The sequence below is a fragment of the Nocardioides panacisoli genome, assembly GCF_019448235.1.
In the GTDB taxonomy this organism is placed as follows: domain Bacteria; phylum Actinomycetota; class Actinomycetes; order Propionibacteriales; family Nocardioidaceae; genus Nocardioides; species Nocardioides panacisoli_A.
The window spans coordinates 960018-1015518 of record NZ_CP080409.1 but is presented as its reverse complement, the minus strand read 5'-3'; the positions used below and the strand labels follow the sequence as shown (position 1 = coordinate 1015518).

The 55501-nt window shown below is 72.2% G+C and carries 55 protein-coding genes and 1 tRNA gene (2 of these 56 only partly in view); 21 read left to right on the top strand and 35 right to left on the bottom strand.

What is annotated here, in order from left to right; genetic code table 11:
- The 5 genes from arc to metH form a co-directional block, all read right to left on the bottom strand.
- Positions 1-146: the beginning of a proteasome ATPase gene (gene arc, locus KUV85_RS04990; protein ID WP_219962117.1), read on the bottom strand. Its footprint begins 1615 nt before the window's first position; only the first 146 of its 1761 coding nucleotides appear in the window; it begins with the start codon at positions 144-146; its stop codon lies off the left edge, out of view.
- A 97-nt stretch (positions 147-243) separates the two neighbouring features.
- A complete protein-coding gene (locus tag KUV85_RS04985; RefSeq protein ID WP_219962116.1) occupies positions 244-1191 on the bottom strand; it encodes a tRNA (adenine-N1)-methyltransferase in 948 nt (315 codons plus the stop codon).
- Positions 1192-1200: 9 nt separating this feature from the next.
- The gene (locus tag KUV85_RS04980; protein ID WP_219962115.1) at positions 1201-2346 is read right to left on the bottom strand and encodes a site-2 protease family protein; all 1146 of its coding nucleotides are present in this window, start codon (positions 2344-2346) and stop codon (positions 1201-1203) included.
- Between the two features lie 9 nt (positions 2347-2355).
- Positions 2356-3015 (bottom strand): HAD family hydrolase, encoded by a 660-nt coding sequence (locus KUV85_RS04975; RefSeq protein WP_219962114.1) that lies wholly within the window; start codon positions 3013-3015, stop codon positions 2356-2358.
- Entirely contained in the window at positions 3008-6757 is a 3750-nt protein-coding gene (gene metH / locus KUV85_RS04970; protein ID WP_219962113.1) for a methionine synthase, read from the bottom strand. The genes KUV85_RS04975 and metH overlap by 8 nt, the downstream gene beginning before the upstream one ends.
- A gap of 243 nt (positions 6758-7000) precedes the next feature.
- On the opposite strand from metH, the gene KUV85_RS04965 reads away from it, so the two are divergent.
- The gene (locus KUV85_RS04965; RefSeq protein ID WP_425299398.1) at positions 7001-7843 is read left to right on the top strand and encodes a PAC2 family protein; all 843 of its coding nucleotides are present in this window, start codon (positions 7001-7003) and stop codon (positions 7841-7843) included.
- A gap of 34 nt (positions 7844-7877) precedes the next feature.
- Here KUV85_RS04965 and mshC read toward each other — a convergent pair whose 3' ends face one another.
- The 4 genes from mshC to KUV85_RS04945 are packed head-to-tail and all read right to left on the bottom strand — an operon-like array spanning position 7878 to position 11193.
- A complete protein-coding gene (gene mshC / locus KUV85_RS04960) occupies positions 7878-9113 on the bottom strand; it encodes a cysteine--1-D-myo-inosityl 2-amino-2-deoxy-alpha-D-glucopyranoside ligase (protein ID WP_219962111.1) in 1236 nt (411 codons plus the stop codon).
- A gap of 32 nt (positions 9114-9145) precedes the next feature.
- Positions 9146-9892, bottom strand: coding sequence for an SCO1664 family protein (locus tag KUV85_RS04955; protein WP_219962110.1), 747 nt, complete (start codon positions 9890-9892; stop codon positions 9146-9148).
- Complete coding sequence (locus tag KUV85_RS04950) at positions 9889-10476, bottom strand: DUF3090 domain-containing protein (protein ID WP_219962109.1); 588 nt, start codon at positions 10474-10476, stop codon at positions 9889-9891. The genes KUV85_RS04955 and KUV85_RS04950 overlap by 4 nt, the downstream gene beginning before the upstream one ends.
- A gap of 9 nt (positions 10477-10485) precedes the next feature.
- The gene (locus KUV85_RS04945; protein ID WP_219962108.1) at positions 10486-11193 is read right to left on the bottom strand and encodes an MSMEG_4193 family putative phosphomutase; all 708 of its coding nucleotides are present in this window, start codon (positions 11191-11193) and stop codon (positions 10486-10488) included.
- A gap of 67 nt (positions 11194-11260) precedes the next feature.
- Between KUV85_RS04945 and KUV85_RS04940 the strand changes: the two genes are divergently transcribed.
- Positions 11261-12070, top strand: coding sequence for a septum formation family protein (locus KUV85_RS04940; RefSeq protein ID WP_219962107.1), 810 nt, complete (start codon positions 11261-11263; stop codon positions 12068-12070).
- 11 nt (positions 12071-12081) lie between these two features.
- Here KUV85_RS04940 and KUV85_RS04935 read toward each other — a convergent pair whose 3' ends face one another.
- Positions 12082-12906, bottom strand: coding sequence for an undecaprenyl-diphosphate phosphatase (locus tag KUV85_RS04935; protein ID WP_219962106.1), 825 nt, complete (start codon positions 12904-12906; stop codon positions 12082-12084).
- A gap of 111 nt (positions 12907-13017) precedes the next feature.
- Between KUV85_RS04935 and KUV85_RS04930 the strand changes: the two genes are divergently transcribed.
- Together KUV85_RS04930 and KUV85_RS04925 are read left to right on the top strand one after the other, a co-directional pair.
- Positions 13018-13959 carry an aldo/keto reductase gene (locus KUV85_RS04930; RefSeq protein ID WP_219962105.1) on the top strand — a complete coding sequence of 314 codons (942 nt, stop codon included), beginning with the start codon at positions 13018-13020 and terminating at the stop codon, positions 13957-13959.
- Positions 13956-14192, top strand: a complete 237-nt coding sequence (locus tag KUV85_RS04925) for a DUF5703 family protein (RefSeq protein ID WP_219962104.1) — start codon at positions 13956-13958, stop codon at positions 14190-14192. Before KUV85_RS04930 ends, KUV85_RS04925 begins: the two co-directional genes overlap by 4 nt.
- Before the next feature lie 7 nt (positions 14193-14199).
- Here KUV85_RS04925 and KUV85_RS04920 read toward each other — a convergent pair whose 3' ends face one another.
- Entirely contained in the window at positions 14200-15522 is a 1323-nt protein-coding gene (locus KUV85_RS04920) for a M20/M25/M40 family metallo-hydrolase (RefSeq protein ID WP_219962103.1), read from the bottom strand.
- Between the two features lie 57 nt (positions 15523-15579).
- On the opposite strand from KUV85_RS04920, the gene KUV85_RS04915 reads away from it, so the two are divergent.
- Complete coding sequence (locus KUV85_RS04915; RefSeq protein ID WP_219962102.1) at positions 15580-17082, top strand: acyl-CoA carboxylase subunit beta; 1503 nt, start codon at positions 15580-15582, stop codon at positions 17080-17082.
- Positions 17083-17100: 18 nt separating this feature from the next.
- On the opposite strand, the gene KUV85_RS04910 is transcribed toward KUV85_RS04915, so the two are convergent.
- Positions 17101-18555, bottom strand: coding sequence for a flavin-containing monooxygenase (locus tag KUV85_RS04910; RefSeq protein ID WP_219962101.1), 1455 nt, complete (start codon positions 18553-18555; stop codon positions 17101-17103).
- Positions 18556-18619: 64 nt separating this feature from the next.
- On the opposite strand from KUV85_RS04910, the gene KUV85_RS04905 reads away from it, so the two are divergent.
- Positions 18620-18706 (top strand) — tRNA-Leu (locus KUV85_RS04905).
- 56 nt (positions 18707-18762) lie between these two features.
- On the opposite strand, the gene KUV85_RS04900 is transcribed toward KUV85_RS04905, so the two are convergent.
- A complete protein-coding gene (locus KUV85_RS04900; RefSeq protein WP_219962100.1) occupies positions 18763-19749 on the bottom strand; it encodes an alpha/beta fold hydrolase in 987 nt (328 codons plus the stop codon).
- Positions 19750-19796: 47 nt separating this feature from the next.
- Between KUV85_RS04900 and KUV85_RS04895 the strand changes: the two genes are divergently transcribed.
- Positions 19797-20399 (top strand): substrate-binding domain-containing protein, encoded by a 603-nt coding sequence (locus tag KUV85_RS04895; protein ID WP_219962099.1) that lies wholly within the window; start codon positions 19797-19799, stop codon positions 20397-20399.
- 12 nt (positions 20400-20411) lie between these two features.
- On the opposite strand, the gene KUV85_RS04890 is transcribed toward KUV85_RS04895, so the two are convergent.
- Complete coding sequence (locus tag KUV85_RS04890; protein WP_425299397.1) at positions 20412-21791, bottom strand: GuaB1 family IMP dehydrogenase-related protein; 1380 nt, start codon at positions 21789-21791, stop codon at positions 20412-20414.
- 97 nt (positions 21792-21888) lie between these two features.
- Here KUV85_RS04890 and KUV85_RS04885 point away from each other — a divergent pair, with 97 nt between their 5' ends.
- On the top strand, positions 21889-23025 hold the full coding sequence (locus KUV85_RS04885; protein ID WP_219962097.1) for a galactokinase: 1137 nt from the start codon (positions 21889-21891) through the stop codon (positions 23023-23025).
- On the opposite strand, the gene KUV85_RS04880 is transcribed toward KUV85_RS04885, so the two are convergent.
- Together KUV85_RS04880 and KUV85_RS04875 are read right to left on the bottom strand one after the other, a co-directional pair.
- Complete coding sequence (locus KUV85_RS04880) at positions 22976-24187, bottom strand: acyl-CoA dehydrogenase family protein (RefSeq protein ID WP_237690204.1); 1212 nt, start codon at positions 24185-24187, stop codon at positions 22976-22978. The genes KUV85_RS04885 and KUV85_RS04880 overlap by 50 nt on opposite strands.
- On the bottom strand, positions 24187-25551 hold the full coding sequence (locus KUV85_RS04875) for an acyl-CoA dehydrogenase family protein (RefSeq protein ID WP_219962096.1): 1365 nt from the start codon (positions 25549-25551) through the stop codon (positions 24187-24189). Before KUV85_RS04875 ends, KUV85_RS04880 begins: the two co-directional genes overlap by 1 nt.
- A 139-nt stretch (positions 25552-25690) precedes the next feature.
- Between KUV85_RS04875 and def the strand changes: the two genes are divergently transcribed.
- The 3 genes from def to KUV85_RS04860 all read left to right on the top strand — a co-directional run bounded on the left by def (position 25691) and on the right by KUV85_RS04860 (position 28340).
- Positions 25691-26278, top strand: coding sequence for a peptide deformylase (gene def, locus KUV85_RS04870; RefSeq protein WP_219962095.1), 588 nt, complete (start codon positions 25691-25693; stop codon positions 26276-26278).
- Between the two features lie 35 nt (positions 26279-26313).
- Positions 26314-27234: an alpha/beta hydrolase gene (locus KUV85_RS04865; protein WP_219962094.1), complete on the top strand. Its 921-nt coding sequence runs from the start codon at positions 26314-26316 to the stop codon at positions 27232-27234.
- A 188-nt stretch (positions 27235-27422) separates the two neighbouring features.
- The gene (locus KUV85_RS04860; protein ID WP_219962093.1) at positions 27423-28340 is read left to right on the top strand and encodes a type IV toxin-antitoxin system AbiEi family antitoxin domain-containing protein; all 918 of its coding nucleotides are present in this window, start codon (positions 27423-27425) and stop codon (positions 28338-28340) included.
- A 79-nt stretch (positions 28341-28419) separates the two neighbouring features.
- On the opposite strand, the gene KUV85_RS04855 is transcribed toward KUV85_RS04860, so the two are convergent.
- The 5 genes from KUV85_RS04855 to KUV85_RS04835 all read right to left on the bottom strand — a co-directional run bounded on the left by KUV85_RS04855 (position 28420) and on the right by KUV85_RS04835 (position 33508).
- Complete coding sequence (locus KUV85_RS04855) at positions 28420-29223, bottom strand: TrmH family RNA methyltransferase (protein ID WP_219962092.1); 804 nt, start codon at positions 29221-29223, stop codon at positions 28420-28422.
- Between the two features lie 4 nt (positions 29224-29227).
- Positions 29228-30451, bottom strand: a complete 1224-nt coding sequence (cobA, locus tag KUV85_RS04850) for a uroporphyrinogen-III C-methyltransferase (RefSeq protein WP_219962091.1) — start codon at positions 30449-30451, stop codon at positions 29228-29230.
- Between the two features lie 78 nt (positions 30452-30529).
- Positions 30530-31687, bottom strand: a complete 1158-nt coding sequence (locus KUV85_RS04845; RefSeq protein WP_219962090.1) for an acyl-CoA dehydrogenase family protein — start codon at positions 31685-31687, stop codon at positions 30530-30532.
- Between the two features lie 76 nt (positions 31688-31763).
- The gene (locus tag KUV85_RS04840) at positions 31764-32420 is read right to left on the bottom strand and encodes an FMN reductase (RefSeq protein WP_219962089.1); all 657 of its coding nucleotides are present in this window, start codon (positions 32418-32420) and stop codon (positions 31764-31766) included.
- Positions 32417-33508, bottom strand: a complete 1092-nt coding sequence (locus KUV85_RS04835) for an LLM class flavin-dependent oxidoreductase (protein WP_237690249.1) — start codon at positions 33506-33508, stop codon at positions 32417-32419. The genes KUV85_RS04840 and KUV85_RS04835 overlap by 4 nt, the downstream gene beginning before the upstream one ends.
- Positions 33509-33654: 146 nt before the next feature.
- On the opposite strand from KUV85_RS04835, the gene KUV85_RS04830 reads away from it, so the two are divergent.
- Positions 33655-34599, top strand: coding sequence for an alpha/beta hydrolase (locus KUV85_RS04830; RefSeq protein WP_219962087.1), 945 nt, complete (start codon positions 33655-33657; stop codon positions 34597-34599).
- A gap of 22 nt (positions 34600-34621) precedes the next feature.
- Positions 34622-34987 (top strand): hypothetical protein, encoded by a 366-nt coding sequence (locus KUV85_RS04825; RefSeq protein ID WP_219962086.1) that lies wholly within the window; start codon positions 34622-34624, stop codon positions 34985-34987.
- A gap of 34 nt (positions 34988-35021) precedes the next feature.
- On the opposite strand, the gene KUV85_RS04820 is transcribed toward KUV85_RS04825, so the two are convergent.
- Genes KUV85_RS04820 through KUV85_RS04805 form a run of 4 tightly spaced genes read right to left on the bottom strand, consistent with a single transcriptional unit; the run spans position 35022 to position 38236 of the window.
- Positions 35022-35795 carry a sulfite exporter TauE/SafE family protein gene (locus tag KUV85_RS04820; protein WP_219962085.1) on the bottom strand — a complete coding sequence of 258 codons (774 nt, stop codon included), beginning with the start codon at positions 35793-35795 and terminating at the stop codon, positions 35022-35024.
- Positions 35796-36890, bottom strand: coding sequence for an SPFH domain-containing protein (locus KUV85_RS04815; RefSeq protein ID WP_237690203.1), 1095 nt, complete (start codon positions 36888-36890; stop codon positions 35796-35798).
- A gap of 42 nt (positions 36891-36932) precedes the next feature.
- On the bottom strand, positions 36933-37409 hold the full coding sequence (locus KUV85_RS04810; protein ID WP_219962084.1) for an NfeD family protein: 477 nt from the start codon (positions 37407-37409) through the stop codon (positions 36933-36935).
- 32 nt (positions 37410-37441) lie between these two features.
- Positions 37442-38236 carry an ABC transporter ATP-binding protein gene (locus KUV85_RS04805; protein ID WP_219962083.1) on the bottom strand — a complete coding sequence of 265 codons (795 nt, stop codon included), beginning with the start codon at positions 38234-38236 and terminating at the stop codon, positions 37442-37444.
- A gap of 35 nt (positions 38237-38271) precedes the next feature.
- On the opposite strand from KUV85_RS04805, the gene KUV85_RS04800 reads away from it, so the two are divergent.
- Both KUV85_RS04800 and serB read left to right on the top strand, forming a co-directional pair.
- Positions 38272-39006, top strand: a complete 735-nt coding sequence (locus KUV85_RS04800; RefSeq protein ID WP_219962082.1) for a hypothetical protein — start codon at positions 38272-38274, stop codon at positions 39004-39006.
- A gap of 12 nt (positions 39007-39018) precedes the next feature.
- Positions 39019-40233 (top strand): phosphoserine phosphatase SerB, encoded by a 1215-nt coding sequence (gene serB / locus KUV85_RS04795; RefSeq protein ID WP_219962081.1) that lies wholly within the window; start codon positions 39019-39021, stop codon positions 40231-40233.
- Between the two features lie 20 nt (positions 40234-40253).
- On the opposite strand, the gene KUV85_RS04790 is transcribed toward serB, so the two are convergent.
- The 4 genes from KUV85_RS04790 to KUV85_RS04775 all read right to left on the bottom strand — a co-directional run bounded on the left by KUV85_RS04790 (position 40254) and on the right by KUV85_RS04775 (position 42636).
- A complete protein-coding gene (locus KUV85_RS04790) occupies positions 40254-40754 on the bottom strand; it encodes a SixA phosphatase family protein (protein ID WP_219962080.1) in 501 nt (166 codons plus the stop codon).
- Between the two features lie 29 nt (positions 40755-40783).
- On the bottom strand, positions 40784-41581 hold the full coding sequence (gene fabI, locus KUV85_RS04785) for an enoyl-ACP reductase FabI (protein ID WP_219962079.1): 798 nt from the start codon (positions 41579-41581) through the stop codon (positions 40784-40786).
- A gap of 1 nt (position 41582) precedes the next feature.
- A complete protein-coding gene (locus KUV85_RS04780; RefSeq protein ID WP_237690202.1) occupies positions 41583-42317 on the bottom strand; it encodes a beta-ketoacyl-ACP reductase in 735 nt (244 codons plus the stop codon).
- 106 nt (positions 42318-42423) lie between these two features.
- Complete coding sequence (locus KUV85_RS04775; protein WP_219962077.1) at positions 42424-42636, bottom strand: dodecin; 213 nt, start codon at positions 42634-42636, stop codon at positions 42424-42426.
- A gap of 49 nt (positions 42637-42685) precedes the next feature.
- On the opposite strand from KUV85_RS04775, the gene KUV85_RS04770 reads away from it, so the two are divergent.
- Both KUV85_RS04770 and KUV85_RS04765 read left to right on the top strand, forming a co-directional pair.
- Positions 42686-43000 carry a DUF3099 domain-containing protein gene (locus tag KUV85_RS04770; protein WP_219962076.1) on the top strand — a complete coding sequence of 105 codons (315 nt, stop codon included), beginning with the start codon at positions 42686-42688 and terminating at the stop codon, positions 42998-43000.
- Positions 42990-43199 (top strand): hypothetical protein, encoded by a 210-nt coding sequence (locus KUV85_RS04765; protein ID WP_219962075.1) that lies wholly within the window; start codon positions 42990-42992, stop codon positions 43197-43199. The genes KUV85_RS04770 and KUV85_RS04765 overlap by 11 nt, the downstream gene beginning before the upstream one ends.
- Positions 43200-43229: 30 nt before the next feature.
- Here KUV85_RS04765 and moaA read toward each other — a convergent pair whose 3' ends face one another.
- A complete protein-coding gene (gene moaA, locus KUV85_RS04760; protein WP_219962074.1) occupies positions 43230-44228 on the bottom strand; it encodes a GTP 3',8-cyclase MoaA in 999 nt (332 codons plus the stop codon).
- A gap of 55 nt (positions 44229-44283) precedes the next feature.
- On the opposite strand from moaA, the gene KUV85_RS04755 reads away from it, so the two are divergent.
- The gene (locus tag KUV85_RS04755; RefSeq protein WP_219962073.1) at positions 44284-45153 is read left to right on the top strand and encodes an SURF1 family protein; all 870 of its coding nucleotides are present in this window, start codon (positions 44284-44286) and stop codon (positions 45151-45153) included.
- On the opposite strand, the gene KUV85_RS04750 is transcribed toward KUV85_RS04755, so the two are convergent.
- The 3 genes from KUV85_RS04750 to glpK are packed head-to-tail and all read right to left on the bottom strand — an operon-like array spanning position 45085 to position 49171.
- Positions 45085-45858: an SDR family oxidoreductase gene (locus KUV85_RS04750; RefSeq protein ID WP_219962072.1), complete on the bottom strand. Its 774-nt coding sequence runs from the start codon at positions 45856-45858 to the stop codon at positions 45085-45087. The two genes, KUV85_RS04755 and KUV85_RS04750, sit on opposite strands and share 69 nt — an antisense overlap.
- A complete protein-coding gene (locus tag KUV85_RS04745; RefSeq protein WP_237690248.1) occupies positions 45859-47604 on the bottom strand; it encodes a glycerol-3-phosphate dehydrogenase/oxidase in 1746 nt (581 codons plus the stop codon).
- A 16-nt stretch (positions 47605-47620) separates the two neighbouring features.
- The gene (gene glpK, locus KUV85_RS04740; RefSeq protein ID WP_219962070.1) at positions 47621-49171 is read right to left on the bottom strand and encodes a glycerol kinase GlpK; all 1551 of its coding nucleotides are present in this window, start codon (positions 49169-49171) and stop codon (positions 47621-47623) included.
- 104 nt (positions 49172-49275) lie between these two features.
- Here glpK and KUV85_RS04735 point away from each other — a divergent pair, with 104 nt between their 5' ends.
- The gene (locus KUV85_RS04735; protein WP_237690201.1) at positions 49276-49983 is read left to right on the top strand and encodes an ABC transporter ATP-binding protein; all 708 of its coding nucleotides are present in this window, start codon (positions 49276-49278) and stop codon (positions 49981-49983) included.
- 5 nt (positions 49984-49988) lie between these two features.
- Positions 49989-52529: an ABC transporter permease gene (locus KUV85_RS04730; protein WP_219962069.1), complete on the top strand. Its 2541-nt coding sequence runs from the start codon at positions 49989-49991 to the stop codon at positions 52527-52529.
- A gap of 65 nt (positions 52530-52594) precedes the next feature.
- On the opposite strand, the gene KUV85_RS04725 is transcribed toward KUV85_RS04730, so the two are convergent.
- Together KUV85_RS04725 and KUV85_RS04720 are read right to left on the bottom strand one after the other, a co-directional pair.
- Complete coding sequence (locus KUV85_RS04725; RefSeq protein ID WP_219962068.1) at positions 52595-54193, bottom strand: ABC-F family ATP-binding cassette domain-containing protein; 1599 nt, start codon at positions 54191-54193, stop codon at positions 52595-52597.
- Positions 54194-54305: 112 nt separating this feature from the next.
- Positions 54306-54926: a hypothetical protein gene (locus KUV85_RS04720; RefSeq protein ID WP_219962067.1), complete on the bottom strand. Its 621-nt coding sequence runs from the start codon at positions 54924-54926 to the stop codon at positions 54306-54308.
- 228 nt (positions 54927-55154) lie between these two features.
- Here KUV85_RS04720 and ypfJ point away from each other — a divergent pair, with 228 nt between their 5' ends.
- Positions 55155-55501: the 5' end (the start) of a KPN_02809 family neutral zinc metallopeptidase gene (gene ypfJ / locus KUV85_RS04715; RefSeq protein WP_219962066.1), read on the top strand. 622 nt of this gene lie beyond the right edge of the window; only the first 347 of its 969 coding nucleotides appear in the window; it begins with the start codon at positions 55155-55157; its stop codon lies beyond the right edge, outside the window.

Genomic DNA, 55501 nt, shown 5'->3' with positions numbered 1-55501 from the left:
AGCCGCAGCTCCAACGAGCGCGAGCCGCCACCGTCGTCCGCGGCACGCTGGCGCAGGTGCCGCAACTCCGCCTGCAGGAAGCGGACCTGGTCCTCGAGCTCCTCGCGACTGTGGCCGCGACCGGAGTGATCACCTGTGCTGGACATCGCCACACCTCCTGCCTCGACCCTACTCCGGGAGACCCACCGCGGAAGTGGTTCTCGGGGTTCGGCGGGTCACGATCGCGTTGCGTCGGTGCGACGCTCACTCCTCCGCGGACGTGTCCACGACGTCGCGCGGGCGCGGACCGACGTAGTCGGGGCCGTAGGCGCCCGGCGCGGGACGGCGCTTCTTCAGGGGCGCACGCTCGCCCGGTGCCATCCGGCGGGCCGTGACGAGGAACGCCGTGTGCCCGATCATGGAGTGTCCCGGGCGCACCGCGAGCCCCTCGACGTGCCAGTCGCGCACGAGCGACTCCCACGCCGCCGGCTCGGTGAAGCCGCCGTGGGCGCGGACCGTCTCGACGAACCGGGACAGCTGGGTCGTGGTGGCGACGTACGCACACAGGATCCCGCCCGGCACCAGGGCGTCCGCGGCGGCCTCCAGACAGTCCCAGGGGGCGAGCATGTCCAGGATGAGCCGGTCGCACCGCTCCCCCGAGGCCGGCAGCTCCTCGGCGAGGTCGCCCACGGTGAGGGTCCACGCCGGGTGGCCCTCCTCCTCGGGGGCGTGGAAGAACTGGTCGACGTTGCGGCGCGCGACGTCGGCGAACTCCTCGCGCCGCTCGAAGGAGCGGACGCGGCCCTGGGGTCCCACGGCCCGCAGCAGCGAACAGGTGAGCGCCCCCGAGCCGACCCCCGCCTCGACGACGCGCGCACCCGGGAAGATGTCGGCCATCGCCACGATCTGGGCGGAGTCCTTGGGGTAGACCACCGCGGCACCGCGCGGCATGGACACCACGAACTCCGAGAGCAGCGGCCGGAACACCAGGTACTCCGCACCGCCGGAGGTCATCACCGTGAAGCCCTCCTCACGGCCGATGAGCTCGTCGTGGTCCAGGTGGCCCTTGTTGCTGAAGAACCGCTTGCCGGCCTCGAGGCAGAAGTTGTGGCGTCGTCCCTTGCGGTCGGTCAGCCGGACCCATTCGCCGGGCCGCAGCGGACCGCGGTGGACACCCGACCAGACGTCGGTGGGCACATCAGCGTCAGACATGGGCGCAAACTATCGGCGCGTGACCGCCCGCTCCACATCCGCGGTCGCCAGCACGCCGTACAGGCCACCGTCGGCCTCGACGAGGAGGTACTGGCCGGCCGGGGAGCGCTGGATCGCCTCCAGCAGCTCCCGTCCGGTGATGTCGACCGGGAGCCGCAGCCCACCGTCCAGCGACCGGGCCACCGACGACACCGGCACCCAGGGCCGGCGCTCCTCGGGCGTCGCCAGCACGGCCGCCTCGTCCACCAGCCCCAGCGGGGCGCCGGTGGGGCTGGTGGTGACGATGCCGCCGGACTCCGACGCCTGGGCGCGCCGGACCGCCTCGGCCAGCGGCAGGTCGGCGGGCACCGTGAGTGTGCGGCGTGCGAGGTCGCGGGCCACCACGCCGGTCAACCGGTCGCGGATCCGTGCGCCGGTCATCGCCTGGGTCGCGCCGGTCCAGAGGAAGACGGCGATCACCACGGCGATGAGGGCGTCCACCAGGCTGGCGGGCTGGTCGAAGATCTCCTCGGCCAGCAGGGGCCACCCGAGCACGGCCACGGCGGCGAGTCGCCCACCCCAGCCGGCGGCCGTCGTACCGGTGACGGCGCTGCCGGTGAGGCCCCACACCGCGGCCTTGAGGACGCGGCCGCCGTCCAGCGGCAGGCCGGGCACGAGATTGAGCACCCCGATGATCAGGTTGGCGCCGGCCATGCCCTGCACGGTCAGCAACAGGAGCCCCTCGGGGGTGACGAACCACAGGGCGACGCCCACCAACCCGATGCCGATGGAGGTGATCGGGCCGACGACCGCGATCCAGAACTCCTGGCGCGGGTTGCGGGACTCGCCCTCGATGGCGGTGACGCCGCCGAGGAAGTGCAGCGTGATGGAGTGCACCCGGAACCCGTAGCGCGTCGCGACGGCCGCGTGCGACGCCTCGTGGAGCAGCACCGCCAGGTAGAGCACCACCGCGAAGACGACGCCGACGAGGTACTTCCACGCACCCAGACCCGGTGAGATCTGTTCCACCCGGGGTGCCATCAGGACCGCGATCAGGCCCGCCACGAGGAACCAGGACGAGGAGATGAGGACGTCGCTCCCGGCGATGGTCCCGATGCGGAACGTGCCGGGGGGCGTCGCACTCGGCGTTCGGTTCTCGGCGGGTTCCGCAGGCACGCCTCGAGGCTATCCGAGGGACGGGAGCGCATCGGGACGCACTCCGGTGAGGGAGTCGCGGAACACCCGCCGCGGCCCCGGCGGCACCGTCACGTGGTTGGGCACCACCAGGACGGTGCACCCGGCCGCCTCGGCGGAGCTGGCGCCGGTCCCGGAGTCCTCGATCGCCAGGCAGTCCTCGGGAGGGACGCCGAGGGCGGCGGCCGCGGTGAGGTACGGCTCCGGGTGGGGCTTGCCGTTGTCGACGGCGTCACCGGTCACGACCACCGAGAACGTCTCCTTGGGCAGGTGCCGCAGGATCGGGGCGACGAAGCGCTGGTAGGACATCGTCACCAGGCCGCACGGGACGCCGGCCTCGTGCAGCCCGAGCAACAGCTCGCGAGCGCCGGGGCACCACGGCACCTCCTGCTCCACCCGCGCGACGACACCGTCCAGCAACCGCTCGACGACCTGCTCGGGGGACTCCGCCAGCCCGAGCTTGTCCTTGATGTAGCGCCCGGAGGTGAGCAGGGGGTTGCCGACCAGCCCCATCGCGTCCTCGTGGGTCCAGGTGCCCCCGGCCTCGGCGGCGATCTCGTGCTCGGTCGCCATCCAGTAGGGCTCGGTGTCGACGAGCGTGCCGTCCATGTCCCACAGGACGGCGGCCGGCATGCCGTGCCGGTCAGTCATCGGGGTCGTACCCCAGGTTCGGCGAGAGCCACTTCTCCGCCTCGGCCAGCGACCAGCCCTTGCGGTCGGCGTAGTCGGCCACCTGGTCGCGACCGAGCCGCCCGACCACGAAGTACTGCGACTCGGGGTGGCTGTAGTAGACCCCCGAGACCGAAGCACCGGGCCACATCGCCATCGACTCGGTCAGCTCGATCCCGGTGGCGGCCGAGACGTCGAGGAGCTCCCACAGCGTCTCCTTCTCGGTGTGGTCGGGGCAGGCGGGATAGCCCGGAGCCGGCCGGATGCCGGTGTACTTCTCCGCGATCAGGTCCTCGTTGCTGAGCTGCTCCTCGGGCACGTGGGCCCAGAACTCGGTGCGGATCCGCTGGTGGAGCCGCTCGGCGAAGGCCTCGGCGAGGCGGTCCGCCAGTGACTCCAGCAGGATCGCGCTGTAGTCGTCGAGGTCGTCCTTGAACTTCTGCACCAGCTCGGGCAGCCCGATGCCGGCGGTGACGGCGAATCCGCCGACGTGGTCGGCCAGGCCGGAGCCGACCGGTGCCACGAAGTCGGCCAGCGAGCGGTTGGGGATGCCCGAGCGGTGCTGCCCCTGCTGCCGCAGCTGGAACAGGGTGGCCCGGACCTCCTCCCGCGTGTCGTCGGCGTAGACCAGCACGTCCTCGCCGGTGCTGGCCGCCGGGAAGAGCCCGTACACGCCGTGGGCGGTGAGCCACTGCTCCTCGACCACCCGGTCGAGCATCGTCTGGGCGTCGTCGTAGAGCTTCTTCGCCGCCTCGCCCGTGGCCGGGTTGTGGAGGATGTCGGGGAACTTGCCCTTCATCTCCCAGGCGTTGAAGAACGGCTGCCAGTCGATGTAGTCGCGCAGCTCGGCGATGTCGTAGTCGCGCAGCTCGTGCACGCCGGGGGTGCGGGGCTGCGGCGGCTCGTACCCGGTCCAGTCGACCGGAGTCGCGTTCGCCCTGGCGTCGGGGAAGGACAGCCGCGGACGGTCGGACTTCTTGGCGTGGCGGGCGCGGAGGGCGTCGTAGTCCTCCTGCACCTCCTCCAGCAGCGCCGTACGCCGCTCGCGGTGGAGCAGGGCGGCGGCCGTGGGCACTGAGCGGGAGGCGTCCTTGACCCAGACGACCGGACCGTCGTACTTCGGGTCGACCTTGACCGCGGTGTGGGCGCGGGAGGTCGTCGCTCCGCCGATCAGCAGCGGGATGTCCAGGCCCAGTCGCTGCATCTCCCCGGCGAACCCGACCATCTCGTCCAGGCTGGGGGTGATCAGGCCCGACAGGCCGATCACGTCGGCCCCGACCTCGGCGGCCTTGTCCAGGATCTTCTGTGCCGGGACCATCACGCCCAGGTCGATGACCTCGAAATTGTTGCACTGCAGCACGACGCCGACGATGTTCTTGCCGATGTCGTGCACGTCGCCCTTCACCGTGGCGAGGACGATCGTGCCGTTGGTGTCCTTCTCCCCCGTCGTGCCGGCGGCCGCCTTCTCCTCCTCGATGAAGGGGATGAGGTGGGCGACGGCCTTCTTCATGACGCGGGCGGACTTCACGACCTGCGGCAGGAACATCTTCCCGGCCCCGAACAGGTCCCCCACGACGTTCATGCCGTCCATGAGGGGCCCTTCGATCACCTCGATGGGCTGGCCGCCGCGCTCGGCGATCTGCTGGCGCAGCTCCTCGGTGTCGGATTCGGCGTAGGTGTCGATGCCCTTGACCAGTGCGTGGCTGATGCGTTCGGCCACGGGCAGCTCGCGCCACTCCTCGGTGCGCACCTCGGCCGCGGCATCGTCGCCGCGGTACTGCTCGGCGAGCTCGAGCAGCCGCTCGGTCGCCTCCTGCGGGTCCGCGGCACGGTTGAGCACGACGTCCTCGATCGCGTCACGCAGCTCGGCGTCGACCTCGTCGTAGACCGCCAGCGCACCCGCGTTGACGATCCCCATGTCCAGGCCCGCCTCGATGGCGTGGAAGAGGAACACCGCGTGGATCGCCTCGCGGACGGTGTTGTTGCCGCGGAAGCTGAAGCTGACGTTGGAGATGCCGCCGGAGACCTTGGCCCCCGGCAGGTTCTGCTTGATCCACCGGGTCGCCTCGATGAAGTCGACGCCGTACGTCGCGTGCTCGGCGATGCCGGTGGCGACGGCGAACACGTTGGGGTCGAACACGATGTCGTCCGCGGGGAAGTCGACCTCGTCGACCAGGATCCGGTAGGCGCGGCCGCAGATCTCCTGGCGCCGCGCGAGGTTGTCGGCCTGGCCGTCCTCGTCGAAGGCCATGACGACCGCGGCGGCGCCGTACATCTTGCACAGGCGCGCCTGCTCGACGAACTTCTCCTCGCCCTCCTTCAGCGAGATGGAGTTGACGATGGCCTTGCCCTGGATGTCCTTCAGGCCGGCCTCGATGACCTCCCACTTGGAGGAGTCGACCATGATCGGCACCCGGCTGATGTCGGGCTCGGAGGCGATGAGCTTCACGAAGCGGTCCATCGCCTCGACGCCGTCGATCATGCCCTCGTCCATGTTGACGTCGATGACCTGCGCACCGTTCTCCACCTGCTGGGCGGCCACCGAGAGAGCCGTGTCGTAGTCGCCGTCCTTGATCAGGTTGCGGAACCGCGCGGAGCCGGTGATGTTGGTGCGTTCGCCGACGTTGACGAAGAGGCTGTCGGCATCGACGGTGAACGGCTCCAGCCCCGAGAGCCGCATCGCCGGGGTGAGGTCGGGGACGGTGCGGGGCGCGGTCCCCTCGACGGCCGTAGCGATCGCCGCGATGTGCTCGGGCGTGGTGCCGCAGCAGCCGCCGACCAGGTTCACGTAGCCGTCCGCGGCGAACTCGGCCAGCACACCGGCCGTCTCCTCGGCCGCCTCGTCGTACTCGCCGAACGCGTTGGGCAGGCCCGCGTTGGGGTAGGCCGACACGAAGGTCTCCGCGACACGGGACAGCTCGGCGATGTAGGGCCGCAGCTCCTTGGCGCCGAGCGCGCAGTTCAGGCCCACGGCCAGGGGGCGGGCGTGCCGCAGGGAGTTCCAGAACGCCTCGGTGACCTGGCCGGACAGGGTGCGTCCGGAGGCGTCGGTGATGGTGCCGGAGATGATGACCGGCCACCGGCGCCCGGTCTCGGCGAACAGCGTCTCCAGCGCGAAGACCGCCGCCTTGGCGTTGAGGGTGTCGAAGATGGTCTCGACCAGCAGCAGGTCGGACCCACCGTCCACCAGGCCACGGGCGGCCTCGAGGTAGGCGGCGACGAGTTCGTCGAAGCTGACGTTGCGGGCCGCGGGGTCGTTGACGTCCGGGCTGATCGAGGCGGTCCGCGTGGTGGGTCCGAGGGCGCCGGCGACGTACCGGGGACGGTCGGTGGCCGCGGCCGCGTCGTCGGCGGCGCGGCGCGCGATGCGCGCACCCTCGAGGTTCATCTCGTAGCAGAACTCCTGCATGCCGAAGTCGGCCTGGGAGATCGCGTTGGCGCCGAAGGTGTTGGTCTCGACGATGTCGGCGCCGGCGTCGAGGAACTCGCGGTGGATCCCGCCGATGAGGTCGGGCTGGCTGAGCACCAGCAGGTCGCTGTTGCCCGACTGCTCGGTGGGGTGCGCGGCAGTGTCGGCGAAGCGCTCCCCGCGGTAGCCGGCCTCGTCGGGGCGGTCGCGCTGGATCGAGGTGCCCATCGCACCGTCGAAGATGACGATCCGCCGGCGCAGCAGGTCGGTCAGTTCCTGGGTGGCATCGGGGCGTCGGGCCGTCTCGTCCGCCATGTCACACCATCCTTCCGTCACGGAAGGCGTCCTTGTGCGTCCGGGTACGGATCGTGCCGAGCGTGGCGGACACCCCGGTCCGGGTGCCCGTTGCAACGCCTCTCGACGCCTCCGATCGTAGGGAAGCAGGGCGGGCGGAGCGTGAATCGTCCGACATCCGACACGACGGTCCACATGGCGGGACATGTCGATGTCCGTGGTCAGCCACGGGCACGCGGCAGGGCCGACTAGGCTCGTCGCGTGATGGAGTTGGAACAGGTCCCGCCGCTGGTCCGACCGGTCGTGATCGCCTCCTTCGAGGGGTGGAACGACGCCGCCGAGGCCGCGACCGGGGTGGTCGACCACCTGATGGAGCAGTGGGACGCACGCGTCGTCGCCGCGATCGACCCCGAGGAGTACTACGACTTCCAGGTCAACCGCCCCAGTGTGGGCACCGACGAGAGCGGCTTCCGCAAGCTCACCTGGCCCAGCACGCACGTGGCCGTGGCCTCCCCGCCCGGGCTCGACCGCGACGTGATCCTGATCCGCGGGATCGAGCCCAACATGCGCTGGCGCCGGTTCTGCAGCGAGCTGCTGGCCTGCGTCGACGACCTCGGTGGCGAGCTGGTCGTCACCCTCGGTGCCTTGCTCGCCGACACCCCGCACAGCCGGCCGATCCCGGTCACCGGTACGTCCTCCGAACCCGAGATCGTCGATCGTCTCGACCTGGACCAGTCCACCTACGAGGGCCCGACCGGCATCGTCGGGGTCTTCCAGGACGCCTGCGACAAGGTCGGCGCCCCGTCGGCGTCGTTCTGGGCCGCGGTCCCCCACTACGTGGCGCAGCCGCCGTGCCCGAAGGCCACCCTGGCGCTGCTGGGCCACGTCGAGGAGCTGCTCGAGACCTCGATCCCGCTCGGTGACCTCCCCGAGGAGGCCATCGCCTGGGAGCACGGCGTCAACGAGCTCGCCGAGGACGACGACGAGGTCGCCGACTACATCCACGGCCTGGAGCAGACGCGGGACACCGCCGAGCTGCCCGAGGCCTCCGGCGAGGCGATCGCCAAGGAGTTCGAGCGCTACCTCAAGCGCCGCGACACCGACTGAGGGCGCCGCGACGTCGGTTGCGTGCCTCGCAGCGCTACAGCGAGATTCCGAGCGCGGCGTCGAGCACGGCCAGCAGGGTGCCTGCCGCATCGGCGTCGGAGGTGTCGGCGAGGCCGTCGGTCCCCAGGGTGGCCGCCACCCAGCGGTCCACCGCGGCCACGGCGCGCGGCGCGTCGAGGTCGTCGGCCAGTGCCGCGAGCACCTCCTCGGCGACCGGACCCGCGGGGGCACCGGCGCCCAGTGCGACCGCCTTGCGCCACGTGGCGAGGTCGTCCACCGCGGTGAACAGCTCGGCGTCGGTCCACTCCCAGTCGCTGCGGTAGTGGTGGCGCAGCAGCGCCAGCCGGATCGCCATCGGGTCGATGTCGCTGTTGCGCAGTGCGTTGACGAAGACCAGGTTGCCCCGCGACTTCGACATCTTCTCGCCGTCGTAGCCGACCATCCCCGCGTGCAGGTAGGCGCGCGCGAAGGGCCGGCCCGTCGCGACCTGCACGTGCCCGGCGCACATCTCGTGGTGGGGGAAGACGAGGTCGCTGCCCCCGCCCTGCACGTCGAAGTGCTCGCCGAGGTACTCCAGCGCGATCGCGGCGCACTCGATGTGCCACCCGGGCCGGCCACGTCCGAAGGGGCTGTCCCACGCGGGCTCGCCCGGCCGCTCGGCACGCCAGACGATGCAGTCGAGCGGGTCCCGCTTGCCCTCACGGTCGGGGTCGCCGCCGCGCTCCCCGAAGAGGCGCAGCATCGTCGCGGTGTCGTAGCCCGACTCCTCGCCGAACGCCGGGTCGGCGGTGACGGAGAAGTAGAGGTCACCGTCGAGCTCGTAGGTGGCGCCGGCGTCGACGAGGCGCTGCACGAGGTCGATGACCAGCGGGATGGACTCCACGGCACCGATCAGCTGCTGCGGCGGCACCACCCGCAACGCCTCCATGTCGGTGCGGTACAGCTCGGTCTCGCGCTCGGCGAGCTCGGCCCAGTCGACCGAGACCTTCTCGGCCCGCTCCAGCAGCGGGTCGTCGACGTCGGTGACGTTCTGCACGTAGTGGACGTCGTGGCCGGCGTTGCGCCACGCGCGCAGCAACAGGTCGAACCCGATGTAGGTCGCCGCGTGCCCGAGGTGGGTGGCGTCGTACGGCGTGATCCCGCAGACGTAGAGCCGCGCGCCGTCGGTGGGGTCCGACGCCACGAGGCCGCCGGTGGCGGTGTCGTGCACCCGCACGGCCGGGCCGGTCACGGTCGGGGTCGGGATCTCGGGCGGGGTCCAGGCACGCATGGTCGGGACTCTATCGAGGAGGCACGTGCCGCTCAGAACGGCGGCCACGGGATCGGTGGCCAGCCTCCCTCCGGCCCCGGCAGGTGCCCCGCCGCGAGCAGCCGCTCACCACGTCGCGTGAGGGCGTCCAGCTCGAGGTCGGTGAGCAGCTCGGCGAGGTCCTCGCCCAGCGGACCGGCCAGCTGCTCGAGCACCTCCTCCACCACCCCCACCTCGGCTGCGGCCAGGGGTGCGCCCGCCCATCCCCACAGCACGGTGCGGAGCTTGGTCTCGTGGTGGAAGGTGACGCCGTGGTCGATGCCCAGCCGTGTCCCGTCGGGCAGCACCAGCACGTGACCGCCCTTGCGGTCGGCGTTGTTGCACAGCACGTCGAAGACGGCGAGGCGGCGCAGGGAAGGTGTGTCCTCGTGGACCAGCGTGACCTCGCGGTCGTGCTCGTCGAGCCCGTCGAAGACCGGCAGCCATCCCGCAGGAGCCCTGCCGGCGGGGACCAGGTCGACCGCGGTGGCCGACTCGTCGACCTCCTGCCACTCCTGCACCATGCCCGGGCCGTGCGGGCCCACGCCGTGCCACGTCGGCGGCACGAGGCCCCAACCCGTCGCCTCGGAGAGGAGGTACGCCGCCACCTCGCGGTCCGCGAGGGTCCGGTCGGGGAAGTCCCACAGCGGCTTCTCCCCGGCCACCGGCTTGTAGACGACCTCGCGGCCGTCGAGCTCGGCGAGGAAGGTCGCGTTGGAGGCCGGCATGATGCGGCCGCGCAACGCGAGCTCACCGGTCACGGCTCGCGACGCTTGAAGCCGTTGGCGCGCACGCAGAGGTGTCCCTCGGCGCCGACCGGCTCACCGCAGAACGGACAGCTGGGCCGTCCGGCGCCCACGACCTTGCCGGCACGCTGGGCGAAGGCACGCGCCGGACCGGCGGCCATGCGGACCAGCAGGACCTCGCTGCCCTCGTCCTCGGTGGCCGTCTCCTCGCCCTCGTTGGCGGCGTCGCCGAGACCCACGTTCTCCTCACCGACAGGGAAGACCTCCACGACCACGCGCTCGTCCTGTGCGTCCCACGACAGCGTCATGGTGCCGACCCGGAACTCCTCGGTGATGGGGGTCTCCAGCGGGTCGTCGTCGGTCAGGTCCTGCGGCGCGACGGCCGGGATGAGCGCCTCGGTCTCCGGCGACCCCATGACCTCGTCGAGCAGCTCGTCGATGCGCTCCGCGAGCGCCTCGACCTGTTGCTTCTCCAGAGCGACGGTCACCACCCGGGACCCGGCGCGCGCCTGCAGGAAGAAGGTGCGGGCACCGGGCTCCCCCACGGTGCCGGCGACGAAGCGCTCCGGCGGGTCGAATCCATGCACGATCGGCGACATGGCACCACTCTAGGAGCCGCGCCGAGCCGGGCCTGCCCCGCCACCGACGGTGCTGCTGCGGGCCTGTCGCTTGCCCCGTTCGGTCGCGAGCCAACCGAGGTCGCCGGCATGGGAGTTGGTGGCGAGCACGTGCGGTCGCTCCGGCCCGTAGCTGATGATCGAGATCGACGCCGGGTCGACGTTGAGCCGCTGGAAGTGGTCCAGGTGCATGCCCAGCGCGTCGGCCAGCAGCGACTTGATCAGGTCACCGTGGCTCACCGCCACCCAGACCGCGCCCTTGCCGTGGGCATCGGCGACGGCGGCGTCGTGGCGGCGTACGGCGGCGACGGCACGGTGCTGCATCGACACCAGGCTCTCCCCGCCGGGGAAGGTCGCCGCCGAGGGCTGCTGCTGCACCGTGCGCCACAGCGGCTCCTTGGCGAGCTCGACGAGCTTGCGCCCCTGCCAGTCACCGTAGTCGCACTCCGCCAGGCCGCGCTCGGTGCCGACCCGCAGCGAGCGCGACTGCGCATCGGCGATCAGGCGGGCGGTCTGCCGACAGCGCTGCTGGGGGCTGGACACGAGGTCGGCCACCGGCACCGCGGCGATCCGCTCGGCTGCCCGTCGCGCCTGGTCCAGGCCGGTGTCGTCGAGCTCGACTCCCGCTGTCCGCCCGGCGAGCACGCCCGCGGCGTTCGCCGTGGTGCGGCCGTGTCGTACGAGAAGCACTGTCGCCATGGCGATGAGGCTACTGCCGGTGCGGTGGCGTAGGTTGCGCGCGTCAGTCGAGGGGGAAGGAACGATCGTGAGCGACCTGACGCCGCCGGGACACCAGGGCCCAGCTCCCACCGGAGGCGGTGCGTCACCGCCACCACCGCCCGGGGCCGGGGCACCACCTCCCCCACCACCGCCACCCGCACCGCCGTCGGCGTACGCCGGTCCCGAGCAACCGCGCCGCGACACCGGACTCGCCTGGACCTCGCTGGCGCTCTCGGCCCTGCTGTGCCTACCGCTGTCGCCGCTGGTCGGCATGGTGCTCGCCGTGGTCGCACTGGTGCGTCGCCGCGCAGCGGTCTGGGTCCCCGGCCTCGCGCTGATCATCGGCCTGGTGTGCACGGCGCTCCAGGTCGACCAGGCGGTCCGGTCCTTCGACGACCTCCGTGACGGCGTCCAGCAGGGCCTGCGCGACGCCGCGGACCGGGAGGCCGAGGAGGCCCGCGAGGGCGAGGGCGACGGCGTGGTGTCCACCCTTCGGGTGGAGCCGGGCGACTGCCTGGACGACCCGACCGTCGCCGGCATGGGGGACGAACTCGTCGAGACCGACGAGGCGACGCTCGTCCCGTGCGAGGACCCCCACGACTTCGAGGCGTTCGCGCAGCTGCGGATGGCCGACGGCGACTTCCCCGGCCAGCCGGCCATCGACGAGGAGTCGCGCGCCTGCTTCGAGGAGTTCGAGACCTTCGTCGGCGCTGCGTACGCCGACTCCGACCTCGAGCTCTACCTCTACTTCCCCACCGAGTCCTCCTGGGACCTCTTCGGTGACCGCACCATCACCTGCCTGGTGGGGCTGCCGGGCGATTCGCTGCGCGGCTCCATGGCCGGCACCGAACGCTGAGGGACCGCCGATCAGGCGGTGAGGACGCCTGCCGCCAGCAGGACCAGCACGCCGGCGCCCAGCAGCACCCGGTAGATGACGAACGGCGCGAAGGTGTGGGTGCTGATGTAGCGCAGCAGCCAGGCGATGACGGCGTACCCGACGACGAAGGAGACCACCGTCGCGAAGATCGTCGGCGCCCAGCCGTAGCTGTTGTCCCCCGAGGAGATCTCGGGCATCTCGAACACGCCGGCGGCGACCACGGCCGGGATCGCCAGGAGGAACGCGTACCGGGTGGCCGCCGCGCGCTCATAACCCAGCAGCCGGCCCATCGAGATGGTCGCGCCGGAGCGGGACACCCCCGGGACCAGGGCCGCCGCCTGGGCCACGCCCATCAGCAGGGCGTGGCGGATCGTGAGGTGCTTGATCTCCCGCTCGTTGCGTCCGACCCGGTCGGCGATCCCGAGCACGATGCCCAGCACGATCAGGGTGGTCCCGATCAGCCACAGGTTGCGCAGGTCGGTCTCGATGGTGTCCTTGAACGCGACGCCGAGCACGCCGATCGGGATCGAGCCGAGGATGATGAACCACCCCAGGCGCGCCTCGAGCCGGCCGCGGTACTCGGGCTTGACCAGCGACTGCAGCCAGGTCCACGCGATGGTGAAGATGTCCTTGCGGAAGTAGAGCAGCACCGCCACCTCGGTCCCGATCTGCACCACCGCGGTGAAGGCGGCTCCCGGGTCACCCCACCCGAACAGCTCGGGGAAGATGCGGAGGTGGGCACTGCTGGAGATCGGCAGGAACTCCGTCAGTCCCTGGAGGGCCCCGAGGACCAGGGCCTGGAGGAAGTCGGACACGAGGCCGCATCCTACGGGCGGGCCGGGCACCGCTGCGGCACGGATCACCGGATCACCCGTGTCTGGCGTGCCCTTCCCCGCGCGGTCGTGGCCGCGGTCTAGGTTGGACCCATGCAGCAACGCTCCGTGGGGTCGACCGGCCTGTCGGTGTCGCGGATCGGTCTGGGCCTGATGCCGTGGGGCATCGCGACCGACGAGCACGAGGCGCGCGAGCAGCTCACCGCGTACCTCGACGCCGGCGGCACCTTCCTCGACACGGCCCACATCTACGCGCGCGGTGCCTCGGAGGAGATGCTCGGCGCCCTGCTCGGCACGACCGTGGCCCGCGAGGACGTGACGGTCGCGACCAAGGCCGGCTTCGGCCTGGTGCGGGGCGAGCACCGCTACGACGCCAGTCGCGGTCGGCTGCTCTCCCAGCTCGAGACCTCGCTGCGTCGCCTCGGCACCGACCACGTCGACCTGTGGCAGGTGCACGTGTGGGACGACGCGACGCCGCTGGACGAGACGCTCTCCGCCCTGGACATCGCGGTCACCAGCGGCCGCGCGGCCCACGTCGGGATCTCGAACTACACCGGCTGGCAGACCGCCCAGGCGGCGACGTGGCAGCGCGCGGTGCCCGGCCGCGTGCCGCTGGCCAGCACCCAGGTCGAGTACTCGCTGTCCAACCGCGACATCGAGCACGAGGTGATCCCGGCCGCCCTGGCCAGCGGCCTCGGCGTCCTCCCCTACTCCCCCCTCGGCAAGGGCGTGCTCACCGGGAAGTACCGCTCGGGGATCCCGTCGGACTCCCGCGGTGCGAACGACCCCCACATCGAGGACTACCTCGACGACCGGGGGCGCAGCATCGTCGAGGCCGTGGTCAAGGCCTCCGACGGGCTGGGCTGGACGCCGCTGGAGGTCGCCCTCGTGTGGGTGCGCGACCGCCCCGGCGTCACCGCGCCGATCGTCGGCGCCCGGACCAGCGCGCAGCTCACGGGCGCCCTCGGTGCCGAGGACAAGCAGCTCCCCCCGGAGATCCGGGAGGCACTCGACGACGTCTCGGACCCCGGATGAGCCGCCGGCCGGAGCTGCGCCCCGTCCACGCCCGGCCCCTGGGTCGCGGCGTCGAGTGGCAGTTCGAGACCGTGAGCTTCCCCCGCGACTTCTCGCGCAACGTGGTGACCAAGCTGCTCACCGAACGGGCCGAGCACGGCAGGTGGGAGCTGGACCGCGTCCGGATCGGCAGCGACGGCGTACGCCGGGTGGTGCTGCGGCGCAAGATCATCCGGCAGGTGCGCACCGCCTGAGCACGGCTCAGACCTGGTCGAGGAACCGGTCGAAGACCCGCTGCCCGAACTGTAGGGCGTCGACCGGCACCCGCTCGTCGACACCGTGGAAGAGGGCGGTGAAGTCCAGGTCGGCCGGGAGCCGCAGCGGGGCGAACCCGAAGCTGGACATGCCCAGCTTGCGGAAGTGCTTGGCGTCCGTGCCGCCGCTCATCAGGTAGGGAGCCACCACGGCGTCGGGGTCCTCGGCGAGCAGGCTGGCGGTCATCGCATCGACGATCCTGCCCTCGTAGGGGGACTCCCAGGGCTGCTGGTGCGAGATCGCCTCGATCTCGACGTCCTCGCCGCACAGCTCGGCCAGCGTGGCGAAGAACTCCTCCTCCGCCCCCGGCACGAACCGTCCGTCGATGCAGGCCGACGCCTCGGTCGGGATGACGTTGAGCTTGTAGCCGCCGTCGAGCATGGTCGGGTTCGCGGTGTTGCGGATGACCGCGCCGAGCATCCGGGCCGCGGGCCCGAACTCCTCGATCAGGTCCGCGGCGTTCTCCGGCGTGGCCTCGGTGCCGGCGAGCTCGCCGATCGCCGCGAGCAGCGTGCGCATCGTCGGCGTGAGGCGCAGGGGCCACTCGTGTGCCCCGATCCGCGCGACGGCGCCGGACAGCGAGGTGATCGCGTTGTCGGGGTTGATCATCGACCCGTGGCCGGCCCGGCCGCGGGCCGTCAGCCGCAGCCACGCCATGCCCTTCTCGGCGGCCTCGATGAGGTAGACCCGCCGGTCGCGGACCGTGGTGCTGAACCCACCGACCTCGCCGATGGCCTCCGTGCAGCCCTCGAACAGCTCGGCGTGGTCCCGGACGAGCACCTCGCCGCCGATGTGGCCGCCGGCCTCCTCGTCGGCGGTGAAGCACAGCACGACGGGGCGTTCGGGGACCCGTCCCTCGCGCTGGCGCGCCCGCACCGTCGCGAGCAGCATCGCGTCGAAGTCCTTCATGTCGACCGCGCCGCGCCCCCACAGGTAGCCGTCGTCGGTGATCTCGCCACTGAACGGGTCGACCTGCCAGTCCTCGGCCGCCGCCGGCACGACGTCGAGGTGCCCGTGCAGCAGCAGCGCATCGGAGCGGTCACCACTCCCGCCCCAGTGGGCCACCACGTTGGTGCGCCCGGGCGCACCCTCGATGAGCGTGCTCTCGATGCCGACCTCGTCGAGCAGGGTGGCGACGTGCTCGGCGGCCTTGCGCTCCCCCGGCCCCTCCTCGGGTCCGTAGTTGGAGGTGTCGATCCGGATCAGGTCGCGACAGATGTCGACGACCTCGGTCGCCGGGTCGGGCGTGGACGCGTCGGTGGCACTCACCCCTCCATCTTGGCAGCCCCCGTCCGGGCGGCCCAGCCCGACGGCAGACTGGTGCCCATGACCCATGACGACCGGCCCGCGCAGGGGCTCGACGAGGTGCTCGCCCGCCGCTTCCTGACCACCGACGCCGCCCGGCCCGAGCGCGTGGCACGCCGGCACGCGGGAGGCCGTCGTACGGCGCGGGAGAACCTGGCGGACCTCGTGGACCCCGGCTCGTTCGTGGAGTACGGGCGCTTCACGACCGCGGCGCAGGAGCAGCGGCGCGACCTGGCCGACCTTGTGGTGGAGACGCCCGCCGACGGCCTCATCGGTGGTACGGCGACCGTCGACGGGCAGCCGTGCGCGGTGCTGTCCTACGATTACATGGTCATGGCCGGCACCCAGGGCATGCGCGGCCACCACAAGTCGGACCGGCTGCTCGCCCTCGTCGAGCGGATGCGCCTCCCGACCGTCTTCTTCACCGAGGGCGGTGGCGGCCGCCCCGGCGACACCGACTACCCGCTGGTGTCGGCCCTCGACGTGGCGACCTTCGCCCTGTGGGGCCGGCTGGCCGGGGTGGTCCCCCGGATCGCGATCGTGTCCGGACGCTGCTTCGCCGGCAACGCCGTCCTGGCCGGCGGGGCGGACCTGCGCATCGCGACCACCGACGCGAACCTGGGCATGGCCGGACCGGCCATGATCGCCGGCGGCGGCCTGGGCGACTTCGCGCCCGAGGAGATCGGGCCCGCGTCCGAACAGGCAGCGAACGGCGTCCTCGACGTCGTCGTGGACGAGGAGGTCGAGGCGGTGGCGACCGCACGGGACCTGCTCGCGCTGGCGTCCGGGGTGAGTAGACCGGGGACGGCGCCGGACCAGCACGCACTGCGTGACCTGCTGCCGGCCAACGACCGGGAGGCCTTCGACGTGCGGCCCCTCGTGGAGACACTCGCCGACACCGACAGCGTCATCTGGCTACGAGAGGCGTGGGCGCCGGAACTGGTGACGGCGCTGGGACGCATCGACGGGCGCCCGGTGGGCATCCTCGCCAACCAGTCCACGCACGTCGCCGGCGCACTCACCACCGCGGCCTCGGGCAAGGGAGCCGACTTCTTGGACCTGTGCCAGTCGTGGGGCGTCCCGGTGGTGTCACTCGTCGACACCCCGGGCTTCATGGTCGGCCCCGAGGCCGAGCGCAGCGGCCTGGTCGGCGAGGCGTCCCGCTTCGTCACCGCGGGCGCGCGCCTCACGGTGCCGCTGGTCGGCGTGGTGCTGCGGCGCGGCTACGGCCTGGGCGCGCAGGCGATGCTGGGCGGCAGCACCCACCAGCCGCTGCTCACGGTGGCCTGGCCGGGCGCCCACCTGGGCGCCATGGGGCTGGAGGGCGCCGTACGACTCGCCATGGCCAAGGAGCTCGAGGCGCTCCCCGAGGCCGAGCGCGAGGCAGCGGTGGCCGACCACACTGCCGGGCTGCGGGAGCACGCCAAGGCCCTCAACGCTGCCCGGGTCTTCGAGATCGACGACGTCATCGACCCCGCCGAGACCCGGACGGTGATCGCCGCGACGCTGCGGGCGGCCGGCTGACGGACGCCACCGCCCGGATCAGTCGACGGCGTACTCGTCCGCGGCGAAGGTGGCCGTGCGGCGCTGGTACTCCGCCACCGGTCCGGGCCAGTTGGTGGTCACCCGCCCACTGGCCGAGGTGTACCAGCTGGTGCAGCCGGCCCACACGCTGCGGGCCAGCCGGCCCTGCACCTCGGAGTCGAACCCGTCGGCGACCTCGGGACGCACCTCGACGGTGCGGGCGCGGGCGGCGAGGACGTCCACGGCCTGGCGGATGTAGCCCGCCTGCGCCTCGAGCATGCCGATGATGGAGCTGCCGCCGAGGTTGGTGTTGGGACCGTAGACGCAGAAGAAGTTCGGGAAGCCGGGGACCGTCATGCCCAGGTGGGCGCGCGCGCCACCGTCCCAGGCGTCGTCGAGGCGTCGACCCCCGCGACCGGTCACCTCCATCGGCGCCAGGAAGTCGGTGGCCGCGAAGCCGGTGCCGAGGATCAGCACGTCGCACTCGTGGAGCGTGCCGTCGCCGGTGCGGACACCGGCCCCCTCGACGGCGGTGACGTCCTCGGTGACGACCTCGACGTGCTCCCGGGCGAGTGCGGGGTACCAGTCGTTGCTGAAGAGCAGTCGCTTGCAGCCCAGCGGGTAGTCGGGCACGAGCTTGGCCCGCAGTGCGGGATCCTTGACCTGGCGCCGCAGCTGGGCCTGCCAGGCACGCCGCAGGCCGCTCGCCAGCCGGCCGTCGTCGTCGAGGGTCTTGTTGAGCTGCTCGCTGAGGTGGAACACGCCGCGGCGTACGACGTGGTGGATGCCCGGCGCGCGGGTGAACAGCGTCGTGTGCCAGGGCCGGTAGGCACGGTCGGGCTTGGGGACGACGTAGGGCGCCGACCGCTGGAAGACGGTGATGGCAGCGACGTCGTCCACGATCCCGGGGACGAACTGGATCGCGCTCGCGCCGGTGCCGATCACGCCGATCCGCTTGCCGCGCAGCGGGACCGTGTGGTCCCACCGGGCCGAGTGGAAGGACGGGCCGGCGAAGTCGTCCAGTCCGGGGATGGCGGGCACCGCGGGCCGGGACAGCTGCCCGACCGCCGACACCACCACGTCGGCCACCAGGTCCGTCCCGTCGGTCAGGGTCACGACCCAGTGACGCTCGGTGTCGTCCCAGCTGACCGCGGCGACCTCGCTGCGGGTGCGCACGAGGTCGCGCAGGCCGGCCCGGTCGGCCTCGGTGCGGATGTAGTCCAGGATCTCCGGCTGCTTGGCGTAGCGGTGGCTCCAGTCGTGCTTGGGCGCCCAGGACCAGGAGTACAGCGTCGACGGCACGTCGCAGGCCGCGTCCGGGTAGGTGTTGTCGCGCCACACGCCACCGACGTCGTCGGCCCGCTCGAGGACGGTGACGTCGCGGTGGCCCGCGGCGAGGAGTTCGCGGGCCGTGGCCAGTCCGCCGAAGCCGGCGCCGATCACGAGGACACGGGGTTGCTGCGTGGGAGCCATGACCGAACGCTAGCCGCTCCCGATTCCGACCTCCCGCAGCCCCTTTGCTAGTGTTCTCGGGCACGCGCGGGTGGCGGAATTGGCAGACGCGCTAGCTTGAGGTGCTAGTGACCTATTACTGGTCGTGGGGGTTCAAGTCCCCCCTCGCGCACGTGAGGAACCCCAGGTCTGACCTGGGGTTCCGTGCTTTTTGCGGCCCTCGGCGTCTCAGGACCGCACCTCGGCGAGGAACCCGAGCAGCAGCTCGTTGACCTCCGCAGGACGCTCCTGCTGGACCCAGTGCCCGCACCCGGGCAGCACGTGGCACCCGCGCAGGTCGGGCAACGTGCGGTCGAAGCGCGCCATCGCACGCTGGCCCCACATCACCGGACCGTCCAGCTCGCCACCGATGAACAGCGACGGGACCCGGATCGGCGCGTGCCCCCAGACCGCGAGGTCCTCCCAGTCCCGGTCCACGTTGCGGTAGCGGTGCAGCGCGCCGGTGAACCCGGAGCGCGAGAACTCGGCCACGTAGAAGTCGAGGTCCTCCTCGGTCAGCCAGTCCGGCATCCGTTCTGGATGGGTGAACCGGTCGTCCATCCGGCCACCCGGCGCGATGGTGCCCACGACCGGTCCGCCGGCCGCCAGCTGCTCGGCCATCCCCTCCCCCGAGATCGACCAGTAGATGCCGCGCAGCCACCGGCGTACGTCGTCGGAGATCTCGGCCTCCGCCCGCCCCGGCTGCTGGAAGTAGGCGATGTAGAACTCCTCCTCGCCGCCCATGTCCTCGAACGCGTCGCTGGGCCGGGTCGGGCCGGAGGGAGCGAACGGCACCGACAGCCCGGCGACGGCGGTGAACACGTCGGGCCGCAGCTGCGCGCTCGCCCAGGCGATCGGTGCGCCCCAGTCGTGCCCCACGACCACCGCCTCGCGCTCCCCCAGCGCCGCGACGAGTGCGACGTTGTCGGCGACGTGCCGGAGCATCCGGTAGTCCTCGACCGCGGTCGGCACCGAGGAACGTCCGTAGCCACGTACGTCGATCGCCACCACCCGGTGGCCCGCCGCGGCGAGCGCCGGGATCTGGTGGCGCCAGGAGTACCAGGACTCCGGGAAGCCGTGGACCAGCAGGACCAGCGGTCCACTGCCGCTCTCGACGTAGTGGAGGTCGATGTCGTTGACCGCGACCGTGCCGTGCTGCCACCCGGTGATGTCCACGCGGGCAGTGTGGCACGCGGGGCCCGGTGCTCTCCTAGGCTGGCGCCATGTCATCACCCGCCCCGTTCCGGGTCGCGTTCGTGCCCGGCGTCACGCCCGACAAGTGGGCCCGCGTGTGGCGGGAGCGCCACCCTGACCTCCCGCTGGAGCTGTCGCCCGTCGCCGAGGACGCCCCGCGTGCGGTGCTCGCGTCCGGCGACGCCGACCTGTGCCTGGCGCGGCTCCCCGCCCGTCGCAGCGACCTGGTCGGCGACGACCTGCACTGCGTGGTGCTCTACGAGGAGCTCCCCGTGGTCGTCGCCGCCAGCGACCACCTCGTCGCCGCGGCCGAGCAGGTCACCTGCGCCGACCTCGACGAGGAGCAGCTCGTCCGTCCCCACCCCTCCGGGTGGCGACCCGCCGCCGAGCAGTTCGACTTCCCCGCGATGACCGACGCCGAGGCGGTCGCGACCGTGGCCGCCGGCACCGGGATCGTCGTCCTGCCGATGTCGGTGGCACGGCTGCACCACCGCAAGGACGTCGTCCACCGCGTCGTGACCGACCTGCCCACGACCGACGTCGGGCTCCTCTGGCGCCGCGAGGACGACAGCGACCTCCACCAGGACTTCGTCGGCATCACGAAGGGACGTCGCGCCTCCAGCAGCCGTTGAGTCGCCGCTGGTTCACCACCCGGTGGGCAGCGGCCGACCCTCGTGGAAGCCCGCGGCGGACTGCACCCCCACCACGGCGCGCTCGTGGAAGGACGGCAGGTCGGTCGCGCCGGCGTAGGTGAAGGAGGAACGCACCCCGGCACAGACCTGGTCGATGAGGTCCTCCACGCCCGGTCGCTGCGGGTCCAGGTACATGCGGTAGGAGGAGATGCCCTCCTCGTAGAGGCCCTTCCGGGCACGGTCGAAGGCGCTCTCGGTGCCCGTCCGGTTGGCGACCGCCCGGGCGGAGGCCATGCCGAAGGAGACCTTGAACGGCCGCCCGTCGGCGTCCTCGAGCAGGTCGCCCGGCGACTCGTGGGTGCCGGCGAACCACGACCCGATCATCACCGAACCCGCTCCGGCGGCCAGCGCCAGCGCGACGTCGCGGGGGTGGCGCACTCCCCCGTCGGCCCACACCTGGGCCCCGAGCTCGCGGGCAGCGGCCGCGCACTCCAGCACCGCGGAGAACTGCGGTCGACCGACACCGGTCATCATCCGCGTGGTGCACATCGCGCCGGGTCCGACACCGACCTTGACGATGTCGGCGCCGGCGTCGACCAGCGCACGGGTGCCGTCGGCGTCGACGACGTTGCCCGCCACGACCGGCACCGCCGGGTCGAGGCCGCGCACCGCCGCCAGTGCCTCCAGCATCCGGTCCTGGTGGCCGTGGGCCGTGTCGACGACCAACAGGTCCACCCCGGCGTCGAGCAGCAGCTTCGCCTTGCCCGCCACGTCGCCGTTGACGCCGATCGCGGCGCCGATCCGCAGGCGGCCCTGCGCGTCGACCGCGGGGTCGTACAGCGTCGCCCGGAGGGCGCCGGTCCGGGTCAGCACGCCGACGAGCGAGCCGTCCTCGTCAACGCCGACCGCCAGCGGTGCGCGGGCGGCGTCGACGGCGTCGAAGACAGTCCGCGGGTCGGTGGTCGCGGCGACCTCGACCTCCACGGGCCGCATCACCTGCTCGACCTGGGCGAACCGGTCGACCTCCGCGCAGTCCGAGCCGGTGACGATGCCGACCGGCAGGCCGTCGGAGACCACCACGGCGGCGCCGTGCGACCGCTTGGGGATCAGTGACAGCGCGTGGGAGACCGTCTGGTCCGGGCGCAGCTGGATCGGGGTCTCGAACACCAGGTGCCGCTGCTTGACGTAGGTCACCACGTCGGCGACCACGTGGGCCGGGATGTCCTGCGGGATGACGACGAGTCCGCCGCGACGGGCGACCGTCTCGGCCATCCGCTTGCCCGCGATCGCGGTCATGTTCGCCACGACCAGGGGCACCGTGGTGCCGGCGCCGTCGTTGGTGGCCAGGGAGACGTCGTACCGGCTGCCGACCGCGGAGCGGCGCGGCACCATGAACACGTCGTCATAGGTCAGGTCGTGGGCGGGGGCGTGCCCGTCGAGGAATCGCACCCTCCCGAATCTACCCGTGCCGGTGCGTCAGGATGGGGCCGTGGTGATCGAGGCGAGCGCCCCCGGACGGGTCAACCTGATCGGGGAGCACACCGACTACAACGGCGGGCGGTGCCTGCCCTTCGCGATCGACCTGCGGACCACGGTGGTGCTCCGCCCCCGACCCAGTCCCCGGGTCACGGTGCGCAGCGTGCAGGCGGGCGCCGCGGTGACCGTGGAGTTCGGCGACCTGCGGCCCGGTGTACGCCGCGACTGGAGTGCCCACCCGCTCGGGGTGCTGTGGGCGCTCGCCGAGGACGGCTGGCCGGTGCCGGGGATGGACGTGGCCATCGACGGCGCCGTCCCGCCCGGGGCCGGACTCGCGAGCTCGGCGGCCCTGGGCTGTGCGGTGGCCACCGCCGTGGCCGGACTCCGGGGCGGCCTGGTCGACGATGCGACACGCGACCGTCTCGCCGCCGCGTGCCACCGGGCCGAGACCGAGTTCGTCGGCGCGCCCACCGGTGGCATGGACCAGGCGGTCGCCATGCGCGGTTCGGCCGGTCACGCACTCCTGCTCGACTTCGGCGACGGGTCGCGACGCTCCGTGCCGCTCGCCCCGGCCGACGCCGGGCTGACGCTGCAGGTCATCGACACCGGGCACGCCCACGACCTCGCCACCGAGGAGGGGTACGCCGACCGGCGGCGTGAGTGCGCGGCCGCTGCCGACGCGCTGGGGCGCCCGCAGCTGCGTGGCGCCACCGCCGCGGACCTCGCCGACATCGCCGACCCGGTGTTGCGGGCGCGCGCCCGCCACGTGGTCACCGAGGAGGAGCGGGTCGACGCCGTCCTCGTCGCGCTCGAGGACGCGGACTGGACCGCCGTCGGTGCGGCCCTGACCGCATCCCACCGCTCGCTGCGCGACGACTTCGCCGCCTCGACGAGCGCGTTGGACCTCGCCGTCGACAGCGCCCTCACCGCAGGCGCCCTGGGTGCCCGTCTGGTCGGCGGTGGCTTCGGGGGCTCCGCCGTCGCCCTGACGCCACGAGACCGCGCCGCCGACGTCCGGGACGCCGTCGACGCGGCCTTCGCTGCCGCGGACCTCCCGCCACCGGGCCACCACGAGGTGACACCGGCAGCGGGAGCCTCGGTCACTTCAGCTCAGCGCTGGACAGCCCGAGGACCCGGCGCGCCACGATGAGCTGCTGGATCTGCTGGGTGCCCTCGAAGATGTCGAGGATCTTGGAGTCACGGGCCCACTTCTCCAGCAGCTCGTCCTCGCTGTAGCCCACCGACGCGCACAGCTCGACACAGCTGAGCGTCACGTCGGAGCCGACCCGTCCCGCCTTGGCCTTCGCCATGGAGGCCTCGAGCGAGTTGGGCTTGCGGTTGTCGGCCATCCACGCGGCCTGGAGGGTCAGCAGGCGCGCACCCTCCCAGTCCGACTCCAGCTGCAGGAACCGTGCCGCGGCAGCGCTCTGGAGCATGGCGGGCTGGTCGTAGTCCACCTCGACACCGGCTCGGGCGAGCAGGTCGCGGGTGAGGTCCAGCGACGCCCGGGCGCAGCCGATCGCCATGGCGGCGACCAGCGGACGGGTGTTGTCGAAGGTCGCCATGGCACCGGCGAAGCCCTTGCTGGTGTCGATCTCGGGATCGCCCAGCAGGTTCTCCTTGGGCACCCGGCAGTCGGTGAAGGTGATCACCGCGGTGTCGGAGGCCCGGATGCCGAGCTTCTCCTCCAGCCGCTCGACCTTCAGGCCGGGCGTGCCCTTCTCCACGACGAAGGACTTGATCGCGGCACGGCCGAGGGACTTGTCCAGCGTCGCCCACACCACGACGCAGTCGGAACGCTCCCCGGAGGTCACGTAGATCTTCTCGCCGTTGATGACGTAGTCGTCGCCGTCGAGCACCGCCGTGGTCGAGATCGCCGCCGAGTCCGAGCCGAAGCTCGGCTCGGTGATGGCCATCGAGGCCCACTTGCCCTCGAAGCGCGCGAGCTGCTCGTCGTTGGCGACCGACGCGATCGCGGAGTTGCCCAGGCCCTGGCGGGGCATGGAGAGCAACAGTCCGGTGTCGCCCCAGCACATCTCGGCGACCGAGGTCACCGAGGCCATGTTGGAGCCGTTGCGCACCGAGTCGTCGTCGCTGTCCTCACGGCGTACGCCGGCCGCTCCGGCACCCTCGCTCGCGCCGGACTCGGAGAGCCCGTCGATCATCGCCGCGAGCATGTCGAGCTCCTTGGGGTACTCGTGCTCGGCGGCGTCGTACTTGCGCGAGATGGGGCGCAGCATGTTCATCGCGACCTGGTGGGCCTGGTCGATCAGCGCCCGATGCTTCTTGGGAACCTCCAGATTGATGGCCATCAGACCAGCACCGTTCCTTCCATGATCCCGATCGCACGCAGGTCGCGGTACCACCGCTCGACCGGGTGCTCCTTGACGAATCCGTGGCCACCGAGCAGCTGGACGCCGTCGTTGCCGATCTGCATCCCCCGGTCGGTGCACGCCTTGCGGGCGAGCGCGACCTGCTTGGAGAAGTCCTTGCCGGCCGCGGCGCGGGAGGCGGCGCGGTGGGTCAGCAGCCGCATCGCCTGCAGCTCGATGGCGATGTTGGCGACCATGAACGCCACCGACTGCCGGTGCGCGATCGGCTCCCCGAAGGCCTCGCGCTCCTTGACGTAGGGCGTCACGTAGTCCAGCACGGCCTGGCCGGTGCCGACCGCGAGCGCGCACCACGCGAGCCGCGAGAGCCGGACGCACTCGGCGTAGGTCGTCCCGTCGGTCTCGCCGAGCACGGCGTCGGCGGGGACCTTCGCCCCGTCCAGCAGCAGCTTGGTCATGGTGGCGGCCCGCACGCCCATCGCGGGGTCGCTCTCCAGGCTCAGTCCCTCGGTGGAGGACTCCACCAGGAACAGCGTGGGACGGCCGTCCAGCGAGGCGCCGACGACGAAGAGCTCGGCGTCGGTGCCGCGCGCCACGAGGCTCTTGGTGCCCCGCAGGACGTAGCCGTCGCCCTCCTTGGTGGCGGTGGCCGCGGGTGCGAACACGTCGAAGAGCACGGTGGGCTCGTTGAGCGCAAGTGCCGCGGCCGGGACGTCCTCGCCGGTGAAGGACGGCAAGTAGGTCTGCTGCTGGGCCTCGGTGCCCCACAGTCCGATCGCGGTCGCGACCGAGCCGGGCGCCAGAGTGGCCACGGCGAGCCCCATGTCGCCCCGGGCCAGTGCCTCGGCCACCAGGGTGCCGGCCATGGCCGAGCGCTCCTCGGCGACCCCGCCGAGCTCCTCGGGCAGGCCGAGGATCGGGAGGCCGATCTCCTTGCTCTGGTCGAGCACCTCCTGCGGCGCGGTGCACGCGGCGTCGGCGTCGGCAGCCGCCGGACGCAGCACCTCCTCGGCGAACTCCGAGACCAGGTCGACGAGCATCTGCTCGTCCTCGCTCGGCGTCAGGTCGAAGACCCCGGACGGCGCCGCCTTGGGGGCGCGCACGCCCGGCTTGGAGCGCGAGCCGACCTTCTTGAAGGTGCGGCTGGCGTTGGTGACGGTGCGGAACCCGCTGCGCGTCACGGTGTTGACGACCTGCTCGGCCTGCTTGCGCAGGCCGACCTTGTCGAGCAGGTCGGTCTGGGCGAGGCGGCTCAGGCCGGCGACGAGGAGCCCGAGCGGATCGTGGCTCGCATCCTCGGGCACGCCGTGCTTGCCGCCCGGGCGGAAGTTGCTGATCAGGGACATGCGCCTAATGTAACTCTGAGTTACACATTGCGCTACACCTGTTCCGCGTGCCGCAGGTCACACCGCTCCCCCGGGCCCCGGTGACGCCGGCAGTCGTCGACTGTGCCGCACCTGCGCACGGGTCGTATGCTCCGGCGCCATGCCCGACGCCGAGCCCCATGCCCCCCACGGACCGCTGCCCACCGACGGCACGGTCCACCCCATGACCCGCTGGGGCACCGAGGTGATGCACCGCGCCCAGCAGCCAGTGACGGCGTACGACGCGGAGCTGCGGGAGCTGGTGGCCGACATGGTCGCCACCATGTACGCCGCGGACGGCGTCGGCCTCGCCGCCTGCCAGATCGGCGTCGACCGGGCCGTGTTCGTCTTCGACTGCCCCGACGAGAGCGGCGAGCGGACGGTGGGCGTGGTCTGCAACCCGGTGCTCACGCTGCCCGAGGGCGCGGACCGCAATCTCGACGACGACCAGGAGGGCTGCCTGTCGCTGCCCGGGGCGTTCGCCGCGTGTGCGCGCCCGGACTGGGCCGCGGTCGACGGCACCGGGGTGGACGGTGAGCCGGTGCACTTCGAGGGTGACGGGCTGCTCGCACGCTGCCTGCAGCACGAGACCGACCACACCCGCGGCACGGTCTTCGGGGACCGGCTGCCCACCAAGGCGCGCAAGAAGCTGCACAAGGCCCACGAGCGGGCGGCCGAGGACTTCCCCGACGGCTGGCCGGCGACCTGAGCGGGGGCCGGCCCGACCTCGGCTACGGTCGCCCCATGCCACTCGACCCCGACCTCGCCCCGCTGCTGGAGCTGATCCACGGCAGCACGCCGCTGCACGAGATGACGCCGACGGACGCGCGGTCCGCGTTCCGGCGGATGACCGTGGACATGCGACCGCCCGAGGCCGTGGTCCCGGTCGGTGAGGTCGTGGACACGACGGTGGCCGGCGGCCGCGGGGACCTCCCGGCCCGCAGCTACCGCCCCGGGACCTCCGGGCCGCACCCGACCGTGGTGCTCCTCCACGGCGGCGGGTTCGTCATCGGTGACCTCGACACTCACGACAACATGGCCCGGGCCATCTGCCGCGGCGCCGACGCCGTGGTGGTCTCGGTGGACTACCGGCTCGCCCCCGAGCACCCCTTCCCCGCTGCGGCCGAGGACGCGGTGGCCGCCGTCCGGGACGTGGTGGCCCGGCGCGGCGAGTTCGGCGGTGGCGACGCCGTCGCGGTCGCGGGCGACTCCGCCGGCGGCAACCTGGCCGCGGTCGCGGCACAGCAGGTCGGGGGCATCGCGGCGCAGCTCCTCGTCTACCCGGCCGCCGACATGGCCGGCGACCACCCGTCGATGACCGAGAACGGCGAGGGCTACTTCCTCGACACCCCCACGATGGCGTGGTTCACCGGTCACTACCTCTCCGGCGGTGGACAGCTCGACCCCACCGACGCGCTGCTCTCCCCGCTGCGCGGGGACCTGGCCGACCAGCCACCGGCCGTCGTCGCCACGGCCGAGTTCGACCCGCTGCGCGACGCGGGCGCGGCGTACGCCGACGCGCTGGCGGCCGCCGGCGTCCCGGTCCGCCACACGACCTACCCCGGCCAGATCCACGGCTTCTTCGACATGGGCCCCTGGTCGACCGCGAGCCAGGCCGCCGTCGACCACGCCATCGCCGAGTTCGCCGAGGTCCTCCCCCGCTGACCCAGGGTCGAGTGCTCACTTCTTCTCGTCGAGTGCTCACTTGTTGCACCTCGAGTCGGCACTTCTTCCCGGCATCGCGTCCCACCCCGGGCCGCCGTGGGTCCACAGGGCCCGACGAGGAGCCCCTCCTCCACAGGACGGCGTACGGCGCCTCGCCGGCCGGGCGCCGCGGGCCGACCGTGGGAGGCATGCCCCCGATCCTCCCCCGACGTCCGCTGACCCGTGCCGACCTGCTCGCCCGCGGCTACTCCGACCGCCTCATCGGACGATTGGTTGCCGAGGGTGACCTCCGCCGTACCTGTCGCGGCGTCTACCTCACCGCCGACCTGCCCGACGACCTCGACAGCAGGGCCGCCTCGCTCGCCCGCGTCGTCGCCGAGCACCACGTGGTCGTCGACCGCACCGCGGCATGGCTGCACGGCACGGGCGCCCACGCCTACGCCGAGTTGTGGCGTACGCCGCCGGTCGAGACCTGCGCCCTGCGCGGCCACCAGCCCACTCGACTCACCGCGGCCCGTGGCCGCACGCGCGACCTCGCACCGCGCGACGTGATGGTGCTCGCCGGACTCCGGGTCACGACGCCGTTGCGCACCGCACTCGACTGCGGGTGCCACCTCAAGCGGCGCGAGGCGATGGCCGTGCTCAACTCGCTCGCGCGCACCCACGGCCTGACCAGGGCCGACCTCCGCGCCGAGCTGCCGCGCTTCCGTCGCCGGCGCGGCGTCGTCCAGCTGCGGGAACTGATCCAGTACCTCTGCCCCGCGGTCGAGTCCGACCGCGAGAGCTGGGTCCTCCTCGCGATCCGTGACGCGGGCCTCCCCGAGCCCGAGCCACAGTTCTGGATCCACCGCGACGGCGTCCCCACCTATCGGCTCGACTTCGCCTACCCGCACCTCCGCGTGTGCGTCGAGTACGACGGCGCCGAGGCCCATGACCGGTCTCCGCGGCAGCGCGAGCGGGACGAGCGTCGTCGGCAGTGGCTGCGCGAGCACCACTGGACCGTGATCGTGGTCAGGGAGGGGGACTTCACCGCCGAACGCCTCGACGCATGGCTGGAGCAGGTGCGCGACGCCCTCGTGGCGTCGTACACGACGCGTCGCTGGTGAGTGCAAGTGCCGACTCGACCGTTGAGAAGTGCTGACTCGACCGTCAACAAGTGAGTACTCAACGGAGGGAAGTGAGCACTCAACGCTGCTGGGTCACGTAGCAGGCGATCGCAGTCGCGGCGGCCACGTTGAGGGAGTCGACGCCGGCGGCCATCGGGATGACGGCGCGGCGGTCGGCGGACCGTTCCCAGTGGGACGAGAGGCCGTGACCCTCGGAGCCGAGCACGAGGGCGACCCGGTCCACGTCGGCGACGGCCTCCTCGATCGGGACCGCGTCCTCGGCCAGGGTCAGGGCGAGGGTGGTGAACCCGGCCGCGGACAGGTCCGGGAGCGCGGCCCGCCAGTCCGGGACGCGGGTCCACGGCAGGGTGAACACCGAGCCCATCGCGACCTTGATCGCGCGACGGTAGAGCGGGTCGGCACAACGGGGTGCGAGCAGCACCGCGTCGAAGTCCAGGGCCGCACCGCACCGGATGATCGCGCCGACATTGGTGTGGTCCACGATGTCCTCGAGCACGAGCACCGACCGGGCGCCGGCCAGCACGTCGGCCACCGCGGGCAGTGGGCGCCGCTGCAATGAGGCGAGCGCGCCGCGGTGGACGTGGAAGCCCGTCACCTGCTCGGCGAGGTCCTCCGAGACCACGTAGCACGGCGCATCGGTGCGGTCGAGGACGTCGGCGAGCCCGTCGATCCAACGCGGCGCCATCAGGAAGGAGCGCGGCTCGTGCCCGGCCTCGACCGCCCGCCGCACGACCTTCTCGCCCTCGGCGAGGAAGAGCCCGTGTTCGGCCTCGAGGTGCTTGCGCAGCTGGACGTCGCGCAGGTCCCGGTAGTCCGCGAGCCGCGGGTCGGCGGCGTCGGTGACGTCGACGAGGGTCGCCATCGGCTCAGTCGCCCACCTCGGGATGGGCGACCCGCACGACCTCGCCGACCACGATGATGGCCGGGGCCTGCACCCGCTCGGCCTCCAACTGGTCCGCGAGGGTGCCCAGCGTCGCGAGCACCGTGCGCTCGGTCGGCATCGTGCCGTCGCACACGACCGCGACCGGGGTGCCCGGCGCGCGGCCGCCCTCGACCAGCGCCGTGGCGATCGCGGGAGCGTTGTGCACTGCCATCATCAGCACGACGGTGCCCTGCATCCGCGCGATGGCGTCCCAGGCGACGAGGGACTCGGGATGGCCGGGTGGGAGGTGCCCCGACACGACGGTGAAATCGTGGGTGATGCCGCGGTGGGTCACCGGGATCCCGGCGACCGCCGGGACGGCCACGGGACTGGTCAGGCCCGGGATGACGGTGACGGGTACGCCGGCCTCCCGGCAGGCGATCACTTCCTCGTAGCCGCGACCGAAGACGAAGTTGTCCCCGCCCTTGAAGCGCACCACGCGGCTGCCGGCAAGGGCGCGCTCCACGATGACCTGGTTGATCGCCTCCTGCTGCGCCGACCGGCCGCGGGGCAGCTTGGCCACGTCGAGGAGCTCCACGTCGTCGGGCAGGTCCCCGAGCAGCTCGCGGGGCGCGAGCCGGTCCGCCACCACGACGTCGGCCTCCATCAACGCCTGGTAGCCGGCGATCGACATCAGCTCCGGACGTCCGGGCCCGCCGCCGACCAGGGTCACCCCGGCGGTGCGCGGCCGCTCGGGAGCCGACCCGAGTCGTCCCTCCCGCAGGCCCTCGACGACCTCGTCGCGCAGTGCCGCCGACCGGCGGGGCTCGCGGGAGCCGAGCACGGCCACGGTGAGGCCGTCGTGCCGCCCGACCGCGGGCGTCCAGGCGGTCCCCTGTTGTGCGTCGTCGGCGCGCACGCAGAACACCCGGTGCTGCTCCGCCGCCGCGCTGACGCGCTGGTTGACGCCGGCGTCGTCGGTCGCCGCGACGGCGTACCACGCCTCGGCGAGGTCGGCCTCGGCGAACTCGCGCCGGTGCCACGAGACCTCGCCGGAGCCCACCAGACCCTCGATGGCCGGGGTCACGTCCGGCGAGACGACGTGGACGTCGGCGCCGGCGGCGATCAGCTGGGGCACCCGGCGTTGGGCGACCTCACCGCCGCCCACGACGAGCACGCGGCGGCCGTCGAGCCGCAGACCGGAGGGATAGAGGGTGCTGTCGTCCACGGCGGCCATTGTTCCAACAACCACCGTGGCCCCGGGGGCCGGCATCCACCCGTGGACAGGGGTGGCCGTGGTGGCGCGTCAGAGGCCCATCTGCTTGGCGATGATCATCTTCATCACCTCCGACGTGCCGCCGTAGATCCGGTTGACGCGGTTGTCGGTGTAGAGCCGGGCGATCGGGTACTCGTTCATGAACCCGTAGCCACCGTGCAGCTGCAGGCACCGGTCGATCACCCGGTCGGCGACCTCGGTGCAGAACAGCTTCGCCGACGCGGCCTCGGCGGCCGTCAGCTCACCGGCGTCCTCGGCCTCCAGCGCCCGGTCGACCACGGCCTGGGCCGCGTCGACCTCCGCCTTGCACGCAGCCAGCTCGAACTTGGTGTTCTGGAAGGAGGCCACCGGCTTGCCGAAGACGGTGCGGTCCTCGGTGTAGGCCTGCGCGAACCGGACCGCGGCGGCCGCCTGGGCGTAGGCGCCGAAGGCGATGCCGAGCCGCTCGCGCGGGAGGTTCTGCCCCAGGTAGGAGAAGCCCTCGTGCTCCTCGCCCAGCAGGTCCTCGGCGGGCACGACGACGTCGCTGAAGGACAGCTCGGCGGTGTCGGAGGTCCGCAGGCCGATCTTGTCCAGCTTGCGGCCGACCTCGTAGCCCTGCGAGGTGGTGTCGACCACGAGCAGGGAGATGCCGTGGCGGCGGTTGTCCTCGGTGGCCGGCGCCGTGCGGGCGCACACGATCACCCGGTCGGCGTGCACGCCGCCGGTGATGAAGGTCTTGGCCCCGTTGAGGACGTAGTGGCTGCCGTCCTCGGACTTCTTCGCCGTCGTGCGCATGCCGGCGAGGTCCGAGCCGGTGCCCGGCTCGGTCATCGCGATCGCGAACATCGTCTCGCCCGCCACGAACCCGGGGAGCCACCGCTGCAGCTGCTCCTCGGTGCCGAGCTGGAGCAGGTAGGGCAGGCAGAGGTTCACGTGCGCGCTGGCGCCGCCGAAGCTCACGCCGGCACGCGTGGTCTCCTCGGACACGATCGCGGAGAACTTGAAGGAGTCGATGCCGGCGCCGCCGTACTCCTCGGGGACCTCGATCCCCCACACGCCGAGCTCGCCGAGCTTGCGGTAGAGATCGCGCGGCACCAGGCCCTCGTCGAACCATTCCTGGTAGTGCGGAGCGACCTCGGACTCGATGAAGCTGCGCAGGGTCTTGCGGAATGCCTCGTGGTCCTCGTCGAAGACGGTACGGCGCACGGATGGTCCCCTTCTCTCGGGTGGCTGGACTGCCCATCCTGCCAGCCGCCCCGAAGCGGCGGGACCGGTTCCGGCCTCAGTCGTCGTCGCCCTGGCGCGCCCCACGCAGCAACGTCTCGAAGGGCGTCGGGTCGGCGAACTCGTCCTCGACGCTGCGACGCCGCGGCGTCGGTGCCGCCCCGGCGTCGGTCGCGAGGAGGGCGGCCAGCTCGGCCGCCGCCCGGTCGACCCGCTTCTGCAACGAACCGGTCACCCCGCCTGCGCCCGCGTCCCCGAAGTCCTCGCTCGCCGCGAAGACACCGGTCGGCACCGGTGCGGCGCGCAGGTGGGCGAACAGTGGCCGCATCGCGTGCTCGAGGACGAGGCTGTGCCGGGCCGTTCCGGCCGTGGCCGCCACCAGCACCGGCGTCCCGTCCAGGGCGCCCGGCTCGACGACGTCGAAGAAGGTCTTGAACAGCCCGGAGTACGAGGCCGCGAAGACGGGCGTGACGGCGATGACGGCATCGGCGTGCTGCACCGACCTCAGGGCGGCCGCCAGGTCGTCGGCCGGGAAACCGGTCACCAGGTGGTCGGCGAGTGCCCGCGCGAGTGGGCGCAGCTCGACGTGGGTCGTCTCCACACTCTCGCCACGGGCCGCGACCGCGCGTTCGGTCGCCTCGCCGAGGAGGTCGGCGAGCAGCCGGGTCGAGGACGGCGCACCGAGCCCGGCGGAGACGACGGCGACGCGGATCATGCGTCGACCTCCTCCCGCTGGCTGGCACTGGCGGCCAGCGAGTCGTGGGTGGGGGCGTCGGGCACGTGGTCGGGTCGTCCCTCGGCGAAGCCAGCGCGCAGGGCCGGCAGGATCTCGCCGAGCAGGTCGAGCTGCTCGAGCACGGTCTTGAGCGGCAACCCGGCGTGGTCGACGAGGAAGAGCTGGCGCTGGTAGTCGCCGGCGTACTCCCGGAACCCGAGCGTGCGCTCGAGCACCTGTTGGGGCGAGCCGACCGTCAGCGGCGTCTGCGAGGCGAAGTCCTCCAGCGACGGGCCGTGGCCGTAGACCGGGGCGACGTCGAAGTAGGGACGGAACTCCTTCCACGCGTCCTGGCTGTTGGGCCGCATGAAGAACTGTCCACCGAGGCCGACGATCGCCTGGTCCGCGGCACCGTGGCCGTAGTGCTCGAACCGGCGCCGGTAGAGGTCGATCATCTGGCCCGCGTGCGACGGCGGCCAGAAGATGTGGTTGTGGAAGAACCCGTTGCCGTAGTAAGCCGCCTGCTCGGCGATCTCCGGGCTGCGGATCGAGCCGTGCCACACGAACGGCGGGGCGCCGTCCAGCGGTCGCGGGGTGGAGGTGAAGCCCTGCAGCGGGGTGCGGAAGCGGCCCTGCCAGTTGACCACGTCCTCGCGCCACAAGCGGTGCAGCAGGTCGTAGTTCTCGATCGCGAGGTTCAGCCCGTCGCGGATGTCCTTGCCGAACCACGGGTAGACGGGTCCGGTGTTGCCGCGGCCGAGCATCAGGTCGACCCGGCCGCCGGTGAGGTGCTGCAGCTTGGCGTAGTTCTCCGCGATCAGCACCGGGTCGGTCGTGGTGATCAGGGTGGTGGCGGTCGAGAGGATGAGGTTCTCGGTCTGGGCACCGATCCAGGCCAGCGTGGTGGTCGGCGCCGACGACACGAACGGCGGGTTGTGGTGCTCACCGGTGGCGAAGACGTCGAGGCCGATCTCGTCGGCCTTCTTGGCGATCTCGACGGTGGCCCGGATGCGCTCGTGCTCGGTCGGCGTCCGGCCCGTGGTGGGGTCGGGCGTGACGTCACCGACGCTGAAGATGCCGATCTGGATGCCCATGGCCTGTCCTTCCGTGCGCGTGAGCCCACTTCGGTTGACGTGTCACCAATCGCCAACGGGCTGCGCGGCCAGCCTATTCCCGCCGCCCAGTACCCTGCTCATCGCGACAGGAGGTGACGCCGATGCCAAGGATGCCGGGGATGCCGGGCACGCAGGCAGACGTGCTGGGGGCACCGTGGGTGGCCGACACCCTGGAGCTGGCGCCCGACGACGAGGGCGAGGCGGTCGCGACCCTGGTCCACCGCGGGCGTCGCCGGCACGACGCCGCGATGCTGCACGTCCACGGCTTCAGCGACTACTTCTTCCACACCGAGTACGCCGCCTGGTGGCTCGAGCGGGGCTTCGATCCGTTCGGCCTGGACCTGCGCAAGTACGGCCGCTCGCTGCGCCCCCACCAGACGCCGACCTACGTCGACGATCTCGCCACCTACTTCGAGGACCTCGATGCCGCGTGGGAGCGGGTCACCGCTCACCACGACCGCGTCGTCCTGTCCGGGCACTCCACCGGCGGTCTCGTGGTCGCGCTGTGGGCCGACAGCCGGCGACCCGCCGAGCTCGCCGGGCTGGTGCTGAACTCCCCGTGGCTGGACCTGCAGGGCAAGCCGTGGCTGCGCAGTCCGGTCGCCGACTTCGCGTTGGACAAGCTCGGCACCCTGCAGCCGCTCCGCGAGCTCGAACGCGACGTGACGGGCTTCTACGCACGCAGCCTGCACCGCGACCACGAGGGCGAGTGGGCCTTCGACCTCGCGTGGAAGCCACTGGAGTCCTTCCCCGTGCGTTACGGCTGGCTGCGTGCGATCCGCCGCGGCCACGCGCAGGTGCGGGCCGGGCTCGACGTGCCCGCACCGGTGCTCGTGCTCTCCTCGGACCGCAGCGCCTGGCCCACCGAGATGAACGAGGACGTCTTCCGGTGCGACATCGTGCTCGACGTCGCCCACATCCGCCGCTGGGCCACCGCGATCGGGCACCACGTGACCTACGCGGCGGTGCCCGGCGCGCAGCACGACGTCGTGCTCTCCCGACCGGAGCCACGGGCGCTCGCCTACGAGGAGATCCAGCGCTGGACGCACGCCTACCTCACCTGAACAACCACCTAGGCTGCCGGTCATGGAACCCGTGACCGGACTCTCGCTCGGACGGATCGCCATCGGCGCCGTCGCACTGCTCTCCCCGCGACTCGCCGCGAAGCTGTTCCTGCTCGACGGGTCCGCGAACCCACAGCTCCCCTACATGACCCGGCTCTTCGGTGCGCGGGAGGTCGCCCTCGGTGCGGCGACGTTGACCGCCACCGGCACGGCTCAGCGCAACCTGGTGGCCATCGGCGTGGCCGTCGACGCCGCCGACGTCGCCACCGGCGTGGTCGGCGCGCAGCGGGGCGAGGTCGGCCGGGTGGCCGGCGGCGGCCTGTCCGCGATCGCACTGGGTGCGGTCGGAGCCGGCATCGCCGCACTCGCGCTCGCGCGCAAGGGGTGAGCCCGCGGTACGCCGGCCGCCCGGCCGGCGTACCTCATCGGTCCAGCAGCAGGACCGCGACCGCGGTGAGACCCACGACGGCGATGACCGCGCGCAGCACCGGCGAGGGCAGTCGGCGGCCGACAGTGGCCCCGACCCCGGCCCCGGCCACCGCGCCGACCGCGATGACTGCCGCGATCAACCAGTCGATCCGGTCGGCCGCCACCGCCACGAAGATCACGCTCGCGACGGCGTTGCCCACCGCGGCCAGCACGTTCTTGACCGCGTTGAGGCGCTGCAGGGCGTCGTCGATGCCGCTGCCGAGGACGCCCATCAGCAGCACGCCCTGCGCGGCCCCGAAGTAGCCGCAGTAGACGCCGACGGCGCCGGTGGCGGGCCACACCCAGCGCGCGCCGTGCTCGGGCAGGCCGCCGAGGTGCGCGTGCCGGGCAGCGACCCGGGCCGAGATGCGTGGCTGGAGGACCACCAGGACCACGCCCAGCAGGATCAGCACGGGCACGATCGCCTCGAAGGCCGAGGCCGGCAGCACCAGCAGCAGTACTGCTCCGATGATCGCGCCCAGCAGCGTCGCGACACTGAGGCGCACGACCCGGTCGCGCTGGCCGGCGAGCTCGCGACGGTAGCCGTACGCCCCCGCGGCGGCGCCCGGGATCATCCCGATGGCGTTGGAGATGTTGGCCGTCACCGGTGGCACCCCGAAGGCCAGCAGGGTCGGGAAGGTGATCAACGTGCCGGATCCCACGATGGTGTTGATCATCCCGGCGGCGCTCCCGGCCAGCGCGATCAGGAGCAGTTCGTGCAGCGGCACCTACTCGCCGGAGGAGGCGTTGTCACCCTTGCCCCGACCGGGGTTGGCGGCTCGTCCCGCCTCCTCGATCGCGGCCTGCGCGGCGGCCTGTGCCTCGCTCATCTCCTCGTCGTCCAACGACGGGACGTCGGGCTGGGACGCGCCCATGTCCACCCGCGTGCGGGGCCCGTCGACCTCCTTGGGGATGCCCGGCAGGTCGTTGATCGTGGAGCCGAGTCCCTCCAGGGCCTTGCCAATCTCGCTGGGGATGACCCAGAGCTTGTTGGCGTCGCCGTCGGCGATCTTGGGCAGCATCTGGAGGTACTGGTAGGACAGCAGCTTCTGGTCCGGGCGCCCGTCGTGGATGGCCTGGAACACGGTCTGGATGGCCTGGCCCTCACCCTGGGCCCGCAGGATCGCCGACTCCCGCTCGGCCTGCGCCTGCAGGATCTGCGACTCACGCTCACCCTCGGCGTTGAGGATCGCGGACTGCTTGTTGCCCTCCGCAGTGAGGATCGCGGACTGGCGCTGGCCCTCGGCGGCGAGGATCTGGGCACGCTTGTCGCGGTCGGCGCGCATCTGCTTCTCCATCGCGTCCTTGATCGAGGGCGGCGGGTCGATGCCCTTGATCTCGACGCGGTTGACGCGCAGGCCCCACTTGCCGGTGGCCTCGTCGAGCACGCCGCGCAGGCCGGAGTTGATCGACTCGCGGCTGGTCAGGGTCTCCTCCAGGTCCATGCCACCGACGATGTTGCGCAGCGTGGTCATGGTCAGCTGCTCGACGGCCTGAATGTAGTTGGAGATCTCGTACGTCGCCCGCACCGGGTCGGTGACCTGGAAGTAGATGACGGTGTCGATGGAGACCGTCAGGTTGTCCTCGGTGATGACCGGCTGCGGCGGGAAGCTCACGACCTGCTCGCGCAGGTCGATCTTGTAGCGCACCTGGTCGATGAAGGGCACCACGATGTTGAGGCCGGCCGTCAGGGTCTGCCGGTACTTCCCGAACCGCTCGACCACGCCCGCCCGGGCCTGCGGGATGATCCGCACGGTCTTGGCCAGGCCGGTGACGATGAACGCCAGCAGCAGTAGCAGGATGATCGGCAGCGCGATGTCCATGGCGGGAGCTCCCTCGGGTCGGTGCGCGGTGGGCGCGGTCGGTCAGTCGCTGGTCGGGTCGGACAGTTCGCCGGAGGTCGCCGGCTTCACGCGGGCGGTGGCGCCGTCGATCGCCACCACCTCGACCGGCTCGCCGGGCTTGAGGACGGTGTCCCCCTCGGCCGCAGCCGACCACGTCTCGCCGTCGAGCCGGATCTGGCCCGAGACGAGGCCGCTGATCTCGCTGGTCACGACGGCGCGCTCCCCCACGAGGCGCTCCGCGCCGATCTCCAGGTCGGGGCCTCCGTGGAGCCGTTGGGCGATGGGGCGGCGTACGAAGGCGATCATGCCGACGGAGACGGCGGCTGCGGCCAGTGCCTGCACCAGGAAGGGTGCACCGGCGACGGCCAGCACCATGCCGGCGACGGCGCCCGAGGCGAGCATGATCAGGATCAGCTCCATGCTGAAGAGTTCAGCGATGGTCAGCGCGAACGCGCCGGCCAGCCACGCTTCCCACAAGTGGTCTCGCAGCCAATCCATGTTTCCACCCTATCCCCGAGAACCTGATCGCGTCAGCGACGATGCAGGCGACGTCTGGCAGCGTACCGGCCGTCGTGCTCCTCCAGCACCAGCGGCATGCCGAAGGTCTGCGACAGCGTGCGGTCGGTGAGGGTCTCGCCGATCGGTCCGGCGGCGGCCACCGCGCCGTCGCGCAGCATCAGCACGTGGGTGAAGCCCGGCGGGATCTCCTCGACGTGGTGGGAGACCAGCACGGTGGCCGGCGAGGCCGGGTCGTGGGCGAGCACCGACAGCGTCGAGACCAGGTCCTCGCGCCCACCGAGGTCGAGGCCGGCCGCGGGCTCGTCGAGCAGCAGCAGCTCCGGGTCGGTCATCAACGAGCGCGCGATCTGCACCCGCTTGCGCTCGCCCTCGCTGAGCGTGCCGTAGGTGCGATCGGCGAGGTGGTGGATGCTGAACTCGCGCAGGAGTGCGTCGGCGCGCTCGTGGTCCAGGTCGTCGTACTCCTCGCGCCACCGGCCCAGGACGGCGTAGGAGGCCGAGACGACGACGTCGCGGACGACCTCCTGCCGCGGGATGCGGTCGGCGAGCGCGGCACTGGTCAGTCCGATGCGGGGGCGCAGCTCGAACACGTCGACGGTGCCGATCAGCTCCTGCAGCACCCCGACCGCACCGGAGGTCGGGTGCAGGCTCGCGGACGCGACCTGGAGCAGGGTGGTCTTGCCGGCCCCGTTGGCGCCCAGCACGACCCAGCGCTCCCCCTCCTTCACGACCCACGTCACGCGGTCGAGCAGGGTCGCCTGCCCACGCCGCACCGTCACCTCGGCGAGTTCCAGCACGGCGGACATGGGCGCCACCCTAACCACCCCTAGGGTGTGGCCACGTGACCTCCCTTCCCATCGCCGGGCGCGTCGCCTGGTGGGGCACCGCCCTGCTGGCCGGACACGTCGGTCCCGACGAGTTCGACGACGCGCTCGGGGACGACTACGTCGCCCACGTCGTCCTGGGCGCCGACTCCCTCGCGCACCTGCTCCGCGCCTCGGCCGAGGCCGGCGCCCGGGGTGTCGCCGCGGTCTTCCCCGAGCCCGGGGACCCGTTCGGGCTGGCCGGTCCGGCGGCATTCAACGCCGACGCGCTCGACGCGGGCGAGGCCGTGCTCACCGTCGGGCCCGGCGCCGTGGGGGCCGTCCCCCACCCGGTGGGCCGCGCGATGGAGTGGCACACCCACCCGGTCGGGCGCCGGCCACCGCCGGACCTGGGCGAGGCCGATCGAGAGTTGCGCAGCACGCTCCTGCGGACCGCCGAGGACCTCGCACGGCTGGACGTGGCGCGCTGGCGCCCCGAGGTCGCCGACGCCCTCCACTCCCTGCGCGAGGGCGTTCCCCTCACCGCGCCGCCGGGCATCCCGGGACGTGCCGCGGACCTGGCGCGCCGGGCCCTGCACCTGATGACGGTGGTGGACCTCGCCCTGGTCGACGACGGGGCCGCGGTCAGCGCCACCGAGGCCCGGGCGCGCGAGGACGTCGTCGTCCCGCTGGGGCGCGCCGCACGGCGTGCCCTCACCGCGGCCTGCTCACCAGACGGCTGGCCTCCCGCCGAAGCGGACCCCGCCCGATAGCCTCCTCCCGAGATGTCCCAGCACCCCGCAGACACCCTGCTCATCACGCTCACCGGCAAGGACCGTCCGGGCGTCACCTCCGCGATCTTCGACGTCCTCGCGGCCTCCGGCGTGAGCGTGGTCGACCTGGAGCAGATCGTCGTACGCCGTCGCCTCGTGCTGGCCGTCCTCGTCACCGCACCGTCGCGCCCGGAACGGCTCCGCGCCGCCGTGGAGGACACTGCCGCCGCGCTCGACATGACCGTGGAGGTGTCCACCGGCACCGGTGACAACCGGGCACGCGGCTCGGGACGGTCCCACGTCACCGTCATCGGCTCCCCGCTGAGCGCGAAGGCGATGAGCGTGATGGCGGGTCGGATCGCCGACTGCGGCGGCAACATCGACCGCATCGAGCGAATGGCGCGCTACCCCGTCACTGCGATCGAGCTGCACGTCTCGGGCGCCTCCCCCGAGCGCCTGCGCACGCTGCTCGCGGTGGAGGCCGCACACTCCGGGGTGGACGTCGCCGTGCAGCCGGCGAACCTGCTGCGACGCGGCGTCCGGCTCATCGTGATGGACGTGGACTCCACGCTCATCCAGGGCGAGGTCATCGAGATGCTCGCCGACCGCGCCGGCCACGGCTCGGAGGTCGCGGCCGTGACCGAGGCGGCCATGCGGGGCGAGCTCGACTTCGAGCAGTCGCTGCGCGAGCGCGTCAAGCTGCTGGCCGGCCTGGAGGAGTCGGTGTTCGACGAGGTCTACGACGAGATCGTCGTCAACCCCGGGGCGCGCACCATGGTGCGGACGCTGCGGCGCCTGGGCTACCGGTTCGCCATCGTCTCCGGCGGGTTCTCCCAGATCACCGACCGCCTCGCCGAGGACCTGGGGATCCACTTCTCGCGGGCCAACACGCTCGAGGTGGTCGACGGGCGGCTCACCGGCACCGTCCTGGGCGAGGTGGTCGACCGGGGGGCGAAGGCCGACGCGCTCCGGGAGTTCGCAGCGCGGGTCGGTGTGCCGGAGGAGGCGACCATCGCCATCGGCGACGGCGCCAACGACCTCGACATGCTCCAGGCGGCGGGCCTCGGGATCGCCTACAACGCCCGACCGGTGGTCCAGGAGATCGCCGACACGGCCGTCAACGTGCCCTACCTGGACGCGATCATGTACCTGCTGGGCATCAGCCGTGAGGAGATCGAGGCGGCCGACGCCGAGGCGGGCATCACCACGCCCGCTCCCCCGGTCTGAGGCGCTCCCGGTCCGAGGTGTCAGCCCCGGCCGGTGTGGAGCGCGCGCAACGTGCCCGCGCCCGGTGCCAGGTCGGCCCACGCCACCGGAACGTCGAGGACGGCAGCGGTGCTGGTCGGGTAGCCCTCCCGCAGTCGGGTGGCCGCCTCGGTGTCCCCCGCGCCGTCGTCGAGGGTGGCGGCCAACGCGTGCATGGTCGGGTTATGGCCGATCACCGCGACCGTGTCCTCGCCCTCGAGCAGCCGCAGCCGGCCGATGACGTCCTCGACCTCGGCGCTGTAGAGGGCGGGCTCGATGGCGGGCTCGACGTCCCACCCGGCGGCGTCGGCGATGCGGACCCACGTCTGCCGGGCCCGTCGCGCCGCCGAGACCAGTGCCGCATCCGCGGCGAGTCCCCGCTCGGCGAGCCAGTTGCCCGTCGCCCGGGCGTCACGTCGGCCGCGGGCGGTGAGCTCGCGGACGAAGTCGGTGCTTGCCGCGGGCTCGGTCTTGGCGTGCCGGATCACGATCAGGGTGCTCACGGCCCCCGATCGTAGGACGGATCCCGTGTTCAGGCACCCATCGCGTGGAAGCCGCCGTCGACGTGCACGATCTCGCCGGTGGTGGCCGGGAACAGGTCCGAGAGCAGTGCACCGACCGCGCGGGCCGTGGGCACCGCGTCGTCGTTGTCCCAGCCCAGTGGTGCGCGGGTGGCCCACATCTCCTCGAGGTCGGTGAAGCCGGGGATCGCCTTGGCAGCGATCGTGCGCAGCGGACCGGCCGCCACCAGGTTGACCCGGATTCCCTCGGCGCCGAGGTCGCGGGCGACGTAGCGGGAGGTGGACTCCAGGGCGGCCTTGGCGACGCCCATCCAGTCGTAGGCGGGCCAGGCCTGCGAGGCGTCGAAGGTCAGCCCCACGATGGAGCCCCCGTCGGTCATCGCCGGCCGGCACGCGGCCGCCAGCGCCTTCAGCGAGTACGCCGAGACCTGCACGGCCTGGGCGACGTCCTCCCACGGCCCGTCCATGAACTTGCCCCCGAGCAGCGTCTCGGGGTTGCCGAAGGCGATCGAGTGCACGACGCCGTCGAGCCCGTCGACGTGCTCGGCGAGCTTGTCCGGCAAGGTCTCGAGGTGGTCGGGGTCGGTGACGTCCAGCTCGATCACCGGCGGCGTCTCGGGGAGCCGCTTGGCGATGCGCTCGGTGATCCGCAGCGCGCGGCCGAAGTTGGAGATGATGACCGTGGCGCCCTGCTGCTGGGCGAACTCGGCGACGGCGTACCCGATCGAGCTGGGGTGCGTGACACCCGCGACCAGGATGCGCTTGCCGGCGAGCAGGCCGGTGCCGGTGGTGGAGGTGGTCTCGGTCATGTCAGTGCCCCATTCCCAGGCCGCCGTCGACGGGGATGACCGCCCCGCTGACGTAGGCGGCGCTCTCGCCGGCGAGCCACGTCACCGCGCCCGCGACCTCGGTCGGGTCGCCGTAGCGGGCGAGGGGGACCTGGCCCTTGATGGTTGTCTTCTGTTCCTCGCTGAGCACCGCGGTCATGTCGGTGTCGATGTAGCCGGGAGCGACCACGTTCGCCGTGATGCCGCGCGACCCGAGCTCGCGTGCGAGCGAACGGGCCATGCCCACCAGCCCGGCCTTGGAGGCGGCGTAGTTGACCTGGCCGGGCGACCCCAGCAGTCCGACGACGCTGGAGATGAAGATGATCCGTCCCCGCTTCTGCCGCAGCATGCCCTTGGCCGCGCGCTTGGCGAGGTGGAAGGACCCGGTCAGGTTGGTGTCGATGACCGAGGACCAGTCGTCCTCGCTCATCCGCAGCACCAGGGTGTCGGCGGTGATGCCCGCGTTGGCCACCAGGACCTCGACGGGCCCGTGTGCCGCCTCGATCTCCGCGAACGCCGCGTCGACCGCGGCCGGGTCAGTGACGTCGGCCTTCACCTCCAGCGCACCGTCGGGGGCGCCGCCGCTCCGGGTCGTGACCGCGACGCGGTCCCCCTGGGCGAGGAAGGCCTCGGCGATCGCGCGGCCGATGCCGCGGTTGCCGCCGGTGACCAGTACGGATCGGGCGTCGGGGGCGTTGGCAGCGCTGTCGTCACTCACATCCACCGACGCTAGGCGCTGCGGGACGTGGTCCGTCACCACGAGGGCCACAAAACCGGCGCACGATGTTTGTGGGGTTCACACCCCGGGCGCCGGGGGCCCGGGCCTACTCGTCCTCGAGGCGAAAGCCGACCTTCATGCCGACCTGGAAGTGCTCCACCTGGCCGTCCTTGACCTGACCACGGACCTCGGTGACCTCGAACCAGTCCAGGTGACGCAGCGTCTGCCCGGCCCGCTCGATGCCGTTGCGGACGGCCTGGTCGATGCCCTCGGTGGAGGTGCCGACGATCTCGCTGATGCGGTAGGTCCGGTTGCTCATGCCCCCCAGCGTAGACCGGAACACTTCGACCGCCGCGTAGGCTGGGCGCATGGCCCGTTCCCGCCGCGTCGACGCCGACGCGCCGATCCGCATCACCACGGCCGGCAGTGGCCGCGACGCGGACCTGGCGCAACGCCAGCGGCGCTACGTCATCGCGATGGGCACGCGCGCACTCTGCTTCGTCGGCGCCGTGGTCGCCGGGCTGGCCGGCATCGACTGGCTGTGGCCGATCCTCATCGCGGGGGCGATCTTCCTGCCCTACGTCGCGGTGGTGATGGCGAACGCCACCAACACCCGCACCGACGAGATGCCGCTGCCCGACGGGGGCGCCCGTCACCGGCAGCTGGGGTCCCATGAGCGCTGAGCCCGGACCCGCGGTCGACACCTGCTCGGCCAAGGGGTGCCGCGCCGACGCGGTGTGGCAGCTGCGGTGGAACAACCCGAAGATCCACACGCCCGACCGCCGCAAGGTCTGGCTCGCCTGTGAGGACCACCGCGAGCACCTCGCCGGCTTCCTCGGGGCGCGTGGCTTCCTCCGCGAGACCGTCGCGCACCCGTCCTGATCGAGGCAGCCCGGTCCGGCGCCGGGCCGCTCAGCCGCCGATCGCCGACATGGGCCGGTCGGGCTGCAGGAAGGTCTCGTCGTCGATCCCGTGGCCGGCGGCCTTGCCGTGCATCGCGACGACCCACCGCTCGGCGAGCTCGGCGTCCGAGGCACCCCCACGCAGCGCGGAGCGCAGGTCGGACTCGGTGCGTGCGAAGAGGCAGTTGCGGATCTGGCCGTCCGCAGTCAGCCGCACCCGGTCGCAGTCGCCGCAGAAGGGCCGCGTCACCGAAGCGATGACACCGACCGTGCCGGGTCCGCCGTCGACGGTGAACAGCTCGGCGGGCGCGCTGCCACGGGGCTCCTTGGCCGGCGTGAGCGTGAACTCCTGCTCCAGGGAGGCGAAGATCTCCTCGGCGGTGACCATCTCCTCGCGACTCCAGCCGTGCTGGGCGTCGAGCGGCATCTGCTCGATGAAGCGCAGCTGGTAGCTGCGCTCCAGGCACCACCGCAGCATCTCCGGTGCCTGGTCGTCGTTGATGCCGCGCAGCAGCACGGCGTTGACCTTCACCGGCCCCAGGCCGGCCGCCTCGGCAGCTGCGAGCCCGTCGATGACGTCCTGGAGGCGGTCGCGCCGGGTGATCTGGTGGAAGCTGTCGGGGCGCACCGTGTCGAGGCTGACGTTGACGCGGTCCAGGCCGGCCTCGGCCAAGGCTCCCGCCGTGCGGGTGAGCCCCATCGCGTTGGTGGTGATGGAGAGCTCCAGGTCCGGGCCCGCCTCGCGCACCCGGCGCACGATGTCGACCAGGCCGCGGCGTACCAGCGGCTCACCACCGGTGAAGCGCACCTCGGTCACGCCGAGGCGCTCCGCGGCCAGCGTCACCAGCCGCACCACCTCGTCGTCGGTCAGCTGCTCGTCGCTCGGGAGCCAGTCCAGGCCCTCGGGCGGCATGCAGTAGGAACACCGCAGGTTGCACCGGTCCGTCAGCGAGACCCGCAGGTCCGTGGCCACGCGTCCGTACCGGTCCGCGAGTGGGAGCATCTGCATCCTCACACCTCCTCCCGACCCAGTGTAGGCATGGCTGGGCGGATACCGTGGGGCCGTGCATGCGTCGGAGTGGGTCAGGTCGTGGCGCTTCCTGCTCAGCCGCCGCTGGGTCCTCTTCGCCCTCGCCGTCCTGGTCCTGGCCTACGGCACGTGGTGGCTCGGCGAGTGGCAGTTCGGCCGGCTCGATGACCGCAAGGACCGCAACGCCGTCATCCGGGCCAACGAGGACCGTCCACCGGCGCCCGTCGACGAGGTCCTCTCCCCCGGCGGCGACGTCGCGGAGCGCGACGAGTGGCGGGTCGTGAGTGCCACCGGCACCTACGACGCCTCCGACACGGTGGTGGTGCGCTACCGCACCCGCGACGGCATCCCCGGCGTCAACGCCGTGGTCCCCCTCGTCACGCCCGGTGGCACCGCGCTGCTGGTCGACCGCGGCTGGATGCAGACCGACAACCGCGGCACGACGGCCGCCGACCTGCCCGCACCCCCCGAGGGCGAGGTCACCGTCACGGCCTGGGTGCGAGCCGACGGCACGGGCGACAGCACCCGGGTGGCCGACCAGTCCACCCGGGCCATCTCCAGCAGCGAGATCGGTCCCGCCCTGGACCGCGAGGTGTACGGCGGCTTCGTCGAGCTGCGCTCGGAGACCCCCGAGCCCGCGGAGTCGCTGGCACGGGTCGAGCTCCCCGAGCTCGACAACGGCCCGCACTTCTTCTACGGACTGCAGTGGTGGTTCTTCGGCATCCTCGCCGTCGGCGGGTTCACCTACCTCGCCCGTGACGAGTGGAAGCACGGCCCCCGCAGTGCGCGGCGGCGACCGCGGCCGTCGGGGCGGACCCCCGTCACGGCCGGACCGTCACAGCGACCTCAGCAGCCCGCCGTCGACCGGGAGCATCGTCCCGGTGATGAACGACGCGGCGGGTGAGAGCAGGAAGGCGGCAGCACGGCCGAACTCCGCGGGGTCGCCGTAGCGCCGCAGCGGGATCTGCTGCTCCCACCGCTCGCGCGCGGCCTCGCCGTCACCGGAGGAGGCATCGAGCTGGGCCACGCGATCGGTCGCCAGCCGGCCGGGCAGCAGGCCGTTGACGCGGATCCCTCGCGGCCCCCACTCGTCGGCGAGGTCCTTGGCCAGCATCGCGAGCCCCGGGCGCAGACCGTTGGAGGCCCCCAGCCCCGCGATCGGCGTCCGCACACTGCTGGAGAGCACCAGCGCCAGCGACCCACCGGCCCCGAGCTCCGCGCCGAGCTCGCGGCACAGCCGCACCGTGCCGAGGAACACCGAGTCGAAGGCCGTGCGCCACTGCTCGTCGGTGAGGCGGTCCGGCGTGCCCGGCGGCGGCCCGCCCACGCTGATGAGGGCGCCGTCGAGTCGGCCCCAACGCTCCCGCGCGGCGGCGAGGATCCGGGCCGGCGTCTCGGGGTCGGCGTTGTCGGCGACGAGGCCCCCGACGGCGTCCGGGCCCGCGGCGATGCCCTCCAGTGCCGTGACCGTGGCCGCGACCGCCTCCTCGTCGCGGCCGGTCACCAGGACGCGTGCCCCCTCCCCGACCAGCGCCTCCGCGCTGGCGCGGCCGAGGCCGCGGGTCCCCCCGGTGACGACGAGGACGCGTTCGTGCAGTCCGAGATCCATTCAGTCCACCTCCGTGGTCGTGGCGTGCTGGGAGACCGGCACGACGTCGGGTGCGCCCTTGCGCGCCGCGTCCGCGGTCTGGTCGTCAGGCTGTCGCTGGCTCTCACGCTCCGCCTCGACCCGCTTGCGGTAGTGCTCCAGCTCCCGGTCGTACTGGGCGTCGTCCCACTGCAGGGGACCGCGGACCAGGTCCGCGACGTGTGGCGCCGCGTCCAGGCCGCGGTCGAAGGTCTCGATCGAGACCCGCAGCCGCCGGGTCAGAATGTCGTCGAGGTGCCGCGCGCCCTCGTGGGTGACGGCGTACACCACCTCGGCCCGGAGGTAGTCCTCCGCGCCCGGGAGCGGCTCCCCCAGGTCCGGGTCGTCGGCGATCAGCTCCAGCAGCTCCCCGACGAGCGTGCCGTAGCGCTCGAGCAGGTGCTCGATGCGGGTGACATGCAGGCCGGAGCGCTGGGCGAGCGCGCGGCGCTGGTTCCAGCGGGCGTGGTAGCCGTCAGCGCCCAGCAGCGGGACGTCCTCGGTCACGCACGGACCGGCACGGCGCCCGTCGGCCTCCAGCCCGTGGACGGCCGCGTCCACCGCATCGGCCGCCATCACTCGGTAGGTGGTGTACTTCCCGCCGGCGATGACGACCAGCCCGGGCACGCTGTGGGCCACCGCGTGCTCGCGCGAGAGCTGGGAGGTCGCGTCCGACTCCCCCGCCAGCAACGGCCGCAGGCCGGCGTAGACCCCCTCGACGTCGTCGCGGGTCAACGGCGACTCCAGCACCGCGTTGACGTGCTCGAGGAGGTAGTCGATGTCGCGCGAGCTCGCAGCCGGATGGTCCTTGGACAGGTCCCAGTCGGTGTCGGTGGTGCCGATGATCCAGTGGCGCTTCCACGGGATGACGAAGAGCACCGACGTCTCGGTGCGCAGGATCAGGCCGCTCTCGGAGTGGATGCGGTCGCGTGGCACCACGAGGTGGATGCCCTTGCTCGCCCGGACACGGAACTGCCCGCGCTCCCGGGCCATCGACTGGGTCTCGTCGGTCCACACTCCGGTGGCGTTGATGACCTGACCGGCCCGGATCTCGAACTCGTGACCGCTCTCGAGGTCCACCACTACGGCACCGACGACGCGCTCCCCCTCCTTCAGCAGCCGGGTGACGCGGGTCCGACTGGCGACGGCCGCGCCGTACGACGCGGCGGTGCGGGAGAGGAAGAAAGTGTGACGGGCGTCGTCGACCTGGGCGTCGTGGTACTGCAACGCACCGACGAGTGCGTCCTTGCGCAGCGCCGGCACCAGTCGGCGCGCACCCCGGCGGGTGAGGTGCCGGTGCACCGGCATGTCCCTGCCGTGGCCGCTCGCCTTCGACAGCGCGTCGTAGAGCGCGACGCCGGAGCCGGCGTACACGCGTTCCCACGCGCGGTGCTGGAGCGGGTAGAGGAACGGCACGGGTCGCACCAGGTGGGGCGCGATGCGCTGCATCAGCAGGCCCCGCTCCCGCAACGCCTCGGCGACCAGTCCGAAGTCGAGCATCTCCAGGTAACGCAACCCGCCGTGCACCAGCTTGGAGGAGCGGCTCGAGGTGCCCGAGGCGAAGTCGCGCGCCTCGACCAGTCCCACGGACAGGCCGCGGGTCGCGGCGTCCAGCGCCGCGCCGCCCCCCACGACACCGCCGCCGATCACGAGCACGTCGAGGTGCTCGTGCTCCATCCGGCGCAGCGCCTCGGTGCGGTAGTCGGGTGACAGCGCGACCGGCTGCATCAGCATCCTCTCGTCGTCATTCGGGGTCGGTGGCGCTACCGGTGTCGTCGGTGTCCACCGGCACCCAGTCCAGGGTCCGGTCCACCGCCTTGCGCCACCGGGCATAACCCGTCGCGCGCCGCTGGTCATCCCAGGTCGGCTGCCAACGTCGCCGTTCGGCCCAGTTGGCCCGCAGCTCGTCGGTGTCGGACCAGAAGCCCACCGCGAGCCCGGCGGCGTACGCCGCCCCGAGCGCGGTCGTCTCGGCGATCTCCGGGCAGACCACCGGGACCCCGAGCACGTCGGCCTGGGTCTGCATGCACAGCTCGTTGGCGGTCACGCCGCCGTCGACCTTGAGCACCTCCAGCTCGACGCCGGAGTCGGTGGCCATCGCCTCGACGACGTCGCGGGACTGGTAGCAGATCGACTCCAGGGTGGCCCGAGCGATGTGGGCCTTGTTGTTGAACCGCGAGAGCCCGACGATGGCGCCCCGGGCGTCGGAGCGCCAGTAGGGCGCGAACAGTCCCGAGAACGCGGGCACGAAGTAGACGCCGCCGTTGTCGGTCACCTGCCGGGCCAGCGTCTCGCTCTCGATGGCGTCGTCGATGACGCCCAGCTGGTCCCGCAGCCACTGCACGGCCGACCCGGTGACCGCGATCGAGCCCTCGAGCGCATAGACGCAGGGCTCGTCGCCGAACTGGTAGGCGGGGGTGGTGAGCAGGCCCGCCCGGGAGCGGACGATCTCGGTGCCGGTGTTCATCAGCATGAAGTTGCCGGTGCCGTAGGTGTTCTTGGCCTCGCCGGGCTCGAAGCAGACCTGGCCCACGGTGGCCGCCTGCTGGTCGCCCAGGATCCCGGTGACGGGCACCTCGGCTCCGAAGGGTCCGTCGGCGCGCGTCACGCCGTACCCGTCGGCGACCGAGGACGGGCGGATCTCGGGGAGCATCGCGCGGGGCACGTCGAAGAAACCCAGCAGCTCCTCGTCCCAGTCCAGCGTCTCCAGGTCCATCAGCATGGTGCGGCTGGCGTTGGTGACGTCGGTGGCGTGCACACCGCCGTCGGGGCCGCCGGTGAGGTTCCACAGCACCCACGTGTCGGGGGTCCCGAAGAGCACCTCGCCGTCCTCGGCGCGACGGCGGAGGCCGTCGACGTGCTCGAAGAGCCACGCGAGCTTGCCGCCGGAGAAGTACGGCGCCGGCGGCAGTCCGGCGCGCTGCCGGATGACCTCGCCACGCCCGTCGCGGTCCAGTGCGGCGGCGATCGTGTCGGTGCGCGTGTCCTGCCACACGATCGCGTTCGCCAGCGGCCGGCCGGTGCGCCGGTCCCACACGATGGTGGTCTCGCGCTGGTTGGTGATCCCGACCGCGGCGAGGTCCGAGCCGTCGATGCCGGCCTTGTCCAGCGCTCGCATGACCACGGTCCGGGTGCGCTCCCAGATCTCGGCCGGGTCGTGCTCGACCCATCCCGCACGCGGCAGGATCTGCTCGTGCTCGAGCTGGTGCCGCGCGACCTCGCGGCCGTCGTGGTCGAAGACCATGCACCGCGTGCTGGTCGTGCCCTGATCGATCGCCCCCACGAACTGCGCCATGGCGCCCACCCTGCCACGGAGGGGGCTCCCCCGGGTGCACCTCGGGGTGGGGTCAGCGGAGAACCCGGTGGTGGACCGTCGGCGCCGTCGGGCAGTCTTGCGCCATGGCCTCCACGATGACCGTCGCCGCCCGTGCCACCGACCTCCGCAAGACCTACGGCGACGGCGCCGCCGAGGTCCACGCCCTCGACGGGGTCGACCTGGAGATCCGGTCCGGCGAGTTCACCGCCGTCATGGGGCCCTCCGGATCGGGCAAGTCCACGCTGATGCACTGCTTCGCCGCGCTCGACACCCCGACCTCGGGTGAGGTCGTCGTCGACGGCGTCGCCCTCTCGGCCCTGGGCGACAAGGCCCTGACCGCGCTGCGCCGCGAGCGCATCGGTTTCGTGTTCCAGGCGTTCAACCTGGTGCCGACCCTGACGGCCCGGGAGAACATCCTGCTCCCCCTGTCGCTGGCCGGCCGCAAGCCCGACGCCGACTGGTTCGACCTGGTCGTGGACACCGTCGGGCTGCGTGACCGGCTCGGCCACCGTCCCAACCAGATGTCGGGGGGCCAGCAGCAGCGCGTCGCCTGCGCGCGCGCCCTGGCCAGCCGCCCGGCGATCATCTTCGCCGACGAGCCGACCGGCAACCTCGACTCGCACTCCGGTGCCGAGGTGCTGGGTTTCCTGCGCCGGAGCGTCGACGAGTTCGACCAGACCATCGTGATGGTCACCCACGACCCCAACGCGGCCTCCTACACCGATCGCATCGTGACCCTGACCGACGGTCGCGTCATCGGTGACGACGCCGTCGCGCGACCGGGGGCCTGAGCGCCATGCTGCGACTCACGCTGCGCACCCTGCTGGCGCGCAAGGTCCGGCTCTTCCTCAGCGGCCTCGCGATCGTGCTGGGCGTCGCCTTCCTCGCCGGCGTGCTGGTCTTCAGCAACGGCATCCGCACCACCTTCGACGGGATCATCAACGGCTCGACGCCCGACGGCCTGGTCCGGGTCGCCGGCGCCGACTCGTTCTCGGCCGGTGAGGGCGGGGTGTCGACGGCCACGCTCGACCCGGCCGTGGTGACCGACCTCGCGGACCTGCCGGAGGTCGACCGGGCCGATGGCAACGTCGAGGGGTTCGGCATGAGCCTGCTGGCCGCCGACGGCACCCTCGTGGGCGGCACGGGGGCGCCCACCCTGGCCTTCAACTACACCGAGGCGCCCAACATGGCCGGCGACCCGACCCTGGAGCTCCTGGAGGGCGCCTGGCCCGGCACGCCGGACGAGATCGCGCTCGATGAGGGCGCCGCCGAGGCCGGCGGGTACGCCGTCGGCGACGAGGTGAAGCTGCTCTCCCCGCAGGGCGCCCTGGACCGCACCGCCACGCTCGTCGGCATCGCCGAGTTCAACGGCGGCGGCACGGCGGGCGCCACCCTCCTCATCTTCGACACCGCAGGGGCCCAACAACTGTTCACCGGTGGTGCGGACGTCTTCACCTCGATCGCGTTGACCGCGGCGCCGGGTGTCAGCCAGGCCGAGCTCACCGCAGCGGCCCAGGGCGTCGTACCGGACGGCTTCACCGCCGTCGAGGGCGACACGGTGGTCGCCGAGTCCGAGGACGCGATCGGTGAGTTCCTCGGCGTCATCGAGACCTTCCTGCTGGTGTTCGCGATCATCGCGGTGCTGGTGGCGGGCTTCATCATCGTCAACACCTTCACCATCCTCGTGGCACAGCGCAGCCGTGAGCTGGCACTGCTGCGTGCCCTGGGGGCATCGCGACGGCAGGTGTCGCGCTCGGTGCTGCTCGAGGCCGCGGCGCAGGCGTTGTTGGCGAGCACGCTGGGCATCCTGCTGGGCTGGGGACTGGCGCACGGGCTCGCCGCGATCTTCGGCGCCGTCGGGCTGGACATCCAGGGTTCCGCGCTCACGCTGTCACCACGGATCTTCGCCATCGGGTACGCCGTCGGCATCGTCGTCACCCTGCTGGCCGCCTGGCTGCCCGCCCGCCGCGCAGGACGCGTCGCCCCGGTCGCGGCGATGCAGGCCGACGTGGCCCCGGCCGCCCGGTCGCTCCGCCGCCGCGCGGTCATCGGGACGGTGCTGCTGCTGGTGGGCGCCGGGTTCGCTGCGGCCGGCATCGCCGACCTCGGCAACGGCGCGGTGCTCATCGGCGTCGGAGCCGTGGTCTGGATCCTCACCCTCGCGGCCACCTCGTCGGTCTTCGGCCAGCCATTGCTGCGCGTCGGTCGCAGCGTGTTCGCCACACTCTTCGGCACGACCGGCCGCCTCGCCGGGGAGAACGCACTGCGCGACCCGCGACGTACCGGCGCCACGGCCTCGGCACTGATGATCGGGCTCGCCCTGGTGTCGACGATCGGTGTCCTGGCGGCCTCGCTGAACCAGTCGGTGAGCGACGTCGTCGACGAGGAGTTCGCCTCCGACTTCCTCGTCCAGTCCTCGACCTTCACCCCGTTCTCCACCACGATCGGCGACCAGATGACCGAGGTCGACGGCGTTGCCGAGGTGAGTCGGCAGCAGTGGGCCGGGGCGCGGGTCGACGGCGACCGCATCTCCATCTCCGGCGTCGACGACTCCTTCCGAGACGTCTACGCCCTCCCCCTGGTCGAGGGTCGGCAACAGGTGTCGGGCGCCGAGGCGTTCGTGACCGCGGACTTCGCCGACGAACGATCGCTCGCCGTCGGCGACACCGTCGCCCTGCAGCTGGCCGGAGCTCGCTCGCTCGACGTCGAGGTGGTCGGCGTCGTGGAGGGACGCGAGGTCACGGCTGCCCTGAACCTCCCCCTCACCACCCTCGCCGACGCCGGGATCGCGCGCCAGGACAGCGTCCTGAGCATCCTGCTCGAGTCCGGCGCGGACGTCGAGGAGGTCGGTGCCGAGCTCGACGACATCGCCGCTGCCGCACCGGTCGTGGGCGTGTTCGACAAGCAGGAGTTCGCCGACGAGATCCGGGGACAGATCAACCAGCTGCTCTACCTGATCTACGCCCTGTTGGCGCTCGCCGTGGTCATCGCGATCATCGGCATCGTCAACACGCTCGGTCTCAGCGTCATCGAGCGCACCCGCGAGATCGGCCTGCTCCGCGCCATCGGGCTCAACCGGCGCGGCCTGCGACGCATGGTGATGCTCGAATCGGTCGCCATCGCCGTGCTGGGTGCCGTACTGGGCATGGCGCTCGGCGTGGGCGTGGGCAGCCTGCTGCGCTACGAGCTCCGCGAGGACCTCACCAGCCTGGGGTTGCCGCTGGGCCAACTGGCGGTGTTCCTCGGGCTCGCCGTCGTGGTGGGTGTCCTGGCGGCCGTGGTGCCGGCCATCCGTGCCGCCCGGCTCAACGTGCTGGACGCCATCACGACCGAGTAGCGCGCAGCGGCCCCCGGGGGGTGCGCCGGCAACGACGCCGGCGTGCGTCCGCGAGGCCGGGGTGGTCAGGCGAGGGCGACCAGTTCGGCGTACTCGTCGTTCCAGAGGTCCTCGGTGCCGTCGGGCAGGATCAGCACCCGGTCGGGCTCGAGCGCCTGCACCGCGCCCTCGTCGTGGGTCACCAGCACCATGGCGCCCCGGTAGGACCGGATCGCCGCCAGCACCTCCTCGCGGGAGGCCGGGTCGAGGTTGTTGGTCGGCTCGTCGAGCAGCAGCACGTTGGCCGCCGAGACCACGAGGATCGCCAGGGCGAGCCGCGTCTTCTCCCCACCGGACAGGACGGCGGCGGACTTGTGGGCGTCGTCGCCGGAGAACAGGAACGAGCCGAGCACGTTGCGGGCCTCGGTGTCGGTCAGCTCCGGTGCGGCCGTGCGCATGTTCTCCAGCACGGTGCGGGAGGTGTCGAGGGTCTCGTGCTCCTGGGCGTAGTAGCCGACCTTCAACCCGTGGCCGGGGATGACGGCACCGGTGTCGGGCTGGTCCACGCCGGCCAGCACCCGGAGCAGGGTCGTCTTGCCAGCGCCATTGAGTCCCAGCACGACCACCCGTGAGCCGCGGTCGATCGCGAGGTCGACGTCGGTGAAGACCTCCAACGAGCCGTAGGACTTCGACAGCTCGCTGGCGGTGAGCGGTGTCTTGCCGCACGAGGCGGGCTCGGGGAAGTCGATGCGCGCCACCCGGTCGGACTGGCGCTCACCCTCGACCCCGTCCAAGAGGCGCTCGGCGCGCTTCAGCATCGACTGGGCGGCCTGCGCCTTGGTCGCCTTGGCCCGCATCTTGTTGGCCTGGTCGGTCAGCGTCTTGGCCTTGGCCTCGGCGTTGGCGCGCTCGCGCTTGCGGCGCTTCTCGTCGGTCTCCCGCTGCGCGAGGTAGCGCGACCACCCCATGTTGTAGGTGTCGATCTCGGCGCGGTTGGCGTCGAGGTGGAGCACCCGGTTCACGCAGGCATCGAGCAGGTCGGTGTCGTGGCTGATGACCACCAGCCCACCGGAGTAGGTGACCAGGAAGTCGCGCAGCCACACGATGGAGTCCGCGTCTAGGTGGTTGGTCGGCTCGTCCAGCAGCATGGTGCGGGCGTCGGAGAACAGGATGCGGGCCAGCTCGACCCGGCGTCGCTGGCCACCGGACAGTGTCTCCAGGGGTTGGCCGAGGTGCCGGTCGCTGATGCCCAGGCTGTGGGCGATCGCAGCCGCCTCGGACTCGGCGGCGTAGCCACCACCGGCGTGCAACTCCGCGTCGGCCCGCTCGTAACGACGCATCGCGCGCTCACGGCGCTGCGGGTCGTCGCTGCCCATCTCCTCCTCAGCGGCGCGGAGACGGCGTACGACGTCGTCCAGGCCGCGCGCGGAGAGGATGCGTTCCCGAGCGACCTGCGTCGGGTCACCCGACCGGGGGTCCTGCGGCAGGTAGCCGACCTCGCCGGAGGCGTGCACGGATCCGCTCGCGGGCAGCGCGTCGCCGGCGAGGATCTTGGTGAGCGTGGTCTTCCCGGCTCCGTTGCGGCCGACGAGGCCGATCTTGTCGCCCGGGGCGACGCGGAAGTTGACGTCGTCCATCAGGAGCCGGGCACCCGCCCGCACTTCGAGGTGACTGGCGGTGATCATGACCGCGCCAGTGTCCCACGGGCAGGGAGCGGGCCCGAAAACGCGACCGTCCGACGTGCACGAGGCCCCGCCGGGACGGATCCCGACGGGGCCTCGGCCTCAGCAGGGCGGATCAGAGCAGGCCGCCGAGCAGGCCGTTGTCCCGCTCGTCGTTCTCCTCGCCGTCCTCGTTGTCGGAGTTGTCCGAGTTGTCGGTCTGCGACTCGTCCGTCGTGGAGTTGTCGACCGAGTTGTCGGTCTGGGAGTTGTCGACGGAGTTGTCGGTCTGGGAGTTGTCGGTCTCGGGGCTGACGTCGATCTCGGGGTCGACGTTCGGGTTCACCTCAGGGTCGATGCTGGGGTTGAACTCGTTGCCGTTCCCGGTCTCGTTGCCGTTCCCGGTCTCGTTGCCGCTGCCGGCCTCGTTGCCGTTGCCGGCCTCGTTCCCGGTCACGTTCCCGGCCTGGTTGTCCGAGGCGTTCCCGGTGAGGTTGTCCGAGACGTCGTTGCTGTTGTTGCTCCCGGTCTCACCGTTGCCGACGTCGCTGAAGCCGGTCACCTCGGAGAACAGGTCCGACAGCTCGAGACCGCCGAGGTCGCCGACCTGGTTGTCGCTGACCTCGCTGCGCTGGTCCTGCTGGGTCTGGTCCTGGTCGCCACCGATCGTGTCGGCGGACGCAACACCAGTGCCGCCCGCGATGAGCAGGCCGCTGACGGCGGCCGTGGCGAGGGACTTGGTGAAGATCGTGCGCATCGTTCTTCCTCCATCTGTTGGGTTCGGAGTGGATGTGCGATGTGCACCCTCATTGATAGCGCGATGTGGCGGTGAGACAACGGTTCTGCTGCGTGACAACACCCACCGCCCGCACCACCCATCCGGCCGGGCTGCGCCTCCGAACTCCCTGCGCCACGTGCATCCACCGGCACCTGAGAGAACGCCAACTTCTCTCAGGTGATCCCCAAGGTGACCTAGGCTCAGCAGGTGCGGTTCAACCCGAGGGCCCGACTCGACACCTCCCGCGTCCGGGACGCCGGGGGCGGTGGCCGCACCTCGCTCGGACGCGCCGGCTCCCGGCGAGGCGGCGTCGGACTCGGTCTCCTCGCGTCGGTGTTCCTCCGCGTCGGTTGGAAGGGAAGGATCGCGATCGCTCTCGCCGCGGTCCTCCTCCTCACCGTCGCCACGTGCGGGGGGCCCGACCTCCTCGGGCTGCGCGGCCAGACGGCGTACTCCCCCGGCCGGATGGCCGATGCCGACACCGGCGACCGCTACGCCCACTGCCGCACCGGCGCGGACGCGAACGCCGACCCCGACTGCGCGCGGGTGGCGGT

Coding starts and splice junctions, on each gene's coding strand:
- KUV85_RS04985 (WP_219962116.1), bottom strand. CDS start 1,191: ATGTCTGACGCTGATGTGCCCACCGACGTCTGGTCGGGTGTCCACCGC.
- KUV85_RS04975 (WP_219962114.1), bottom strand. CDS start 3,015: ATGACTGACCGGCACGGCATGCCGGCCGCCGTCCTGTGGGACATGGAC.
- metH (WP_219962113.1), bottom strand. CDS start 6,757: ATGGCGGACGAGACGGCCCGACGCCCCGATGCCACCCAGGAACTGACC.
- KUV85_RS04965 (WP_425299398.1), top strand. CDS start 7,001: ATGGAGTTGGAACAGGTCCCGCCGCTGGTCCGACCGGTCGTGATCGCC.
- mshC (WP_219962111.1), bottom strand. CDS start 9,113: ATGCGTGCCTGGACCCCGCCCGAGATCCCGACCCCGACCGTGACCGGC.
- KUV85_RS04950 (WP_219962109.1), bottom strand. CDS start 10,476: ATGTCGCCGATCGTGCATGGATTCGACCCGCCGGAGCGCTTCGTCGCC.
- KUV85_RS04945 (WP_219962108.1), bottom strand. CDS start 11,193: ATGGCGACAGTGCTTCTCGTACGACACGGCCGCACCACGGCGAACGCC.
- KUV85_RS04930 (WP_219962105.1), top strand. CDS start 13,018: ATGCAGCAACGCTCCGTGGGGTCGACCGGCCTGTCGGTGTCGCGGATC.
- KUV85_RS04925 (WP_219962104.1), top strand. CDS start 13,956: ATGAGCCGCCGGCCGGAGCTGCGCCCCGTCCACGCCCGGCCCCTGGGT.
- KUV85_RS04915 (WP_219962102.1), top strand. CDS start 15,580: ATGACCCATGACGACCGGCCCGCGCAGGGGCTCGACGAGGTGCTCGCC.
- KUV85_RS04910 (WP_219962101.1), bottom strand. CDS start 18,555: ATGGCTCCCACGCAGCAACCCCGTGTCCTCGTGATCGGCGCCGGCTTC.
- KUV85_RS04895 (WP_219962099.1), top strand. CDS start 19,797: ATGTCATCACCCGCCCCGTTCCGGGTCGCGTTCGTGCCCGGCGTCACG.
- KUV85_RS04890 (WP_425299397.1), bottom strand. CDS start 21,791: ATGGTGCCGCGCCGCTCCGCGGTCGGCAGCCGGTACGACGTCTCCCTG.
- KUV85_RS04880 (WP_237690204.1), bottom strand. CDS start 24,187: ATGGCCATCAATCTGGAGGTTCCCAAGAAGCATCGGGCGCTGATCGAC.
- KUV85_RS04875 (WP_219962096.1), bottom strand. CDS start 25,551: ATGTCCCTGATCAGCAACTTCCGCCCGGGCGGCAAGCACGGCGTGCCC.
- def (WP_219962095.1), top strand. CDS start 25,691: ATGCCCGACGCCGAGCCCCATGCCCCCCACGGACCGCTGCCCACCGAC.
- KUV85_RS04865 (WP_219962094.1), top strand. CDS start 26,314: ATGCCACTCGACCCCGACCTCGCCCCGCTGCTGGAGCTGATCCACGGC.
- KUV85_RS04860 (WP_219962093.1), top strand. CDS start 27,423: ATGCCCCCGATCCTCCCCCGACGTCCGCTGACCCGTGCCGACCTGCTC.
- KUV85_RS04855 (WP_219962092.1), bottom strand. CDS start 29,223: ATGGCGACCCTCGTCGACGTCACCGACGCCGCCGACCCGCGGCTCGCG.
- KUV85_RS04840 (WP_219962089.1), bottom strand. CDS start 32,420: ATGATCCGCGTCGCCGTCGTCTCCGCCGGGCTCGGTGCGCCGTCCTCG.
- KUV85_RS04830 (WP_219962087.1), top strand. CDS start 33,655: ATGCCGGGCACGCAGGCAGACGTGCTGGGGGCACCGTGGGTGGCCGAC.
- KUV85_RS04825 (WP_219962086.1), top strand. CDS start 34,622: ATGGAACCCGTGACCGGACTCTCGCTCGGACGGATCGCCATCGGCGCC.
- KUV85_RS04815 (WP_237690203.1), bottom strand. CDS start 36,890: ATGGACATCGCGCTGCCGATCATCCTGCTACTGCTGCTGGCGTTCATC.
- KUV85_RS04810 (WP_219962084.1), bottom strand. CDS start 37,409: ATGGATTGGCTGCGAGACCACTTGTGGGAAGCGTGGCTGGCCGGCGCG.
- KUV85_RS04805 (WP_219962083.1), bottom strand. CDS start 38,236: ATGTCCGCCGTGCTGGAACTCGCCGAGGTGACGGTGCGGCGTGGGCAG.
- serB (WP_219962081.1), top strand. CDS start 39,019: ATGTCCCAGCACCCCGCAGACACCCTGCTCATCACGCTCACCGGCAAG.
- fabI (WP_219962079.1), bottom strand. CDS start 41,581: ATGACCGAGACCACCTCCACCACCGGCACCGGCCTGCTCGCCGGCAAG.
- KUV85_RS04775 (WP_219962077.1), bottom strand. CDS start 42,636: ATGAGCAACCGGACCTACCGCATCAGCGAGATCGTCGGCACCTCCACC.
- KUV85_RS04770 (WP_219962076.1), top strand. CDS start 42,686: ATGGCCCGTTCCCGCCGCGTCGACGCCGACGCGCCGATCCGCATCACC.
- KUV85_RS04765 (WP_219962075.1), top strand. CDS start 42,990: ATGAGCGCTGAGCCCGGACCCGCGGTCGACACCTGCTCGGCCAAGGGG.
- moaA (WP_219962074.1), bottom strand. CDS start 44,228: ATGCAGATGCTCCCACTCGCGGACCGGTACGGACGCGTGGCCACGGAC.
- KUV85_RS04750 (WP_219962072.1), bottom strand. CDS start 45,858: ATGGATCTCGGACTGCACGAACGCGTCCTCGTCGTCACCGGGGGGACC.
- KUV85_RS04745 (WP_237690248.1), bottom strand. CDS start 47,604: ATGCAGCCGGTCGCGCTGTCACCCGACTACCGCACCGAGGCGCTGCGC.
- glpK (WP_219962070.1), bottom strand. CDS start 49,171: ATGGCGCAGTTCGTGGGGGCGATCGATCAGGGCACGACCAGCACGCGG.
- KUV85_RS04735 (WP_237690201.1), top strand. CDS start 49,276: ATGGCCTCCACGATGACCGTCGCCGCCCGTGCCACCGACCTCCGCAAG.
- KUV85_RS04730 (WP_219962069.1), top strand. CDS start 49,989: ATGCTGCGACTCACGCTGCGCACCCTGCTGGCGCGCAAGGTCCGGCTC.
- KUV85_RS04725 (WP_219962068.1), bottom strand. CDS start 54,193: ATGATCACCGCCAGTCACCTCGAAGTGCGGGCGGGTGCCCGGCTCCTG.
- KUV85_RS04720 (WP_219962067.1), bottom strand. CDS start 54,926: ATGCGCACGATCTTCACCAAGTCCCTCGCCACGGCCGCCGTCAGCGGC.